General features: G+C 70.5%; 44 protein-coding genes. 18 read left to right on the top strand and 26 right to left on the bottom strand.

Annotation, left to right across the window (positions count from 1 at the left end; all coding sequences use genetic code 11):
* The 7 genes from VLJ82_RS05710 to VLJ82_RS05740 form a co-directional block, all read right to left on the bottom strand.
* Window positions 1-777: FG-GAP repeat domain-containing protein (locus VLJ82_RS05710; RefSeq protein ID WP_408662361.1), on the bottom strand; the 777-nt coding region annotated here is incomplete at its 3' end.
* A 388-nt stretch (window positions 778-1,165) separates the two neighbouring features.
* A complete protein-coding gene (locus tag VLJ82_RS05715) occupies window positions 1,166-2,233 on the bottom strand; it encodes a carboxymuconolactone decarboxylase family protein (RefSeq protein WP_408662362.1) in 1,068 nt (355 codons plus the stop codon).
* A 56-nt stretch (window positions 2,234-2,289) separates the two neighbouring features.
* Complete coding sequence (locus tag VLJ82_RS05720) at window positions 2,290-3,945, bottom strand: GMC family oxidoreductase N-terminal domain-containing protein (RefSeq protein WP_408662363.1); 1,656 nt, start codon at window positions 3,943-3,945, stop codon at window positions 2,290-2,292.
* Complete coding sequence (locus VLJ82_RS05725; protein ID WP_408662364.1) at window positions 3,942-4,511, bottom strand: DUF5987 family protein; 570 nt, start codon at window positions 4,509-4,511, stop codon at window positions 3,942-3,944. Before VLJ82_RS05725 ends, VLJ82_RS05720 begins: the two co-directional genes overlap by 4 nt.
* 74 nt (window positions 4,512-4,585) lie before the next feature.
* Window positions 4,586-5,380, bottom strand: coding sequence for a TIGR03084 family metal-binding protein (locus VLJ82_RS05730; RefSeq protein WP_408662365.1), 795 nt, complete (start codon window positions 5,378-5,380; stop codon window positions 4,586-4,588).
* A gap of 159 nt (window positions 5,381-5,539) precedes the next feature.
* The gene (locus VLJ82_RS05735) at window positions 5,540-6,715 is read right to left on the bottom strand and encodes a zinc-dependent alcohol dehydrogenase (protein ID WP_408662366.1); all 1,176 of its coding nucleotides are present in this window, start codon (window positions 6,713-6,715) and stop codon (window positions 5,540-5,542) included.
* Complete coding sequence (locus VLJ82_RS05740) at window positions 6,712-7,056, bottom strand: hypothetical protein (protein WP_408662367.1); 345 nt, start codon at window positions 7,054-7,056, stop codon at window positions 6,712-6,714. The genes VLJ82_RS05735 and VLJ82_RS05740 overlap by 4 nt, the downstream gene beginning before the upstream one ends.
* 582 nt (window positions 7,057-7,638) lie before the next feature.
* Here VLJ82_RS05740 and VLJ82_RS05745 point away from each other — a divergent pair.
* Both VLJ82_RS05745 and VLJ82_RS05750 read left to right on the top strand, forming a co-directional pair.
* Entirely contained in the window at window positions 7,639-8,397 is a 759-nt protein-coding gene (locus VLJ82_RS05745) for a uracil-DNA glycosylase (RefSeq protein WP_408662368.1), read from the top strand.
* The gene (locus VLJ82_RS05750) at window positions 8,390-9,454 is read left to right on the top strand and encodes a YihY/virulence factor BrkB family protein (RefSeq protein ID WP_408662369.1); all 1,065 of its coding nucleotides are present in this window, start codon (window positions 8,390-8,392) and stop codon (window positions 9,452-9,454) included. The genes VLJ82_RS05745 and VLJ82_RS05750 overlap by 8 nt, the downstream gene beginning before the upstream one ends.
* Before the next feature lie 259 nt (window positions 9,455-9,713).
* Here VLJ82_RS05750 and VLJ82_RS05755 read toward each other — a convergent pair whose 3' ends face one another.
* Both VLJ82_RS05755 and VLJ82_RS05760 read right to left on the bottom strand, forming a co-directional pair.
* Window positions 9,714-10,703 (bottom strand): hypothetical protein, encoded by a 990-nt coding sequence (locus VLJ82_RS05755; protein WP_408662370.1) that lies wholly within the window; start codon window positions 10,701-10,703, stop codon window positions 9,714-9,716.
* 377 nt (window positions 10,704-11,080) lie between these two features.
* Window positions 11,081-11,761, bottom strand: a complete 681-nt coding sequence (locus VLJ82_RS05760; protein WP_408662371.1) for a DedA family protein — start codon at window positions 11,759-11,761, stop codon at window positions 11,081-11,083.
* Between the two features lie 241 nt (window positions 11,762-12,002).
* On the opposite strand from VLJ82_RS05760, the gene VLJ82_RS05765 reads away from it, so the two are divergent.
* Together VLJ82_RS05765 and VLJ82_RS05770 are read left to right on the top strand one after the other, a co-directional pair.
* Window positions 12,003-12,644 carry a hypothetical protein gene (locus tag VLJ82_RS05765; RefSeq protein WP_408662372.1) on the top strand — a complete coding sequence of 214 codons (642 nt, stop codon included), beginning with the start codon at window positions 12,003-12,005 and terminating at the stop codon, window positions 12,642-12,644.
* Window positions 12,645-12,682: 38 nt separating this feature from the next.
* On the top strand, window positions 12,683-13,783 hold the full coding sequence (locus VLJ82_RS05770; protein WP_408662373.1) for a glutamate--cysteine ligase: 1,101 nt from the start codon (window positions 12,683-12,685) through the stop codon (window positions 13,781-13,783).
* Between the two features lie 80 nt (window positions 13,784-13,863).
* On the opposite strand, the gene VLJ82_RS05775 is transcribed toward VLJ82_RS05770, so the two are convergent.
* On the bottom strand, window positions 13,864-14,283 hold the full coding sequence (locus tag VLJ82_RS05775) for a hypothetical protein (RefSeq protein WP_408662374.1): 420 nt from the start codon (window positions 14,281-14,283) through the stop codon (window positions 13,864-13,866).
* Window positions 14,284-14,508: 225 nt separating this feature from the next.
* Here VLJ82_RS05775 and VLJ82_RS05780 point away from each other — a divergent pair, with 225 nt between their 5' ends.
* The gene (locus VLJ82_RS05780) at window positions 14,509-15,567 is read left to right on the top strand and encodes an NADP-dependent oxidoreductase (RefSeq protein WP_408662375.1); all 1,059 of its coding nucleotides are present in this window, start codon (window positions 14,509-14,511) and stop codon (window positions 15,565-15,567) included.
* A gap of 86 nt (window positions 15,568-15,653) precedes the next feature.
* Window positions 15,654-15,857 (top strand): DUF7455 domain-containing protein, encoded by a 204-nt coding sequence (locus VLJ82_RS05785; RefSeq protein ID WP_408662376.1) that lies wholly within the window; start codon window positions 15,654-15,656, stop codon window positions 15,855-15,857.
* 54 nt (window positions 15,858-15,911) lie between these two features.
* Here VLJ82_RS05785 and VLJ82_RS05790 read toward each other — a convergent pair whose 3' ends face one another.
* The 4 genes from VLJ82_RS05790 to VLJ82_RS05805 form a co-directional block, all read right to left on the bottom strand.
* On the bottom strand, window positions 15,912-16,397 hold the full coding sequence (locus tag VLJ82_RS05790; RefSeq protein WP_408662377.1) for a universal stress protein: 486 nt from the start codon (window positions 16,395-16,397) through the stop codon (window positions 15,912-15,914).
* Window positions 16,394-16,669 (bottom strand): hypothetical protein, encoded by a 276-nt coding sequence (locus VLJ82_RS05795; protein WP_408662378.1) that lies wholly within the window; start codon window positions 16,667-16,669, stop codon window positions 16,394-16,396. Before VLJ82_RS05795 ends, VLJ82_RS05790 begins: the two co-directional genes overlap by 4 nt.
* Window positions 16,670-16,741: 72 nt before the next feature.
* On the bottom strand, window positions 16,742-18,421 hold the full coding sequence (locus tag VLJ82_RS05800; protein ID WP_408662379.1) for a sodium:solute symporter family protein: 1,680 nt from the start codon (window positions 18,419-18,421) through the stop codon (window positions 16,742-16,744).
* Window positions 18,422-18,622: 201 nt separating this feature from the next.
* On the bottom strand, window positions 18,623-20,101 hold the full coding sequence (locus tag VLJ82_RS05805) for a glutamate-cysteine ligase family protein (RefSeq protein ID WP_408662380.1): 1,479 nt from the start codon (window positions 20,099-20,101) through the stop codon (window positions 18,623-18,625).
* A 162-nt stretch (window positions 20,102-20,263) separates the two neighbouring features.
* Here VLJ82_RS05805 and VLJ82_RS05810 point away from each other — a divergent pair, with 162 nt between their 5' ends.
* The 3 genes from VLJ82_RS05810 to VLJ82_RS05820 are packed head-to-tail and all read left to right on the top strand — an operon-like array spanning window position 20,264 to window position 23,369.
* The gene (locus VLJ82_RS05810) at window positions 20,264-21,334 is read left to right on the top strand and encodes an alpha/beta hydrolase (RefSeq protein ID WP_408662403.1); all 1,071 of its coding nucleotides are present in this window, start codon (window positions 20,264-20,266) and stop codon (window positions 21,332-21,334) included.
* Complete coding sequence (locus tag VLJ82_RS05815) at window positions 21,331-22,071, top strand: esterase family protein (RefSeq protein WP_408662381.1); 741 nt, start codon at window positions 21,331-21,333, stop codon at window positions 22,069-22,071. The genes VLJ82_RS05810 and VLJ82_RS05815 overlap by 4 nt, the downstream gene beginning before the upstream one ends.
* A 47-nt stretch (window positions 22,072-22,118) precedes the next feature.
* Complete coding sequence (locus VLJ82_RS05820) at window positions 22,119-23,369, top strand: ATP-grasp domain-containing protein (RefSeq protein WP_408662382.1); 1,251 nt, start codon at window positions 22,119-22,121, stop codon at window positions 23,367-23,369.
* Window positions 23,370-23,375: 6 nt separating this feature from the next.
* Here VLJ82_RS05820 and VLJ82_RS05825 read toward each other — a convergent pair whose 3' ends face one another.
* On the bottom strand, window positions 23,376-24,128 hold the full coding sequence (locus VLJ82_RS05825; RefSeq protein WP_408662383.1) for an ArsR/SmtB family transcription factor: 753 nt from the start codon (window positions 24,126-24,128) through the stop codon (window positions 23,376-23,378).
* Window positions 24,129-24,294: 166 nt separating this feature from the next.
* On the opposite strand from VLJ82_RS05825, the gene VLJ82_RS05830 reads away from it, so the two are divergent.
* Window positions 24,295-25,728, top strand: a complete 1,434-nt coding sequence (locus VLJ82_RS05830; RefSeq protein ID WP_408662384.1) for a CHAP domain-containing protein — start codon at window positions 24,295-24,297, stop codon at window positions 25,726-25,728.
* Between the two features lie 166 nt (window positions 25,729-25,894).
* Here the strand turns inward: VLJ82_RS05830 and VLJ82_RS05835 are convergent, their stop codons facing one another.
* Entirely contained in the window at window positions 25,895-28,129 is a 2,235-nt protein-coding gene (locus tag VLJ82_RS05835) for a putative bifunctional diguanylate cyclase/phosphodiesterase (protein ID WP_408662385.1), read from the bottom strand.
* Between the two features lie 88 nt (window positions 28,130-28,217).
* Window positions 28,218-29,396 carry a thiolase family protein gene (locus tag VLJ82_RS05840; RefSeq protein ID WP_408662386.1) on the bottom strand — a complete coding sequence of 393 codons (1,179 nt, stop codon included), beginning with the start codon at window positions 29,394-29,396 and terminating at the stop codon, window positions 28,218-28,220.
* 144 nt (window positions 29,397-29,540) lie between these two features.
* Here VLJ82_RS05840 and VLJ82_RS05845 point away from each other — a divergent pair, with 144 nt between their 5' ends.
* Both VLJ82_RS05845 and VLJ82_RS05850 read left to right on the top strand, forming a co-directional pair.
* Window positions 29,541-29,780: a DUF5302 domain-containing protein gene (locus tag VLJ82_RS05845; RefSeq protein ID WP_408662387.1), complete on the top strand. Its 240-nt coding sequence runs from the start codon at window positions 29,541-29,543 to the stop codon at window positions 29,778-29,780.
* A gap of 228 nt (window positions 29,781-30,008) precedes the next feature.
* Window positions 30,009-30,506, top strand: coding sequence for a DUF3145 domain-containing protein (locus VLJ82_RS05850; RefSeq protein WP_408662388.1), 498 nt, complete (start codon window positions 30,009-30,011; stop codon window positions 30,504-30,506).
* Window positions 30,507-30,553: 47 nt separating this feature from the next.
* Here the strand turns inward: VLJ82_RS05850 and VLJ82_RS05855 are convergent, their stop codons facing one another.
* The 5 genes from VLJ82_RS05855 to VLJ82_RS05875 form a co-directional block, all read right to left on the bottom strand.
* Window positions 30,554-31,807 (bottom strand): beta-ketoacyl-[acyl-carrier-protein] synthase family protein, encoded by a 1,254-nt coding sequence (locus VLJ82_RS05855; protein WP_408662389.1) that lies wholly within the window; start codon window positions 31,805-31,807, stop codon window positions 30,554-30,556.
* A 94-nt stretch (window positions 31,808-31,901) separates the two neighbouring features.
* Entirely contained in the window at window positions 31,902-32,147 is a 246-nt protein-coding gene (locus VLJ82_RS05860; RefSeq protein ID WP_408662390.1) for an acyl carrier protein, read from the bottom strand.
* Between the two features lie 153 nt (window positions 32,148-32,300).
* Entirely contained in the window at window positions 32,301-33,269 is a 969-nt protein-coding gene (locus tag VLJ82_RS05865; RefSeq protein WP_408662391.1) for a beta-ketoacyl-ACP synthase III, read from the bottom strand.
* The gene (locus VLJ82_RS05870; RefSeq protein WP_408662392.1) at window positions 33,269-34,375 is read right to left on the bottom strand and encodes an ACP S-malonyltransferase; all 1,107 of its coding nucleotides are present in this window, start codon (window positions 34,373-34,375) and stop codon (window positions 33,269-33,271) included. The genes VLJ82_RS05865 and VLJ82_RS05870 overlap by 1 nt, the downstream gene beginning before the upstream one ends.
* 148 nt (window positions 34,376-34,523) lie before the next feature.
* Complete coding sequence (locus tag VLJ82_RS05875) at window positions 34,524-35,738, bottom strand: PucR family transcriptional regulator (RefSeq protein WP_408662393.1); 1,215 nt, start codon at window positions 35,736-35,738, stop codon at window positions 34,524-34,526.
* A gap of 24 nt (window positions 35,739-35,762) precedes the next feature.
* Between VLJ82_RS05875 and VLJ82_RS05880 the strand changes: the two genes are divergently transcribed.
* The 4 genes from VLJ82_RS05880 to VLJ82_RS05895 all read left to right on the top strand — a co-directional run bounded on the left by VLJ82_RS05880 (window position 35,763) and on the right by VLJ82_RS05895 (window position 39,851).
* Window positions 35,763-36,584, top strand: a complete 822-nt coding sequence (locus tag VLJ82_RS05880) for a pirin family protein (RefSeq protein WP_408662394.1) — start codon at window positions 35,763-35,765, stop codon at window positions 36,582-36,584.
* Window positions 36,585-37,454 carry an NAD-dependent protein deacetylase gene (locus VLJ82_RS05885; protein WP_408662395.1) on the top strand — a complete coding sequence of 290 codons (870 nt, stop codon included), beginning with the start codon at window positions 36,585-36,587 and terminating at the stop codon, window positions 37,452-37,454.
* Window positions 37,455-37,540: 86 nt separating this feature from the next.
* Window positions 37,541-38,839, top strand: a complete 1,299-nt coding sequence (locus VLJ82_RS05890) for an AMP-binding protein (protein ID WP_408662396.1) — start codon at window positions 37,541-37,543, stop codon at window positions 38,837-38,839.
* A 61-nt stretch (window positions 38,840-38,900) separates the two neighbouring features.
* Window positions 38,901-39,851 (top strand): aldo/keto reductase, encoded by a 951-nt coding sequence (locus VLJ82_RS05895; protein ID WP_408662397.1) that lies wholly within the window; start codon window positions 38,901-38,903, stop codon window positions 39,849-39,851.
* 56 nt (window positions 39,852-39,907) lie between these two features.
* Here VLJ82_RS05895 and VLJ82_RS05900 read toward each other — a convergent pair whose 3' ends face one another.
* The 3 genes from VLJ82_RS05900 to aceE form a co-directional block, all read right to left on the bottom strand.
* Window positions 39,908-40,339, bottom strand: coding sequence for a type II toxin-antitoxin system VapC family toxin (locus tag VLJ82_RS05900; protein ID WP_408662398.1), 432 nt, complete (start codon window positions 40,337-40,339; stop codon window positions 39,908-39,910).
* Window positions 40,340-40,344: 5 nt separating this feature from the next.
* Window positions 40,345-40,608: a type II toxin-antitoxin system Phd/YefM family antitoxin gene (locus tag VLJ82_RS05905; protein WP_408662399.1), complete on the bottom strand. Its 264-nt coding sequence runs from the start codon at window positions 40,606-40,608 to the stop codon at window positions 40,345-40,347.
* Window positions 40,609-40,683: 75 nt separating this feature from the next.
* Window positions 40,684-43,443, bottom strand: a complete 2,760-nt coding sequence (gene aceE / locus VLJ82_RS05910; protein ID WP_408662400.1) for a pyruvate dehydrogenase (acetyl-transferring), homodimeric type — start codon at window positions 43,441-43,443, stop codon at window positions 40,684-40,686.
* 165 nt (window positions 43,444-43,608) lie between these two features.
* On the opposite strand from aceE, the gene VLJ82_RS05915 reads away from it, so the two are divergent.
* Window positions 43,609-44,067: a DUF3052 domain-containing protein gene (locus VLJ82_RS05915; RefSeq protein ID WP_408662401.1), complete on the top strand. Its 459-nt coding sequence runs from the start codon at window positions 43,609-43,611 to the stop codon at window positions 44,065-44,067.
* Between the two features lie 5 nt (window positions 44,068-44,072).
* Window positions 44,073-44,579 (top strand): peroxiredoxin, encoded by a 507-nt coding sequence (locus VLJ82_RS05920; protein WP_408662404.1) that lies wholly within the window; start codon window positions 44,073-44,075, stop codon window positions 44,577-44,579.
* A gap of 70 nt (window positions 44,580-44,649) precedes the next feature.
* Here VLJ82_RS05920 and VLJ82_RS05925 read toward each other — a convergent pair.
* Window positions 44,650-45,478, bottom strand: an 829-nt coding sequence (locus VLJ82_RS05925) for an SURF1 family protein (protein WP_408662402.1), incomplete at its 5' end; no start/stop codon positions are given.

Here is a 45,478-nt window from a genome sequence, read left to right on the forward strand (position 1 = left end):
CACCCGGTCGCCGCCGCCGTTCTTGGCGGTGGACAGCGAGTTGTTCATGACGACGTTGTTCTGCCCGTTCGGGTTCAGCACGTCGGACTCGGGGAAGTAGTTGCCGATGATGATGTCGGGGTGGCCGTCGCCGTCGATGTCACCGACCCAGTCGGCGTCGGTGTTCCAGCGCGGGCCGTGGTAGCGGCCGTCCACCGACTGGTACGGCAGCAGCTCCTGCGGGTGGTAGGCGTCCATCGACAGCGTGGTGGCGCCGGCCTTGGCGAGGAACAGGATCGGCGTGCGGCCCCAGTAGGACACCAGCAGGTCCGTCCGGCCGTCGCCGTTGAAGTCACCGGGGTGGCAGGTGGTGGGAGCCATCGCGGCGTCCATCGGCAGCGGCTTGGCGTCCAGCACGAACGGGGCGAACCGGTCGGCGGCGGGCGCGGTCGGGGTGTAGGTGACGACCACCGAGTTGGTACGGGTGTCGACGAAGCACATGCCGTCCGAGCGCCCGTGGCCCACCAGGTCGTTGATCGCGATGCTGGCTCCGACCGAGGAGATCCAGGCCGAGATCTTGGCGTAGGCCCGGTTGACCTGCCGGATGGTGTTCATCTTCTGGTTCTCGTACCCCGCCGGCATGGCGATGGGCATTTCCTTGAACTTGTACTGGGTGGCCACCGAGTCCGCCCCGTAGGTAGCGACCCGGCTCTGCGCGACCACGTACAGCGAAACCAGGACTAACGCGGCTACCAGGCCGGGGACGAGTTTGCGGAGGCGTTCTCGGGATGCCGCCATGATTCACCCTTCACGAAAAGATCGACTGTCTAGGGGTAGGAGTAGGGACGTGCTGGAAAGAGGGGCGCAACGTGACACGACGCCTGGGGTGCCGTCCCTGCGCTCTGGCCAGGACAAGACCTCAGGCGCCGTATCGCCTGCCTGCTGTGGCGTGCCGGGGACGCTTTACACCGCCCCATCTAGCGACCATCCAAGGATGCGGTTCGAGGTGCTGGTGATCTTCTCTCCCCGTGCCCGGCTGCCAGGAACAAGGCTGTTTTATTGGCACAATCCCACATGCGATCAAGGGCATTCCATGGCCTCGCCGGGCGCCGGCAGCCGAAATCGGGCATGCCGGAACCGATGGATTGCAGGGAGGTATTCCGGGCGCTGCCGGGCGGCGCGGCGCTCAGCCGATCCGCAACCGGCAGCCCACCTGGCGGGCCACCGCCATGCTGGCCCACGAGGTGGCCGCCACCAGCGCCTCGTCGCCGGGCTGGTGCCAGCGGAAGGCGTCGATGACCTGCTGGTCGACCTGGTAGGAGGCGAGCGCGGTGAGCATCACCAGCCGGCCGGCGGCGCGGTCCTCCGGCGGCAGCGAGGCCACCTCGTCCTGCACCCAGGCCCGGCTCAGTCCCGGCGGCTGGCCGTCCCAGCCGGCCAGCCGCGCGTGCAGCGCGGCTCGCACCGAGGCGGGCACGTACTGCCGGCCGACTGCCTCGATGGCCGCGTCGGCCCGGGCGAACGCCTCGGCGACGTGCGGGCTGCCTGCCGCCCAGGCCAGGTCCTCCGACAGCGGGGCGGCCGGCAGCAGGTCCAGCGAGGCACCGGGCCGGTGGTCGGCCCGGGCGGCCGAGCCCATGAACCGTCCCAGCAGCCGCAGCGCGTTGCTCCGGGCCGGGCCCGGAACGTTCGGCGGCAGCGGGGAGTCGGCGAGGAAGATGTCGACCATCCGGTTCAGGTAGTGGAAGGTGACGGCCACGCCGATCAGCTCGGGCGCCTGCTCCCGGCTGAACGGCACCTCGGAAGAGCGGCTGTCCGGCAGGCTGGCCGACCGGCGCGCCCACTGGGCGACGGCGCGAATCCGGGGGTCGGGAATGGCGGCGAGGTCGTCGGCGGACACCGCCGCCCCGGTCGGGGTGCCGAGCAGGGCGGACAGCGTCGTCGCGTGCACCGTGATGCAGTACGGGCAGGAATTGCCGAGCGATACCGCCGCGGCGACGGCCTCCTTGGTGGCCCGCGGCACCAGGCCGTCGGCCAGCAGCGATTCGCGCAGCATCATCCAGCTGGCGGCCAGCGGCCCGGGTGCCGGCGAGTGCAGCGCCACCGGCGGGGCGAGCATCCCGAAGTCCTGCTCGGCCTGCCGGTAGACCCGGGCGACGGTGCCGTCGGGACCGCCGTCCGGGCGTACCGGTGAGACATGGCGGACCTGGTCCAGTGACCGGCGCAGCGCCTTCTGCAGCAGGGCCGTGACCATCAGCGCTCCTCGGGGAATGTGCGGAGTGGAGATGCCGCGCGGATGCTGATCGGAGGTCAGTCGCGGAGCAGTTGCGGAACCAGCTTGTTCGCCGCGGCGCGGGCACTGGTGCCACCGTGCGGCGCCGGCGCCCCGTAGCTGACGTTGATGCCGCGCTGCTGGGCCGCCCGCACGATCGCCGGCATCGCCCGCTCGGCGAGCGCGGCGATGGTGTTGGCCGGGTTGACGTTGAGCGCGCACGGCACCGCGGAGCCGTCGGTGACGAAGATGCCCGGGTGGCCGCGCAGCTCGTGGTTGTCGTCCAGCGCCGAGGTGTTCGGGTCGTCGCCGATCCGGCAGGACGCCAGCGGGTGCACCGTGTAGGCGCCGACCACGTCATTGGTCCACGGCATCACCTTGGCGATGCCGTCCTTCTCCAGGATGCTCTTGACCGCCGCGTCGGACTTGGCCCAGCCGCGCCGGGTGTTCTCGGTGGGCTCATAGCTCAACGGGCCGAGGCCGAACATCTGCTGGGACACCCGGATCGAGTTGCCGGTCGGCGGCGGCGGGCCGAAGATTCCCTCGTTGTCGTCCTCGGACATGGTGAAGGTGGTCAGCCAGGACTTCCAGTGCCGCATCATCTCCTTCTTCTCCCGGCCGAACCAGGTGTTCTTCCCGGGAGCGTCGGCGACCTGGGCCAGGATGGTGCCCAGCCCCGGCGGGAAGTACAGCTGTTCCAGGGAGAACCGCTCGTACTCCGGCAGCGAGCCGTCCAGCCAGTCCCAGCAGGCCGCCACCGGGCCCTTGCCGATCTGGCCGGCCTCGAAGGCGACGCCGTCGCCGCGGTCCAGGCCCAGCACGTCGCGCAGCCGGTCCTCGTTGAGCACCGCGGTGTTGAGCCGCTCGCCGTTGCCGGAGAAGTACTTGCCGACCGCGTCGGGCATCGGGCCGAGCTGCGGCGCCGAACGCATCAGGATGACCGGGGTGGCGGCGGTGCCGGCGGCCAGCACGATCAGCTTGGCGTCGATCGTCCCGCTGCCGGTCAGCTCCCGGTAGTCCACGTCGTGCAGGGTGTTGTAGTGCACCCGGTAGCCGCCGTCGTCGTTGCGGGTGATCTGCTGCACCTCGTGCAACGGCCGGATCTCGGCGCCGTGCGCGATGGCGGCCGGCAGGTAGTTCAGCAGCAGCGACCGCTTGGCGTCGAACTTGCAGCCCGACATCATCCAGTTGCAGTTGGTGCACAGCGCGGTGTCCACCGCGGCCGGCACCGGGTTGCAGGTGTGGCCGGCGTTGTTGCAGGCCGCCGCCCACACCCCGCCGGCGAAGGGCACGGTCTCCCACTTCTGCTTGCTGATCGGCAGCGCCTCGGCGACCCGGTCGTACCACGGTTCCAGGCTGTCCCGGCTGATCGCGGCCGGCCACATCCGGCGGCCGATGCTGCCCCGGCGCTCGAAGATGTAGCTCGGCACCCGCGGCATGGTGGCGAAGTACACCACGCTGCCGCCGCCGACGCAGTTGCCGCCGAGCACGCTCATGCCGTTGCCGACGGTGAATTCGAAGATCCTGGTGCTGGACGAGCCGAGCTTGAAGTCCTGGTCGTAGTCGTCGGCCTCCAGCCACGGCCCGCGCTCGAGCACCACCACCCGGGCACCGCCGGCGGCCAGGTGGTAGGCCGCGATCGAGCCGCCGAAGCCGCTGCCGATGACCAGGACGTCGGTGCTTTCGGTGCTCATGCGGGGCTCCCGGTCTCGGTGGTGTTGGGGTGGATCTCGGCGAGCTTGCGGCCGTAGGAGTAGTGCGGGAACCGCCACAGCCCGTCGGCGTCCGGCGGCGCGAAGCCGAGGGTGAGCAACCCGGGATGCCCGGCGGCCAGCGCGTCGACGGTGTGCATGTACGCGCCGGTGTCCCAGGCCATGTTGGAGAACATCACCAGGTTCACCCAGCCCTGCCGCTCCGGGTGTTCCCAGGCGGTCAGCTGCAGCACCAGCTCGACCCGGTCGTCGTAGTCGAGGCTGACGAACGCCGGCACCGACTCGTCGAGGGAGATGCCGTTGTCCTTGGCGTAGTTCTGCGCGTGGCCGTTGAGCATGCCGGCCAGGCCGCCCAGCCACTGCGACAGCCCGCCGGCATCGGAGTTCAGCAACTCCAGGGCGCCGGCGGCCACCGAGCCGCCGTCGGAGGAGACCCCCGCGATCGCCCGGTCGCCGGGCCAGCGCTTGTTGCCGGGAACGATGGTGTCGGCGAAGGCCTCCAGGGTCATCACCTTCGTCTGCTCCTCGTCCGAGGTAGCCGGTTCCATAACGTCTCTCCTGTCTGGACCGGAGCCGGAGCCGGAACCGGTCGGGGCTGAAACTGGCCGGGGGATCGGGCCGGTCAGCGGGCGAACTGGCCGGGCCGGCGGCCCTCGCCGGCCGGGCCGCGGTAGGCCTGGGCGATGTCGAGCCAGCGCTCGGCGTCCGGGCCGACGGCGGTGACCGCGAGGTCGTCGCGGTGCCGGCGCCGGGTGACCAGCAGGCAGAAGTCCTCGGCCGGGCCGCTGATCCGCTGCTCGGCGTTCTCCGGGCCGAACTGCCACAGCGCGCCGGACGGCGCGGTCAGCTCGTAGCGGAACTCCACGTCCGGCTTGGGCTCGTTGCGGGCCAGGTAGCCGAAGTCCCAGACCCGGATCGCGAAGGCGACCAGGAACCGGATCCGGTCGGTGCGCACCGGCCGGACGCCGAGGGCGTCGGCGATGTCCTGGCCGTGCGCGAAGGCCTCCATCATGCCGGCCATCATCAGCACCGACGGCGGTAGCGGATTGACCAGCCATGGCACCAGCTGGTCACCGGGCACCGACGACAGCGCCTTGACCGCGGTGTTCCGCTCGGCCTGCCAGCGGTCGAAGAGCACCTTGGGCGGGTCGGCGAGGTACTCGGCCAGGGCGTTGGCCACGTTGGCCGTGAAGTCATTGCTCAACCGGGTCATCAGGGCGCGGAAGGCGTCCGGATCGGAGCCTGCCAGGCCTGCCACCCGGAAGGTCGCTGCCAGGTGTGCGACCTGGTGCGCGATGGTCCAGCCCGGCGCCGGCGTGGGCAGCTGCCACTGCTCGTCGTCCAGGCCGGCCAGCATCGCGTCGACCTCGTCGCATTCTGCCGTCAGGGCCCCGGTGGGATCCGGTTGCTGGGTCACGTCTGCCCGTCCTCTCGCTACAGCCTGCTCGTACGGTGTCTTCTCCGGTTCCGAGCGTGCTGCAGCGCTGCGCCGAGGGTGTCTTTGCGCGTGCCGGAAGGCCGCGGTAGGGCTATCTGGAAGACGGGGGCAGCGGGGTGCGGACTGCGGCCTCGGGAGTTACTGGCCGGGGACGAACACCGCCCGCACGCAGCCGTCCCGGCGGTTGGCAAACAGCTCGTAGCCGTGCGCGGCCCTGGCCAGCGGCATCACGTGGGTGGCCAGGTGCCGGGTCTGCAGCTGGCCGCGCATCATCCGCTCCAGCAGCATGGGGATGTAGCGGTGGCCGTGCTGCTGGGCGCTGCGCAGGGTGAGCCCCTTGTTCATGACCGCACCCAGCGGAAACTTGTCGACCACGCCGCCGAAGACCCCGAGCACGAACACGCTGCCGCCCTTGCGGCAGGTGAAGATCGCCTCCCGGACCGCCAGCGGCCGGTCGGTGCCGGGCCGGCGCTGCTGCTTGAAATCGTCATAGCCGTACAGGGTGGCCGAGTTGCCCGCCACCATGCCGACCGCCTCGATGCAGACGTCCGGGCCGCGGCCGCCGGTCCGCTCGCGCAGCTCGGCCGGCACGTCGGTCCGGCGGTAGTCGAGCAGTTGCGCGCCGGTTCGCCGGCCGGTCTGCTCTAGCCGCTCCGGCAGGCTGTCGATGACGATCACCTCGGCGGCGCCGAGCGTTCGCGCGGCCTGGGCCGCCAGCTGCCCGACCGCGCCGGCTCCCCAGATCGCCACCACGTCGCCGGGCTTGACCCCGCCGAGCTCGGCGCCCATCCAGCCGGTGGGAGCCGCGTCGGAGGCGAACAGCGCGGTCAGGTCGTCCACCTCGTCCGGAATGGGGAACATGCCCTGGTCGGCGTAGGGAACCCGTACGTAGTCGGCGTGGCTGCCGGCGAAGCCGCCCAGCGCGTGCGAGTAGCCGAAGCACCCGGCCGGCGCGTAGCCCCACAGGCTCTCCGCCACCGCCGGGTTCGGATTGCCGTTGTCACACAGGGAGAAGAGCTGGTGCTGGCAGTACCAGCAGCGACCGCAGCTGATGAACGAGCACACCACCACCCGCTCGCCGACCCGGCGCCGGGTGACCGCGGAGCCGACCTCGACCACCTCGCCCATGAACTCGTGTCCCAGCACGTCGCCGGGACGCATGGTGGGCAGGTAGCCGCCCAGCACGTGCAGGTCCGAACCGCACACCGAGCTGTAGCGGACCTTGACGATGGCGTCGTGGGCGTTGAGCAGCTTGGGGTCTGGAACGGTCTCGACCGACAGCTGGTCCACCCCGGTCCAGCACAGTGCCTTCACACCACGCCTTCCTGGTCGGTGTCGTCGGTCATCAGGTCCACCAGCAGCCCGCGGGCCGGCCGCCGCCGGCCGGCCGGTTGCGGATGGATGCGGAGCACCTCGCCGACCTCGACCAGTTGCCGGGCGTGCTGCAGCGCGGTGCGAATCCGGCGGGCCGGATCCTCGCCCTTCCAGCCGGCGGACTCGGGCTTGTGCCCGGGCCGGGTGCGCGCCGACAGCTCGGTGCCGCGACCACCGGGCGCCGGTTCCAGCCGGGTCTCGACCAGGTCGCCGAGCTCGGCCAGCGGGGCGGGCAACCGGCCGTCCGGGGCGATGTCGTGCGATGGGGCCAGGATGGTCACGGTCTGCCACCGGAACAGGTCTGAAAGCGTTTCCTCTCCGAACTCGTCCGCCGGCGGGTGCTGCCGGGAAAGCCGGCGCCGGATCGCCCTTGCGGTAGCCGCGCCCGAGGACCGAAGGGCGGTAGCGATGTCGAAAAGCCTCATAACCTGATTCCTGGCCGGCGGTAGAGGGGCAGCCAGGGCCGACCGGTCGAGCACAGCCAGGCTTGCTCCCCACCGGGCGGGGTGCCCGGGGTCGTGCTCAGGGACATCCGGAGTCTCCGTGACCCTTCCGCTCCCGTCAAGGCTGCCGGTCCGGGGCCGGCCACCGTGGCGCGACGGACGGGCCGGCCCAGCGCGTCGTCGCAGCGAGGTACCACCGTCGTCCACTTCCTGCGTGCCTGATGCCGGTATTCCCGGGGCTGTCGCGTCCAACCCGTCGATCTTGCCCCACCGGGCCGCGGGCCGCACAGGCCTGTCGTGCAGCGGAACCAAAATGCCACGTGATCATTGACACAATGCCGCCGGGCCGGTGCCGCCGCCGGCCGCGGACCGGCCGAATCGAGCCCGGCCCGGGCCTGCGGCGGTGCCTATGATCGACCGGTGACCACCCGGGGGCCGGACCGCGTCTCGTCGCTGGCCGAGCTGGACGCCGAGGTCGTCGACTGCCGGGCCTGCCCGCGGCTGGTCCGGTGGCGCGAGCAGGTGGCGCGGGACAAGCGTGCCGCGTTCCGGGCCTGGGACTACTGGGGACGCCCGGTGCCCGGCTTCGGGCCGGCGGACGCGGCGATGGCGATCGTCGGGCTGGCCCCGGCCGCGCACGGCGCCAACCGGACCGGCCGGATGTTCACCGGCGACCGGTCCGGCGACGTGCTGTACGCCGCGCTGTACGAGGTGGGCCTGGCCTCCCAGCCGACCTCGGTCACCGCCGACGACGGCCTGTCGCTGCGCGGGGTGCGCATCACCGCGCCGGTGCGGTGCGCGCCGCCGGAGAACCGGCCCACCCCGGCCGAGCGCGACACCTGCCGGCCGTGGCTGGCGCGGGAGCTGCAGCTGCTGCGGCCGACGCTGCGCTCGGTGGTGGTGCTGGGCGGTTTCGGGTGGCAGGCCCTGCTGCCGGTGCTGGCCGCCTCGTCCTGGCGGTTGCCGCGCCCGCTGCCGGTGTTCGGCCACGGCCGCCGGGTGCGGTTGCCGGCCACCGACTCCGGACCGGAGCTGGAGCTGTTCGGGTGCTACCACGTCAGCCAGCAGAACACCTTCACCGGACGGCTGACCCCGGCCATGCTGCGCGACGTGCTGGCCCGGGCGGGGGCCGCCGCCGGACTGCTGCCGGCGCCGGACCGGGGAGCCGGCGATGGCTGAGGACCTGCCGGCGGCGGCGTCGCGCACCGCGACCGCCCTGGACCGGTTCCAGCGGCGGCACCGGTGGGCCGGACTGCCGCTGGCGGTGTTCTACAAGTTCCTCGACGACCAGGGCACCGTGCTGGCCGCGCTGATCACCTACTACGCCTTCGTCTCGCTGTTCCCGCTGTTGCTGCTGCTGGTCACCCTGCTCGGCTACGCCCTGCACGGCAACAAGCAGCTGCAGGCCGACGTGCTCAACTCCGCGCTCAGCCAGTTCCCGGTGATCGGCGAGCAGTTGCGGACCAACATCGACCCGCTGCACGGCCGGGTGCTCGGCCTGGTGGTCGGCATCGCCGGCAGCCTCTACGGCGGGCTGGGGGTGGCCCAGGCCTGCCAGAACGCCATGAACAAGATCTGGGCGGTGCCCCGCAACGCCCGGCCCAATCCGCTCAAGGCCCGCGGCATCAGCCTGCTGTTGCTGTTGCTGCTGGGCGGCGGCGTGGCGGCCACCACGGTGCTCTCGGCGCTGACCACCAGCGCCAGCGCCTACGGCAGCGACCTGGGGGTGGGCGCCCGGATCCTCAGCACGGTGCTGTCGGTGGCGGTGAACGCCGCCCTGTTCGTGGCGGCCTTCCAGCTGATGACCGCGGAGCAGATCACGGTGGGCCAGGTCCGCAACGGCGCGCTGGCCGCCGCGATCTGCTGGCAGGTGCTGCAGGAGGTGGGCACCTACTACATCAGCCACCAGCTCAAGGACGCCAGCGCCACCTACGGGGTCTTCGGCCTGGTGCTGGGACTGCTGGCCTGGATCTACCTCGGCGCACTGGTGATCGTGCTGTGCGCCGAGTACAGCGTGGTCCGGGCCCGCAAGCTCTGGCCGCGCAGCCTGCTCACCCCGTTCACCGACAACGTCCGGCTCACCGAGGGCGACCGGCGGGCCTACGCCTCCTACCCGATGACCGAGAAGCACAAGGGCTTCGAGACGGTCGAGGTCGAGTTCCACGAGCCGGACAAACCGGCCGGCAGCGAGGAGTCCCCGCCGCCGGAAAGCCCCCGCCAACCGGACGCCGGCTAGCCCGTCCGGTCCCTTCCGGGCGGGCGCCTCTTACCGATGGGAATCCGGCGGCCCGGAATCGTGGAGAACTCGCACTTCCGCTCCGAAAGGGGGCGACCCCGGCATAGCAACCCGGTGTCGATTCCCACGAAACAGCATCCGGTTACCGACAGACATTTCTGAAATCGCGATTACCGAAATTGGGTACGGGTTGCCGCAGACACGGCAGGCTCGGATATTTCCGACTTTCGTAGTCACTGGGTGGCTGACCCGGGCCGGGTCACCAGCTCCGGTTTATGCCGGCCGCGGCCCGCCGGCGCATGAGGTCCGACATTGCCGCGACCAACAGGCCCTCCAGATCGGAATCGGCCGTGGTCGCGCAACCGAGCGCGGCCTGGACCCCGGCGGCCGCCAGATCGGCCCGGAAACCGGTGCTCAGGAAGGCGCCGGCTTCGGGCCGGCCGACCGCGATCAGCGCCACGATCTGCCGGGTGCCGTAGTGGCCGAGCAGGTCGGCCGGACCCAGGCCGGAGGCGATGGCTTGCAGGATCTGGCGCTGCTGGCCGGCCTGGTCGGGATCGATGATGAGCAGGGCGACCTGGCCCGGCAGGTCGTAGAGCCGCTGCTGCACCTGCACCCGCCAGGCGAGTTCGGACCACAGGCCGAGCTCGGCGTCGAAGGCGTGCTCGGCCTGCACGGTATGGCGAAGCGCGCCGAGGTGAACGGCGAACAGGATCGGCAGCACGGCCACCGCAGTGGCCTGGTGCCAGGCCATGGCCAGTCCGAGCCCGGCACCCATGGCCTGCGTGCCGACCTCGACGAGGTGGGCCCGGGGGACCGCTGCCAGCATCCGCCAGACGTGCCGCTTTCCGGACGCCCGGATCAGCGCGGCGACGATGCTGATGTTCGTCGCCCAGAAGGTCAGGACGGCCGCCGGGATGGCCAGCATCCCCAGCGCCGGCCGGTGCAGCACGTAGCAGGCGAGCAGGCAGGACGCCGCGGTGCCGACGGTGCTGACGGCGTACTTGAGGGGACGACCGTTGCCCACCGCTCGGCGCGAGGGCCACTCGCCCAGGTTGACTACTATCACCAGCGCAACTATCAGCGGCGCCGGCAGCAGCATTGTGCCCGCGAATGTCCAGACCCCCAGCATATCGGGGACACGGTCTGACACCACGGCTCGCCGCAATACCTCTTTCCATCTGAGGCAGTGTGAATACGCCAAACTGAGCGCAGTCAAGAGCAGGAAGCTCTGTATCTGCTCAGTCATTCAGCGTGCCTGCCATACGTGTAAGGAGGTGTCTTTGCCGTGCTGGAAAACTACAACTGGCCCTCCGCATAAACGCGGTGCAGATAATGGCGAAAGGGCTCGGGACACCGGGGTGTGCCGAGCCCTTCGTCGCGTCGTGAGGGCCGCCTGCTGCGGCAAGGTAGCGATCATTCCGGGTCTGTGCTCGAACGGGGAAGGGGCCCATGATGCTACGGAACCGGCACCGGAATGGAGCGTGGTTTGCAAGGACAGCGGAGTTCGGGGCGGTGTTTCCCATCAATCGTTACAAACCGCACCCACTGGGTTCGAGCCTGTTTCCTACTGCTTGACAGGGGAATCCACTACGCGCCAGCCGGGAACGTCCGGCGTGCTGGCGGTTAGCCTTCGGCCTGCGGCGCCACGGCGTCCGGCGCGGTTGTCTCGTGCGCCGGCAGCGGTGCCGTCAGGCGGGACCTGGCCCGGTGCCGGCGCAGCGCGAAGACCGCCACCCCAACGATCACCGCCACCAGGATCGCCTGGCTGACCTTGCCGGCGTAGTCCTCCAGCCGGTGGTAGCTGGCCCCGGCCAGGTAGCCCAGCAGGGTGAAGCCCAGCCCCCAGATCAGCCCGCCGAGGGCGTTGAACAGCAGGAACTTGCGGTACGGCATCTGGGCGGCGCCGGCCATGCCGGGCATCACCGCGCGCAGGAACGCGGTGAACCGGCCCAGGAACACCGCCCGGCCGCCGTAGCGGTGCAGGAAGTGCTGGCCGCCGGCGATCGCGTTCTGGTGCTTGGCGAACACCCGGCTGCCCAGCACCCGGTGGCCGTAGCGCTTGCCGACCTCGTAGCCGACGCTGTCGCCGGTGATGGCGGCGGCCACCACGACCATCGCCATCACCGTCAACGACACCGAGTGCCGGTAGGCCAGCACGCCGCCGAGGATGACGGCGGTCTCACCGGGGAGCAGGAAGCCGCAGAACACCGCCGCCTCGCCGAAGGCCAGGCCCCCGACGAGGGCGTAGGCCGGGATTCCGGAGAAGTTCAGCACGGGCTCCACGATCGTGCTGGTCACGCTCATGGACACACGGTACTTCGAACTTCCCCCCACTGCCCCGGCTTTGTCTTGCTCAACCTCGGGTGCCGCGGCGGTGTCGATCAACCGGCCGGCTGATTGACCGGCTGCAGCCGGTCCCGCACCATGGACCGGCACCGGCCGGGATCCCGGCTGGTAGCCGCCGTGTCGCAGGAGAGGGGTGCCCGGGTCGATGCCACCGCGGACAGCAGCTGCCGGTCCGGCGCCGTCGGAGAGCCGGACCCCGATGCGCAACCGGGTCACCCCGTGGGGCGACATCGTTGCCATCGAGCAGCGTGGCGCCTGGCTCGGCAACCGCGGCATCCTGCACGAGGGCACCGACGTGGTGCGCTTCCACCGCAGCGACCTGTGGATCACCTGCCGGCTGCAGTACCGGGACTGGCGGCTGCGGCAGTGGGAGCCCGGGCACTTCACGGTGCTGTACTTCTTCGACGAGGCGGTCGCGCTCGCCGCCGGGCACCGGCCCTGCGCGCTGTGCCGGCGGGAGGACTACACCGCCTACCGCTCGGCCTGGGTGGCCGGGCACGCCGATGGCTGCGTCACGGCCGCCCTGGCGCAGTCCGTCCCGCCGCTGGCGAAGGAGATGGACCGCCAGCTGCACCAGGAGCGGATCGTGCGGGGCAGCCACCGCCGCCGGGTGCACCCGATGCCGTGGCCGGCGCTGCCCGACGCGACCTTCGTGGCCCTGGACGACGAGCCGCACCTGGTGCAGGCCGACCGGCTGCACCGCTGGAGTCCGCAGGGCTATGCCGCGCCCCGGTCCCGGCCCCGGACCGGCACCGCCGAGGTGATCACCCCACCGGCGACGGTGGCCGCGCTGCGCGGCGGCTACCGTCCCCAGGTCGACGCCGGCGCGCGGGCGGACTGAGCCGGCGGGGCCGGACCGGGTGCGCCAGACTGGGACGGGTGGAGATCCGGAACGTCGGCGTCGAGGAAGAGCTGCTGCTGGTCGAGGCCGGCGCGCACCGGCCCGCCCCGGTCGCCGAGGATGTCGTCGCCCGCTCGCCCCGGGACCGGCCCGGCGGCGATCGGCTGGTGGAGCACGAGCTGAAGCGGGAACAGGTGGAGATCGGCTCTCCCGCCACCACCTCGATGGCCGACCTGCACGCCGAGCTGGTCCGGCTGCGCCGGGCGGCGGCGGAGACGGCCGCGGCCCGGGGCAGCACCGTGGTGGCCGTCGCGACCAGCCCGGAGCGCAGCGAGCCGAGCACCACGCCCGATCCGCGGTATGAGCGGCTGACCGCCGAGTACGGCCTGCTGGCCCGCCAGCAACTGGTCTGCGGCCAGCACGTGCACGTCGGGACGGCCTCGCGCGCCGAGGGCGTCGGGGTGCTGGACCAGCTGCGCGGCTGGTTGCCGGTGCTCACCGCGGTGTCGGCGAACTCGCCGTACTGGCAGGGCCAGGACACCGGGTACCAGAGCTTTCGCAGTGTGCTCTGGGGTCGCTGGCCGACAGCCGGCCCGACCGAGGTGTTCGGCACGGTGGCGGCCTACGACGCGACGGTCGCCGAGTTGCTGGAGTCGGGAACCGTCCTCGACGACGGCATGATCTACTTCGACGCCCGGCTGTCGGTGCACTATCCGACCGTGGAGATCCGGGTCGCCGACGTGTGCACCGACGTCCGTGACGCGGTGCTGGTCGCGGCGCTGGCCCGGGCCCTGGTCGACACGGCGGCCAGCCGCTGGCAGGCCGGCGAACCGGCGCCGCCGATCCGTACCGTCCTGCTGCGGGCCGCGGCCTGGCGGGCCGCCCGGTCGGGCCTGGCCGGCGAGCTGGTCGACCCGCGCACCGGCAAGCCGGTGCCGGGCTGGCAGCTGGTCGGCGAGCTGGTCGAGCTGGTCGGGCCGGCGCTGGACCGAGCCGGCGACGCGCAACTGGTCGCCGACGGGCTGGCCCGGCTGCGCGCGCACGGCACCGGCGCGGACCGGCAGCGCGCCGCGTTCGCGGCGCGCGCCAGCCTGCGCGACGTGGTGGCCGATGCCGCCGCGCGCACGCTGCACGGCTGAGTCGAACCGGTCAGGCGAGGGCCACCAAGGAAACAGTGTTGTCCGGGTTGCTTACCAGCCGCCCGACCGGATCGCGCGCGCTACTTCTTCGAGGTGGCGCTGTCGAGCACCAGCGAGGTGCCGATCGCGGTCAGCCAGGCGTCCTTGGCGAACGGGGTGCCGGCCAGCGTCGGCAGCAGTCGCTCGTCGTGCAGGCCGGGAGTGCGCACGTACATGCCCAGCAGGCTGACGGAGTAACCGGTCAGCAACAGCCCCGCCAACCGGGCGCCGATCAACGGCAGCAACAGCACGCTGCCGACCGTGATCTCAGCGATCGCCAGGGTCTTGAGCAGCACCGCCGGCGGAACCGACTTGAACCTCGGGTAGGTCGCGCTGAACACGGCGTGCACGCCCTGTGCGAAGGCGTCGTCGCCCTGGAGCTTCAACCGGCCGGAGTGCAGGATCAGCGAACCGGCGGCTACCCGGCCCGGTGCTCGACGGATCTTGGCTGCTGAGAACACGGCGGCTCCTGTGAGGTCGACGAGGTTTCGAACGGTCCCCAGCGTGCCACGGTCGCAGCGAGCGACTATTCCCGTTATTGCCCTGCTGCACGGCCCGGTACGCGCTTCGGCCGGTCCGGCAATTCCGCGACAACGTCCGGCCGCGGTGCTTCCTAGACTCGCTGGAGCCGGTTCGGACCACCTCGTTCCTGTCCACCCCACCGCGCCGTCCAGTCCGCGTGCGGCATGCTGGTGCTTTCGCGCGTGAAGGAGGCAGGAACAGTGGCTACCCAGTCCCGCGAGATCCGGCTGGCCGCTCGCCCGCGCGGTGAGCCGGTCGCATCCGACTTTCTTCTGGTCGAGGTCGAGGTCGCCGATCCCGGTCCGGGCCAGGTGCTGGTGCGCAACCTGGTGATGTCGGTGGATCCCTATATGCGCGGCCGGATGGACGACCTGCCGTCCTACGCGCCGCCCTGGCAGCTCGGCCAGCCGGCCGAGGGGGCGGCGGTGGGCGAGGTGGTCGCCTCGCAGGTGCCGGACCTCCCGGTGGGCTGCCTGGTACTGCACCCGTTCGGCTGGCGGGACTACGCCCTGGTGCCGGATCGGCAGGCCGAGCGGGTCGAACCGGTGGCGGGGCTGTCGTCCTCGAGCTACCTGGGGGTGCTGGGCATGCCCGGGCTGACCGCCTACGCCGGGCTGTTCGAGGTGGCCGGCTTCCGTGCCGGGGAGGCGGTGTTCGTGTCCGGCGCGGCCGGCGCGGTGGGCAGCCTGGTCGGCCAGTTCGCCCGGTTGCGGGGTGCCTCCCGGGTGATCGGCAGCGCCGGGTCGGCCGCCAAGCTGCGCTTCCTGACCGAGGAGCTGGGCTTCGACGCGGCGTTCGACTACCACGACGCGCCGGTCCGCCAGCTGCTCCGGCAGGCCGCCCCGGACGGGATCGACGTGTATTTCGACAACGTCGGCGGCGAGCACCTGGAAGCGGCGCTGGCCTGCCTGAACCTGCACGGCCGGGTCGCCCTGTGCGGGGCGATCTCGTTCTACAACAGCACCGAACGGCCGGTGGGCCCGGCGAACCTGTCGGTCGCGATCGGCAAGCGGCTGACCCTGCGCGGGTTCCTGGTCACCGACCACGGCCACCTGCGCCAGGAGTTCCGCGAGACGGTCACCGGGTGGCTGACCTCCGGGCAACTGGTCGTGCGCGAGACGGTGGTGACCGGCCTGGACCAGGCGGTGCCGGCCTTCATCGGCATGCTGCGCGGTGCCAACACCGGCAAGATGGTCGTCCGGCTGGCGTCGGACCCGGCGTGAGGAGTGCCGATGCGTCGTTGAGCACAGTTTCCATCCGCCGCGGTGCATCGATCCGAATTGCTGTCACGCCACCCCAGGAGCACAACATGAACGCCTCTCTCGCCCGCCTGAACGAATCCCCGTTGACCGCCGCCGACCGCTGCGACCGCTGCTCGGCTCGTGCCGTGGTGGTCACCGTGACCCGCAACGGCGGCACCCTGCTGTGGTGCGCGCACCACTACGGCGTGAACGAGGCGGCGTTGCGCGCGGGCGAGGCGGTGGTGGTCCGCGACCAGCGGCCGACCCGGTAGCCGGGTCCGCCCGGCTGACGGCTAGGCCGGTTGACGGCTAGGCCGTGTTGACGGCTAGGCCGGCTGGCTGCCGGGCCGGTCCGGCGCCGGGCTGCTGAGCGGTGGGTTCGGCGCGCGCACCACGACCACCGGGCAGCTGGCCTCCCGGACGCAGTACTCGGCCACCGAACCGAGCAGCATGCCGGGGAACGCCGCCCGGCCCCGGGCGCCGACCACCAGCAGCGTGGCGCCGTCGGACTGGGTCAGCAACGCCGGCCCGGCCGGCCCCTCCACCACGTGCCTGGTGAGCGTCACCGAACCGGCGGCCACCGGGCTGTCGGCCAGCACGGCCTCGATCACCTCGTCCAGTACCGTGCCGGTCTCGGCGGCCAGGTCCGCGCCGGGCGGAATGCGGGTCAGGTAGTTCGGCCAGCGCCAGCTCGACACCGCGCGCAGCTCCGCTCCGGTCAGCGCGGCCTGGCTCAACGCCCAGCGGGCCGCGTCCCGGCTGGTCTGCGAACCGTCGATGCCGACCACGATCACCGGGGCCGGGCCGGTCATGGCAGGTCCCGCCGGGTGGTATCGGCGGTGGGTTCATCGGTCGGATTCGGCTCGATCCGCAGCGGGTTGACCTGGCGCCACAGCAGGAACAGCAGTCCGAGCACCAGCATCCCGATGCCCAGCCACAGGTTGATGTTGATCCCGCTGGCCTTCTCCCGCGCCGAGTCGGAGGTGAAGAAGCCGGCGATGGTGAGCATCAGCCCGTACAGGGTGAACAGGCCGCCGATCAGCAGCCTGATGTCGAACAGCTTGGACGCCGCGGACTGCGGCATGTCAGGGTCGGACGCACTGCTCGCCCGGGAGGCTGACGTCGCACCGGAATGGGGATCTGACATGGCTGCCTCTCAGGCGAAGATTATGGACAGGACGATGACGATGCCGATCGAGGCGGCCGCCAGCAGCTTCGGCGAGGCCCACCAGGCCGGCTTGGGCACCCGGTCCGGGTCGGGGGCGTTCGGATCGTGCACGCCCCATACCAGGCCGGCCAGCTCGCTGACCGGTTTCGGCCGGGTGACCAAGGTGACCGCGACCGTGACCACCAGGTCGGCGACGAAAGCCGTGATGGCGCCGTAGAAGTTCAGCATCTGCGCGTTGATCATCGAGTGGCTGGGATCGAAGACCTGGTCCTTGTAGAAGTAGGCGATGTGGTAGCCGGCGAAGTGCATCACGCCGGCGCCGAGGGTGCCGGCCACCAGGCCCCAGAAGCCGGCCCACGGCGTGGTCCGCTTCCAGAACATGGCGATGATGAAGGTGGCGAACAGCGGTGCGTTGAAGTAGGAGAACAGCAGCTGGATGTAGTTCATGATGTTGCTGTAGCCGCTGGCGATGAAGGCGGTGCCGATGCCGATCAGGATGCCGATCACGGTCACCACCCGGCCGACCCGCAGGTAGTAGCTGTCCCGGCGGCCGCGCACCACGTAGGTCTGCCAGATGTCATAGGTGAACACGGTGTTGAACGAGCTGACGTTGGCCGCCATGCCGGCCATGAAGGCGGCCAGCAGGCCGGCCAGCGCGATCCCGAGGGTGCCGTTGGGCAGGAACCGGTTCATCAGCAACGGGATCGCGTCGTTGTAGGTCAGGTCGTCGGTCTTGCCGAGGTTGGGGATCAGCACCAGGGCGATCAGCCCGGGCAGGATGGTCAGCGCCGGGATGAAGATCTTCGGGAACGAGCCGATCAGCGGGGTGCGCTGGGCGGCCGACAGATCCTTGGCCGACAGCGCCCGCTGCACCTCGGCGAAGTTGGTGGTCCAGTAGCCGAACGACAGCACGAACCCCAGGCCCATGACGATGCCGATCCAGTCGCCCAGCGGGTTGGTCCAGTGCCCGACGTTGGTGCCCGACCAGGTGGAGAAGGAGTCCGGCCCGAGCGCGGTGTGGCTGACCTTCTCCTTCAGCCCGCTGTAGCCGCCGACGTCCTTCAGGCCGATGATCACCAGCGGAACCAGGCCGGCGACGATGACGAAGAACTGCAGCACCTCGTTGTAGATCGCCCCGGACAGCCCGCCCAGGGTGATGTAGGCCAGCACGAACAGCGCCGAGATGACGATGGAGAACCAGATCGGCCAGCCGATCAGGGCGTTGATCACCAGGGCCAGGGCGTACAGGTTGACTCCGGCGGTCAGCACCGCGGCGGCCGCGAAGCTGCCGGCGTTGAACAGGTGGGTGGCCGGGTTGAACCGGCGCAGCAGGAACTCCGGCACCGTCCGGACCCGGGAGCCGTAGTAGAACGGCATCATCACCACGCCGAGGAACACCATCGCCGGCACGGCGCCGATCCAGTAGAAGTGCAGCGTCGACATGCCGTACTGGGCGCCGTTGGCCGCCATGCCGAGGATCTCGATGGCACCCAGGTTGGCCGAGATGAACGCCAGCCCGGTGACCCAGGCCGGCAGCGACCGGCCGGAGAGCAGGAAGTCCTCGCTGGTGGCGACCGCACGCCTGGCCAGCACCCCGATCCCGACGACCAGCAGGAAGTAGATCGCCAGGATGGTGTAGTCGAAGAAGTTGACGTCGAGTCGTAGCACTGGACCGCCTCTCCGGCGCCGCGCGGCCGCGGCGCTGCCCGAAATTCGATCCGGGCGAGGCAGGCGAGCTAACCCCTCGACGGGCCGGCGGACCGGCCGATGCGGCACGCAGCGTCAGCGCACCCGAACGAGGCTGCCGGTTTGAGCCTGCCTGCGAACCTACTCAGACCGGCACCATTTGCAAGCGGGCCGCGCTGTGGCTCACTCCGGCCAGGTGTGCACCGGCTCGTTGCTGTGCATGTGCTCGACGTAGCGGCCGAGCATCTCGCGCAGCGAGTCCCGGCGGTCCAGCGGCCGCTTCTCGTCGTCGAGCCGGTGGAAGGTCTGGACCTGCCACTCGGCGCCGTTGACGTGGCTGGTGCAGCGCTGCTCGATGATGCCCAACAGCCGGTCGCGCACCGCCGGGTCCACCCCCCAGCGGTCCAGCCCCTGGTAGGCCATCGGCAGCAGCCGGCGCAGCACCAGTTCGGTGGCCGGCACCTCGCCGAGGCCGGGCCAGTACAGGTGGGCGTTGATGCCGTGCCGGGCGCCGGCGTAGAAGTTGTCCTCGGCGGCGGCGAAGGACATCCGGGTCCAGACCGGCCGGTCCTCCTCGGCCAGCATCCGCAGCAGGCCGTAGTAGAAGGCGCCGTTGGCCAGGATGTCGACCACGGTGGGGCCGGCGGGCAGCACCCGGTTCTCCACCCGCAGGTGCGGCTTGCCGCGGTAGACGTCATAGACCGGCCGGTTCCACCGGTAGATGGTGCCGTTGTGCATCCGCAGCTCCTGCAGCCGCGGGGTGTCGCCGCGTTCGAGCACCTGGACCGGGTCCTCGTCCTCGCAGATCGGCAGCAGCGCCGGGAAGTAGGTGACGTTCTCCTCGAACTGGTCGAAGATCGAGTTGATCCAGCGCTCGCCGAACCACACCCGGGGCCGCACGCCCTGCGACTTCAACTCCGCCGGACGGGTGTCGGTGGCCTGCTCGAACAGCGCGATCCGGGTCTCGCGCCAGAGCTCCTTGCCGAACAGGAACGGCGAGTTGGCGCCGAGGGCCAGCTGCACCCCGGCGATGCTCTGCGCGGCGTTCCAGTTGCGGGCGTAGTCCTGGGGGCTGACCTGCAGGTGGAACTGGACGCTGGTGCAGGCGGCCTCCGGGGCGATGGAGTCGGCATAGGTGGACAGCCGCTCCGGCCCGTCGATGGCGATGTGCAGGTCCTCGCCGCGGGCGGCGAAGATCTGCTGGTTGAGCAGCGCGTAGCGGGCGTTGGCGCTCAGCACGTCGTGGGTCAGGTCGGCGGCGGTCAGGGTCGGCAGGATGCCGATCATCACGATGTGGGTGCCCTGGCTGCGCGAGCGTTCCTCGGCGTCGTTGAGGCTGGCCCGCAGCGCGGTCTCCAGCTCCCGCATGGTGGTGCCGGCCAGCTGGCGCGGCGGGACGTTGATCTCGATGTTGAACTGGCCGAGCTCGGTCTGGAAGTCGGGGTTGGCGATCGCCTGCAGCACTGCCGCGTTGCGCATCGCCGGGTCGTGCTTGGCGCCGATCAGGTTGAACTCGATCTCCAGGCCGGTCATCGGCCGCTCGAAGTCGAACTTCGACTCGGTCAGCATCCTGGCGAAGACGTCGAGGCAGCGGCGTACCTTCTCCCGGTAGCTCTGACGGTCCTGCCGGGTGAACTCCATGCTCTTGACGTCGTCACCCATGCCAGGCACCTCCTGCTCGTCGAGCGCTCTGCTAACAGCTTGGCAGAATTCGCCGCTCCAGGTCGAGGATGGCCGATCCGGCTCCGCCGCGGTGCAGTCCATCCTGCTCAACTGCGGCGTGCTGCAGCGCGGCCCGGGCCGCGCCGCTAGGGTCAACCGGTGATGACTGCTACCACCTCCGCCGCCCCCGCCGGGCCGCTGGTCGACGCCGTGGGCGTCACGCTGCGGCTGCAGGACCGGCATGCCCGGCTGCGGGGCGTCCGGCTGTCCCAGGACATCCGGATTCCCGGTGACCAGCTCGACTTCCACTACCGGCGCGGCTGGTGGCGGTTGCGGGTGCCGCGGCCCGCGGTGGACCGGATGGAGTACCTGCTGGAGCTGCGTCACCCGAACGAGGGCCGCGAGACCATTCCCGACCCGGCCAACCCGAAGCGGGTGGCCGGAGCGTTCGGCGACAAGTCGGTGATCGAGTTTCCCGGCTACCGGCGCCCGGAGTGGCTCTCCCGGCCGGCCGTGCCGGCCAGCGTCACCGAGCTGGCGATCGGCAGCCGGCAGCTCGGCAGCACCGTCCGCGGCCTGCTGTGGTCGCCGGAGCTGCTGCCCGCCGGCGAGCCGGCGCCGCTGCTGGTCGCCAACGACGGCCCGGAGTACGCCTCACTGGCCGGCCTCACCGCCTTCGCGGGGGCGCTGGTCTCCGAGGGCCGGCTGCCGCCGCTGCGGGTGGCGCTGCTCGCGCCCGGCGACCGCAACCGGTGGTACGCGGTGAGCCCCGCCTATGCCCGGGCGCTGGCCGGCGAGGTGCTGCCGGCGCTGGCCGAGCAGGCGCCCGACACCGTCCGGATCGGGATCGGTGCCAGCCTCGGGGCGCTGGCGATGCTGCACACCCACCGGCTCTTCCCCGACGCCTTCGACGGGCTCTTCCTGCAGTCCGGCAGCTTCTTCGACGTCCGGTTCGACGCGCACGAGCGGCGGTTCTCCCGGTTCGGACCGGTCAGCCGGTTCGTCCGGGAGGTGACCCAGGCGGTGGCCGACCCGCGGCCGGTCCCGGTCCGGATGACCTGCGGCACGATCGAGGAGAACCTGGCCAACAACCAGGCGATGGCCGCGGCGCTGGACCGGCTGGCCTACGACGTGCAGCTGGCCGAGGTGCGCGACGTGCACAACTACACGGCCTGGCGGGATGCCTTCGATCCCCACCTGGTCGACCTGGTGAAGGCGGTGACCAGCCAGTGAGGCGGCACGAGGAGCAGTTGTCCGGGCACTCCTTCAGCGGCCGGGTGGTGGCCTACGGCCACTATGGCCGGCCGGTGCTGGTGTTCCCCTCCGAGCAGGGCCAGGCCTACGACTTCGAGAACAACGGGATGATCGGCGCGGCGGCCGACCTGGTGGAGGCCGGCCGGGTCAAGTTCTACTGCGTGGACAGCGCCGACCGCCACACCTGGTCCGACACCGGCGTGCCGACCGAGGAGCGGGCCCGCCGGCACGCCGGCTACGAGTCCTGGGTGCTGGACCAGGTGGTGCCCTGGATGTCGGCCGACAGCGGCGGGGTCGGCGAGTTCGTCACGCTGGGCTGCAGCCTGGGCGGCTTCCACGCGGCCAACTTCGCGCTCAAGCGGGCCGACCTGTTCCCGCTGGCGATGTGCCTGTCCGGCAACTACGACCCGTCGACCTGGCGGTCCTGGGGCGAGCTGGGCATGCAGACCTACTTCAACAACCCGATGGCCTACGTCGCCAACCTCGAGGGCGACCACCTGGACTGGTTGCGCGGCCGGCTCAGCATCCTGCTGGTGGTCGGCCAGGGTGCCTGGGAGGTGCACCCGACCCAGTCGCTGCCCAGCGCGAAGGCCTTCGCCGAGGTGCTGGCCGCCAAGGGCATCCGGCACGAGCTGGACCTGTGGGGCTACGACGTGCCGCACGACTGGGGTTCCTGGCGCGCCCAGCTGGCACACCACCTGCCCCGATTCTGTTGACGTAGCTCGACCTGGCAGAACTGACGGAACTCGACGACGGAGGCCGCATGACTGAGACGACGCACCTGATGGGTCTGCTGCTCGGTACCGAGGAGGACTGGCCGACCGCGTTCGAGTCGATCGTGCGGCGGCTGGGCTCGGTCGGCACCGGGGCCAATGCCGAGCACCTGCACCACTTCGACGTCGAGCGGGTCACCATCGAACCGTTCAACCTGCGCTACAAGCCGCGCTACGACCTGGTCATCGACCGGCTCGCGTACTGGTACTACGTGCCCCGCGAGTGGTTGAAGAAGGCCGCGCTGATGGACGACGTCTACCTGCTCAACAGCCCGTTCACCTTCCAGAGCATGGAGAAGCACGCGGCCTACTGCGCGATGATGCGGCTCGGGCTGAAGGTTCCCGAGACCGTCCTGGTGCCGTACAAGAACGCGCCGGACCACGCCAAGTACGCCTACACCGCCGCCCGGTACAACAAGCCCTTCGACCTCGACGTGATCGCCGAGAACATCGGGTACCCGATGTTCATGAAGCCCTACGACGGCGGCGCCTGGGTCGGGGTGAGCCAGATCCGCAACCGCAGGGAACTGCACCAGGCCTACGACGAGTCCGGCCAGCGGCTGATGCACCTGCAGAAGGCCGTCGACGGCTACGACGTCTTCGCCCGGAGCTTGTCCATCGGCGCCGAGACCATGGTGATGAACTTCGACCCCGGCCAGCCGATGCATGCCCGCTACTCGATCAGCCACAACTTCCTCTCACCCGACGTGGGCGACGAGGTGATCACCATCGGCCGGCTGGTCAACGCCTTCTTCCGCTGGGAGTTCAACTCCTGCGAGACGCTGATCAAGGGCGATGACGTCTATCCGATCGACTACGCCAACGCCTGCCCGGACGTAGCGCTGACCAGCCTGCACTACTACTTCCCGTGGGCGATGACCGCGCTGGTGAAGTGGTCGGTGTTCTCCACCGTGACCGGGCGCAAGCCCCGCTACGACCTGGACACCCGGCGCTACTTCGACATCGCCGACCGGCAGGAGCTGTCGTATGAGGAGAAGCTGGCCGCCTACCGCCAGCTCGCCGACAGCTACTTCGACGTCGAGCGCTACCAGGAGTTCTGCGCCAGCCGGCTGGCCAACCTCGACGAGGTGGTGCTGGAGTGGGTGGCGGGCCCGGACTTCGACCAGTTGCTCGTCGACACCGTCCGCTCGACGTTCCCCTCGCACGAGCACGACCACTTCATCGCCCACTACCGCGGGCTGCTGGGGGCCTGGGTGCATGACCAGCAGTCCGCGGCCTGAGGCTGACTAGGCGTACATCAGCGAGCCGGGCGTGGTGAGCAGCTCGCCGGTCTCCAGCCAGGTCTTGAGGCCGGACAGGATCATCGGCCAGCCGCCGTAGAGCTGGTCGTTAGCGTCCTCGCGTAGCTGGTCGTGGGTCACCAGCAGCCGGCAGGAGTCGCCGACCTGCTCGATCTCCCAGGTGATGCGGGTGGTGCCCTCGGCGGCGACCTCGGGGCTCCACAGCATCCGGGCGCTCTGCACCAGCCGGCGCGGCGGGTCGATCTCGAGGATCTCGCCCTCGCCGATCGGGGCATCGGCCTTCGGGCTGGTCTGGGTGAACCGCGAACCGACCTGCCAGTCGCAGTCGATGCCGACGCCGAAGGTGTACTTGCTGCGGATCTCGGAGTCGGTGATCGCCTCCCAGAGCCGTTCCGGCGTGGTGCGGATGTAGATCTCGAACACCTTCTCCATCGTGGTCTCCAATCGTTGCTTGAGCTCGCTCAGGGCCGCTGCCCACGGTTCGGCGTACTTGCTGACCCACCGGTCATGGACCAGCCGGATGGGGACGGGGTTGAGGAAGTGCAGCTTCTCCCGGCCGCGCCGCCGGGTCACCACCAGGCCGGCTTCTTCCAGCAGCTTGAGGTGCTTCATCACGCCGAACCTGGTCAGTTCGAAGCGGGCCACCAGCGCGTTCAGGCTCTGCCCGTCCTCGCGGAACAGCTCGTCCAGCAGGCTGCGCCGGGTCGGGTCTGCCAGGGCCCGGAATACCTCGTCCACGTCGTCGAAGATAGGTGACCAAATGGTCACATGTCAAGGCTCGACCTCGAGACTACGGGACTCATCGGTGGGCGACGGCTCGGCCTGAGAGTGGCCGTGCCGGTGACAAATCGGCTATTGCCCCTTTAGAGGCTTTGACAAAGAATATTGCGGCATGCTGCGATGGTTGTTCACCACCCGTGTACGCGGCTTCGTCCGCCTGGTAGCGGGGACGGTTACAACTCTGCTGGGCACGATGCTGCTCGTGTCTGCCGGCGCAAGGCCAGCATCGGCCTCAGTGCAATGGTCGTGGACGCCAAGCCCATTTGGATGCGACGCGAGCGACAACAGTTGCGTATCCGGCACCGGATTCAACCCAGAAGTCTCCACCTGGGGGCAGGACACCAACCCCATTGGGAATTGCACCAATTACGCTGCCTTTCGACTTGCCAATAACGGCGCTTCCCAGCTGAGCGGCAGCGGCGATGCGGCGACGTGGAAGGCACGTGTCCAGTCGCAGTTCGGGGCATCCGCGGCCAACGGCACCCCCTCTGTCGGCTCGATTGCATGGTGGTGGACCGGCTCGCCTTCAGACCCGGGCCACATCGGTTATGTCGAGCAGGTCAGTGGCGACACCATCTACACGACAGAGTCCATCTGGAACACAGGCAGCCGACGACGAGTTCTCACCCGTGGGCAATCCGCCTGGCCAGACGGGTTCCTGCACATTCTGGATCAGCCGACCACCCCCGGTGGCGGAACGGCGCCGGGGGTGGTTGACGGGTCGCTACTGCAAGTTGAGCACCTGTCCGGAGGCAGCACCTGGAATTGGTATCCAATTCGCCCTGACGCCAGACTTGTCGGTGCTCCTAGCATCATTTGGCCCAGCGGGACACCAATGGCCTTCGGAGTCGGGACCGATGGCGCTCTTCGCCAGTTCACGCTGAACGCTGGAGGATGGATTCCCTACCTCATAACTAGAACTGGACTGCTATCGCCTTCCGGCGGTGTCTCTGCAGTCCAGGTTGGAAGCAACATCGAAGTTTTCGCTGTCGATGCGAGTTCTCACCTCATACAGGTTGAATACACGCCGAGCATGGGTTGGAACTGGTATCCGATTCGGCCGGACGTGACGATCAGCGGCGCTCCGAGCGTGCTCTGGGGGTCGGGTGGCCCGACTGTGTTTGCCGCCGGCACGGACGGCGCGCTACGGCAGTTCACGCTGAGCGGTGGCACATGGATGCCTTACTTGATCACGCAGACCGGCTTGCTGTCGACGGCTGGCGGAGCATCGGCTGTGCTGGTTGGCGGCACCTTTGAGGTCTTCGCCGTCGACAAGAACAAGAATCTCTTGCAGGTCGAATATATGAACGGAGCTTGGAACTGGTATCCGATCCGGGCGGACGTGACCCTGGATGGGTCGCCGAGTGTGATCTGGAGCGCCAGCGGTCCGACAGTCTTCGGCGTCGGGACCGACGGTGCCCTTCGCCAGTTCGTGCTGGAAAGCAACGGCTGGACGCCTTATTCAGTGACGCAGACCGGTCTGCTGTCGTCGGACGGAGGTGCATCAGCTGTCCAGGTTGGCGGCAACTACGAGGTGTTTACGCTCCAGGTGGCGTAGCCATCGGTCGTGTGACTGAAGAACGCACCTCTACCACTCAGCCTTGCGCCGGCAACGAAATTGCAAGATTGATCTGAACGGACAGGCTCACGGCGGTCCAACTGCAACTTTCAGAGGCCGGTGTGTCAGTGCAGGTATTAGTAACGCCGGGTAGACGGGACAGTTGCTACTGCAGGGGGAGCGGGCGGCCGAGCAGGTAGCCCTGACCGTGGCAGCAACCCAACGTCCGGACCGAGGTCAGCTGCTCCTGGGTCTCGATGCCTTCGGCGACGGTCTTGATCCCGAGCTCCTGGCACAGCCCGATGAGGCTGCGCACGATAGCCCGCGCGCTGCGGTCGACAGCGATCGGCGCCACGAAGCTGCGGTCGATCTTGACCGTGGAGACCGGCAGGTCGCGCAGCAGCGACAGCGAGGAGTAGCCGGTGCCGAAGTCGTCCAGGGCGATCCGGACGCCGAGCTCGGCCACCTCGTGCACCTCCTTGAGAGCGGCGGGCGAGGCCTCCACCAGGGCGCTCTCGGTGATCTCCAGGTGCAGCTGGTCCGGGGTCAGCCCGCTCGCCGCCAGCCCGCGCCGGATCTCCGGCACCAGCTGGCCGCGGCCCAGCTGGCTGCCGGAGGCGTTCACCGCCAGCCACCGGGCGCTGCCGCCGGTCAGCCGCGGGTCGGTGGCGGCCCGGCAGCAGGCTGCCAGCATCCACCACCCGAGCGGCACGATCAGCCCGGTCTGCTCGGCCATCGGCAGGAAGTCCTCCGGATCGAGCAGGCCCTGCTCGGGATGCTGCCAGCGCACCAGCGCCTCGTAGCCGACGGTCTCGTCGTCGTCCAGCCTGATGATCGGCTGGAAGTAGGGCACCAGCCCGCGGTCGGCGGCCAGCGCGCTGCGCAGCGAGTGCTCCAGCTCCAGCTCGTGCACGGTGACCGGCTTGTCCTGGGTCGGGTCGTACATCTCGATCCGGGCCCGGCCCCGGCGCTTGGCCCGCAACAGGGCGAGGTCCGCCTCGCGCAGCACCTCGTCGGGATGGTCGTGGCCGGGGCCGCCGACGGTGATCCCGATGCTCAGGCTGGCGATGTGCAGGTGGCCGCGCACCACCAGCGGCTGTTCCAGAACCTCGGTCAACCGCTGGGCGAGGGCGTGCAGCCGCCGCGGGTCGTCCTCACCCGGCGCCAGCACCACGAACTCGTCGCCGCCGACCCGGCCCAGGCTCACCCCGGCCGGCAACGCGTCGCGCAGCCGGTGCGAGAGCACCAGCAGCAACTCGTCGCCCGCCTCGTGGCCGAGGCTGTCATTGACGATCTTGAAGCGGTCCAGGTCGCAGTACAGCACCCCGGTCGGCCGGCCGCCGGCCAGCGAGCTGGCCAGCAGCTCCTCCAGCAGCGTTCGGTTCGGCAGCTCGGTCAGCGGGTCGTGCATCGCCCGGTGGGCCAGCCGGTCTTCGGCCTGCTTGCGCTGGGTCACGTCGTTGATCTGGACGACGATGCTCTGGATGCCGCCCGCCGCGTTGCGGATCACGCCGACGTGGATCAGCCCGAACACCAAGTGCCCGTCGGCGTGCACCAGCCGCTTCTGACTCTCGTAGCTGTCCCGCACGCCGTCCAGCAGATCCTGGAACAAGGCGGTGCCCACCTCGATGTCCTCGGGATGGGTCAGCTGGGACAGCCGGTGCTTGAGCAACTGCTCGCGGGGGTAGCCGAGCATGTCCACCAGCGAGTCGTTGACCTGTAGCAGCTCGCCGTCCGGGCTGACGATGGCCGCGCCGATCGGGCTGCGCTCGAAGGTGACCTGCCAGCGGTGCTCGGCCTCCCAGCGGCGGGCCTCGGCATGGTCGCGGGCCCGGGTCTCGGTGATCGCCACCGCGGCCTGGTTGGCGAACAGTTCTAGTACGGTGCGCTGCTCGCCGTTGGGCAGCTCGCCGCTGGCCGGCTGGTCCACGCTCAGCACGCCGAGCAGCGTGCCGTCCGGGCCGTACAGCGGCGCGAACAGGCTGTCCTCGAGGTGCCAGCTGCCCGGCCGGACAGCCGACACCGCGGCCGGGGGAGCGTCGGCCGTCCAGGTCGCGATCCGCCCGATCAGCTCGCGGTCCTGCTGGTGGCTGTAGAAGCGCAGCGATCCCCACGGCTCGGCCGCGTCCAGCAGGTCCTGCCAGTGCGGCAGCGAACTGCTGCGGCCCAGCAACTGTCCGATGTCGGGCGGACCGGCCACCGCACGGACCACGACCTCGCCGTCCGGCTCCACCACATTGATCGCGGCGGCGCCGAATTCCAGGAATTCCACGGTGGCTTCGGTGATCCGGCGCAGGGTCTGGTCGATGTCGCCGATGGTGCCCAATTCGCGCACCACGTCGAGCAGTCGCTCCAGCCACGATCGGCGCAAGGTACCGATCAGCGGCAATGGCGAGACCATCATGGCAGTTTTACACATACTGCACAGTCAAACCAGCGGTTACCGGATGTACCGGTGTCGCCCACCGGATCGCGGTAGGAGTTCCGGTTCATGCCTGCAGGACGACCGCCAGGCCCTGGCCGACCCCGATGCAGATCGCGGCCAGGCCGTAACCGCCGCCCCGGGCCCGCAACTGGTGGGCCAGGTGCGCGACCACCCGGGCTCCGGAGCAGCCCAGCGGATGCCCGAGCGCGACCGCCCCGCCGTGCACGTTGACTTTCGCCGGGTCCAGCTCGGGCCAGTCGGCCAGGCACGCCAGGGCCTGGGCGGCGAACGCCTCGTTCAGCTCGACCATGGCCAGCTGGTCCCACCCGATGCCGGCCCGGCGCAGCGCCGTGCGGGCGGCCTCCACCGGCCCGATCCCGAAGAACTGCGGCTCGACGGCGGCCACCCCCCGGGACACGATCCGGGCCAGCGGCTCCCGCCCGGCGGCCCGGGCGCCGGCGGAGTCCCCGATGAGCAGGGCGGCGGCGCCGTCGTTGAGCGGGCTGGAGTTGCCGGCGGTCACGGTGCCGTCGGGCCGGAACGCCGGGGCCAGCTTGGCCAGCGCCTGCATCGAGGTGTCCGGCCGGATGCTCTCGTCCCGGCCGAGGTCGACGCCGGGGTAGCGCACCACCTCGGCGTCGTAGACCCCGCCGTCCCAGGCAGCCGCCGCCTTCTGGTGGCTGGCGAGGGCGTACTCGTCCTGCGCCTGCCGGGTGATGCCGTACTTCTCGGCCAGCAGCTCGGTGCACTCGCCGAGCGAGCGGGTCCAGTCGCCGGGCATCGCCGGGTTGACCATCCGCCAGCCGAGCGTGGTGGAATGCAGCGTCTCGGCCGCGGCCGGAAAGCCCTTGGCCGGCTTGAGCAGCACCCAGGGCGCCCGGGTCATCGACTCCACGCCGCCGGCGACGGCCAGCGACGCGTCACCCACCGCGACCGCCCGGTTCGCCGCGATCACCGCCTCCATGCCCGAGCCGCACAGCCGGTTCAGGGTGACGCCCGGCACCGAGGTGGGCAGGCCCGCCAGCAGCGCGGCCATCCGGGCGACGTCGCGGTTGTCCTCACCGGCGCCGTTGGCGTCGCCGAAGAACACGTCGTCGAGCCGGGCCGGATCCAGTTCGGGCGAGCGCTCGACCAGCGACCGGACCACATGCGCGGCCAGGTCGTCCGGCCGGACGCCGGCCAGCGCGCCGTTGTAGCGCCCGATCGGGGTACGGACCGCGTCGAGGACGTAGACATCGCTCATGCCTCCATTTTGCCTGACCTTGCGGCCGGCGCCGGGGCCTGAAGGCTGTCCGCCCGGTCACGTCCGCCGTCGCGGTCCTACGGGTCGGTGGGCATTCCGGCGCGGGTGTTTGAAGTCGGCCACGGGCCGTGCCAGGCTGGGCATATGCCAGCCGCAGACATCCCTTCCCCGGACCCGAGCACCGTCGATCCGGGGGCACCGGCCGGCGGCGCGGGCGCAGAGCCGGCGGGCGACGACGTCAAAGCCCGGTTCCGCGACGCGCTGGAGCGCAAGAAGGGCCGGCATGCCGACGGGGTCGGTGGCACCGGACCGAACGGCGGCAAGATCTCCGACGTGCACACCCGGGCCGGCGGCAAGCGCCAGTTCCGCCGCAAGAGCGGCTGACCGCCGCGCCGGCCCGGGCCCGCGAGGGGTGCTGGCCCGGCTCTGTGGGGCACTCGTCCGACCCGATAGGGCGTTCGAAATTTGTTTTGCCACCCGGCTGGCGCCGGCATGGCATCATGGGTCACAATAACCACGTACGTACCACCGCTTTACTTCGTGATGGCTGCGCTTGGGGAAGACGTTGCCGTCGAGTCGAAGGTGCGGAGGTGCGCGATGTCTGCTACTCACGTGGCACCAGCCACGCGGGGTGTGGTGTTCATCCACTGCTGCCCGCCGGCCATCGGTCCCCATGTCGAATGGGCACTGGCCGGCGTACTCGGCCGACCCTGCAAGCTGCAGTGGAGCGCCCAGCCCGCCGCTGCCGGCCAGCTCCGTGCCGAGGCCACCTGGGTCGGCCCGGTCGGCATGGCGGCACGGCTGTCGGCATCGCTGCGCGCCTGGCCGATGCTGCGGTTCGAGGTGACCGAGCAGGGCACCGGCACCACCGACGGCGAGCGGCTGGCCTACGTTCCGGGCCGGGGCTTCCACCGCAGCACGGTGTCGGCCAACGGCGACATCCTGGTCAGTGAGGAGCGGCTGCGCGGGCTGCTCAGCCGGGCCACCTCCGCCGACGAGTTCGCCCACGGCCTGCACGAGATCCTCGGCACCTCCTGGGACGCCGAGCTGGAGCCCTACCGGACCGCCGGGGACGGCTCGCCGGTCATCCTGATGCACAAGGTGGTCTGAGCACACCTTCGGGCCGATTGGGCGCCGGCCATGGCCGACGCCCGGCCTCAGACCTTGTGGAACAGCAGCGAGGTGTTGTGCCCGCCGAAGCCGAACGAGTCGTTCAGCGCCGCGGTCACCGTCATCTCCCGAGCCTTGGTGGGGACGTCGACGGCCAGGTCGTCCTCCGGGTCGTCCAGGTTGATGGTCGGCGGCACCACGTCATTGGCCACGCTCAGCACGGTGGCGATCGCCTCGATCGCCCCGGACGCGCCGAGCAGGTGGCCGGTCATCGACTTGGTGCCGGTGACCACCGTCTGCTCGCCGAGCAGGCTGGAGATCCAGCGAGCCTCGGCCATGTCGCCGGCCGGCGTCGAGGTGGCGTGCGCATTGACGTGCACCACGTCGGAGGTGGCCAGCCCGGAACGGCGGATCGCGGAGCGGGCCGCCCGCACCTGGCCGCTGCCCTCCGGGTCGGGCTGGACGATGTCGTAGGAGTCGGCGGTGATGCCGGCCCCGCCCAGCACCGCGTACGGCTGGCGGCCGCGGGCCCGGGCCGAGGACAGCCGCTCGAGCACCAGCACCCCGGCGCCCTCGCCGAGCACGAAGCCGTCCCGGTTCTTGTCATAGGGCCGGGACGCCCGCTCCGGCTCGGCGTTGCGGGTGGACATCGCCCGCATCTGGGCGAAGCCGGAGATGGTCAGCGGGTGGATGCACGCCTCGGTGCCGCCGACCACCACCAGATCCGCCCGGTCCAGCTGCAGCAGGTCCAGGCCGTAGGCGATGGCCTCGGCCCCGGACGCGCAGGCGCTGACCGGGGTGTACACACCGGCCCGGGCGCCCACCTGAAGCCCGACGTAGGCCGCCGGCCCGTTCGGCATGTTCATCGGGATCATCAGCGGCGAGACCCTGCCCGGCCCCTTCTCCAGCAGGATGTCGTGCTGGTGGATCAGGCTGGTCACGCCGCCGATGCCGGTGCCGATGGCGACCGCGACCCGGGACGGGTCAAGGCCGTTCTCCTCCGAGGTGCCGGTGAAGCCGGCGTCCGCCCAGGCCTGCGCGGAGGCCACCAGGGCCGCCTGCTCGGCACGGTCGAGCCGGCGGGCCTGCACCCGGGGCAGGATCTGGGCGGGATCGACGGCCATCGGCGCCCCGATCCGGACCGCGATCGTCTCGGCCCAGTCGAAGGGCAGCGCCACGACGCCGGACGTCCCGGCCAGCAGCGCGTTCCAGTACGAGGCGACGTCGCCCCCGAGCGGAGTGGTCGCGCCGAGTCCGGTCACCACCACCGGGTCGCTGGTATTCACAGCGGTCTCGGTCATCGTTGGTCCTCTGTTCTCGGTACGGGAGGCTGGGCGGATCGGGTAACCGGCGGCGTCGAGCTGAGCACGCCGCCGTGGGACCGGCGCGGCCGGGTCAGCTGGGGTTGGCGCTGATGTAGCTGACGGCGTCGCCGACGGTCTTGAGCTTGGGCAGCTCCTCGTCGGGGATCTTGACGCCGAACTTCTCCTCAGCGGCCATCGCGACCTCGACCATGGACAGCGAGTCGACATCCAGGTCATCGGTGAAGGACTTCTCGACGGTCACGTCCTCGGGGGCGACATCGGCGACCTCGTTCAGGATCTCCGCCATGCCGGCCAGGATCTCTTCGTTCGTTGCCATAGGTGCTCTACCTCTCTGCCTCGAAGGGCATGCCTTCTTCGGTGAATCGCCGGTCCCGGCTGGGAAGGGCGACGTTCGGGTGTACACGCCACGGCTGGGCCGTGGTTGCTCTGCGGGCCGTGCGGCCTCTCGGGCCCCGGCTGGACCGAGGTCCTAGGGCGCCAGGATGACCTGGCCCGCGTAGGTCAGCCCGGCGCCGAAGCCGACCAGCAGGACGGGCGCGCCACTGGCGATCTCGCCGCGCTCGAGCATCTTCGACAGGGCGATCGGGATCGAGGCCGAGGAGGTGTTGCCGGAGGTGATGATGTCGCGGGCGACCACCACGTTCGGGGCGTTGAGCTTCTTGGCGATCAGGTCGATGATCCGCAGGTTGGCCTGGTGCGGCACGAACCCGGCCAGCTGCGAGGGCTCCAGCCCGGCGGCGGCGCAGGCCTGCAGCGCGACGTCGCCCATCTTCGAGGTCGCCCACCGGAAGACCGACTGGCCCTCCTGGCGCAGGGTGGCCGTTTCGGCGTCGGTGGTGATCGCGCCGGCGCTGTCGCCGTCGGAGCCCCAGACCACCGGGCCGATCCCGACCGAGTCGCTGGCCGTCACCACCGCCGCGCCGGCCCCGTCGGCGAAGATGATGCCGGTGCCCCGGTCCATCAGGTCGACGTAGTCGGTCAGCTTCTCCGAACCGACCACCAGCACCGTGTGGGCCTGGCCCGAGGTCACCGTGTTGGAGGCGGCGTTGAGCGCATAGACGAATCCGGCGCAGGCGGCGTTGAGGTCGTAGGCGCCGGGCGAGTCGATGCCCAGCCGGCTGGCGAGTTCGGCGGCGCCGCCGGGGACCTGCTGCTTGCCGGTGCAGGTAGCCAGGATCACCAGGTCGACGTCAGTCGGCGATACCCCGGAGTTCGCCATCGCCTTGCTGGCAGCGGCGACCGCCATGTCGAGCATGGTCTCGTCCATCGCGAACCGGCGCTCGGCGATGCCGACCCGGCTCTGGACCCACTCGTCGTTGGTGTCGACCCCCATGGCGACCAGGTCGTCGTTGGTCAGGGTGGTGGGCGGCTGGTAGTGGCCGAGGCCGGCGACCCGGCTGCCGCTCGAGCGGGGCGGGTTCGTGAGGTGCACCGTCATCAGGACATCCCGGTAGCGAGTTGGGCGACCGGCTGGCCGCTGGATGAGGGCGTTGCCTGCGCGTCCGGTCCGGGCGCCGCAGAGTCGGCGAGCAGGTGTCTCGCCGCTTCCAGATCCGCCGGTGACTTGACGGCGACCAGGCGCACGCCGGTGAATTCCCGGCGGGCGATTCCGGTCAGGGCGCCGGCGGGCGCGAGCTCGATGGCGCCGGTGACACCGAGGTCTCGCAGGGTGTCCAGGCACAGGTCCCAGCGGACCGGGCGGGTGACCTGCCCGACCAGCCGGTCGAGCACGGCCGGACCGTCGCTGATCACGGCTCCGTCAGCGTTGGACAGCAGGGTCGCGGTCGGGTCGGCCGGTGTCAGCTGCGCCGCGACGGTCCGAAGGTTCTGCTCGGCTGGGCTCATGTAGCTGGTGTGGAAGGCCCCGGCGACCCGCAGCGGCCGGATCCGGGTCCCGGCCGGCGGGTTGGCGGTGAGAGCGGCGATCGCCTCGAGCGAGCCGGCCGCGACGATCTGTCCGGCCCCGTTCCGGTTGGCGGGCGTCAGGCCGGCGTTCTGAATGGCGGCCACCACCTCCTCGGGGTCGCCCCCGAGGAGGGCGACCATCGAGGTGGGGACCGCGGCGCAGGCCGCGGCCATCTCCGAGCCGCGCCGAGCCGAGAACGAGATGGCCTGTTCTGGCGTCAGGACGCCGGCGATCGCGGACGCGGTGACCTCGCCGACGCTGTGGCCGGCCAGCACGACATCCTCAGTCACGGTGGTGCCAATCGCTCCGGTCCTCGCTCGCTGGCGCTCGCTGCGATCCTCGCTCGCGGTGCTGCCAATCGCTCCGGTCCTCGCTCGCTGGCGCTCGCTGCGATCCTCACTCATCGCGCCCAGCTGCAACTGACTCGCGGTGATCAGGCCCATGGCGACGATCAACGGCTGGGTGACCGCCGAGTCCCTGATCTCGTCGGCATCCGCTGTGGTGCCCAGCCGCGCCAGATCCAGGCCGGAGAGCTCGGAGAACGTCGCGACCTGCTCGGAAACCCCGTCCAGTTCCAGCCAGGGCGCGAGCATGCCCGGAGACTGGGCACCCTGCCCCGGAGCGAGTACGGCGATCACACTTCTACGGTGCCCTGTCTGCGGCCATTACGGCGAGCACGGCTCGCACAGTGTTCCAGCGGCTATTTTGGAGGTTAGCTACAACAAGGGATAGTCACGATGGCTATGTAAGCGGTTGCAATGCAGCGATTCCGCCAACTTGGACAGTCTATTGCACGGGGGGCTGGGCTCCGGGGGGACCCGCCGCACGCCCGGCGCCCTGGCCGTTGAGCCGGCCGAGCACCAGCGCCAGCTGGATGGTGAAGGCGCCCCGGGCGTCGGTCGGCGCGTGCCCGCACAGCTCGGCGGCGCGCCTCAGCCGGTAGCGCACGGTGTTGGTGTGCACGAACAGCGCCCGCGCGGTCGTCTCCAGCGCCCGGCCGCCGTCGAGGTAGCTCACCACGGTGTCCAGCAGCACGTCGCCGGCCTCGACCAGCGGCTGGTACACGGTCTCGATCAGCTCGTGCCGGGCGCCGAGGTCACCGGCGATGGTGCGCTCGGGCAGCAGGTCATCGGCAGCGACCGGCCGCGGCGCTCCGGGCCAGCCGGCCACCGCCCGCAGGCCACTCAGGGCCGTCGCGGTGACGTCGGCGGCGCCGTCGATCCGGGGCGCCGAGCCACCCACCACGACCGGCGCGTCGTCGAACTCGTCCAAGATCGCCTTGGCAGCCTCGATCGGATCGGTGATGCCGCCCAGGACCACCACCAGCCGGCCGCCATGCACCCCGGCCAGCACGTCGAAGCCGGCCCGGCGGGCCGTCCGATGCACCGAGTCCAGCGCCTGGGTGGGGTCCAGGTCGCGGCGGGCAGCGCCCACCACGGTGGTCACCGCTCCCTCGGCCCGCCAGCCGAGCGCCGCGAGCTGGCTGACCGGGGAGCCCTCCTCGGTGGGCCCTACACCCCGGACCAGGCCGTCGATGACCAGCGCTTCCAGCCGGGCGTCCCAGCGGCCCCGGGTCTCGGCGGCCCCGGCGTAGACCCGGGCAGCGGCGAAGGCGATCTCGCGGGAGAACCGCAACATCGCGTCGGCCACCTGCTGCTTCTCACCGGGGCCGGCCAGCGCCGGCACGGCCTCCTCGACCACGGCGATGGTCTGTCGCACCAGCTCGACGGTTTGCTGGAGCGACACCCGGCGAGCCAGCTCGCGGGGCGCGGTGCTGAACACCTCACCGGTGAGCCGCACCGCCTGATCGGGAGAGCGGAGCCATTCGACGAACGAGGCGATGCCGGCCTGGGCCACCAGCGTGACCCAGGACCGCTGGTCGGCGGGCAGCCGGCGGAACCAGGCCAGCTGCTCGTCCATCCGGGCCAGGCTGCGGGTGGCCAGCATTCCGGAGGACTGCTCGATCCGGCTGATCGTCTCCTCGGTCAGGGCGCCCTCCACGCCGCCGAGCCTAGTGTGAGCACGGTGAGCACGTTCGAGATTCGCCGAGGCGCCGACCGGGCGAGCACCCGCACCGAGTGGCTGGACTCCCGGCACTCGTTCGCCTTCGGCCCGCACTACGACCCTGACAACATCGGCTTCGGGGTGCTGGTGGCCCACAATGCCGACATCCTGCAACCCGGCCCGGGCTATCCGGTTCACGCCCACCGCGACGTCGAGATCCTGACCTGGGTGGTTGCCGGGACGCTGGCGCACTCCGAAGCCGACGGGGCCTGGACGGTGATCGGCGCCGGGCAGCTGCACTACGTGGCGGCCGGCAGCGGCATCCGGCACACCGAGCTCAGCGCCGACGACCAGCCCGTGCAGGTGGTGCAGATGTGGCTGACGCCGGACGAGTTCGGGTTGCCGCCGGCCTCCCGGCTGCTACGTCCGGAGGATCGGCTGGCCAGCGGCGAGCTGGTGGAGGTCGCCTCCGGCGCCGCCCAGGCGGGCGCGGACGGCGTAGCCGGCGTGCTGCGGATCCGGCAGCGGGCGGCGGCGCTGTCGGTGGCCAAGCTGCCGGCCGGCCGGGCGGTGACCCTGCCGGACGCGCGGTACCTGCACCTGTACCTGACCGCGGGCTCGGTGACGTACGAGTCCGGGGACGGCGAGCAGCTGGGCGAGCTGGCGGCCGGCGACGCGCTGCGGATCACCAGTGGCGGTGGGCTGGCGCCGGCAGCTGAGCAAGCTGTCGTGCCGGGCGGCGAGCCGGCTGTGGTGCGGGCCGGCGAGCCGACCGAGCTGCTGGTCTGGCGGATGCAGGCCGGCATCGGGGCGGCTGCTGGTCAGAGCACTTACCCTGGCTAGGTGTCCGCAGCAGCCGAGCTCAGCGACCCGGCCGTCGCCGCGGACCAGCGCTGGCTGGCGCGAGAGATCAACAACGGCGGCGTGCTGGTGCTCTCCGGGGCAGGGCTGTCCACCGAGTCCGGGATTCCGGACTACCGCGGTCCGACCGGCCGGCTGCACCCGGCGACCCCGATGACGTTCCAGGAGTTCACCGCCAGCCCGGCGGCCAGGCGGCGGTACTGGGCCCGCAGCCACCGCGGCTGGCAGCGGATCGAACAGGCCGAGCCCAATCACGGCCACCAGGCGGTGGCCAGGCTGCAGCGTGCCGGGCTGCTGAGCGGGGTGATCACCCAGAACGTCGACGGGCTGCACCAGGCGGCCGGGGCCCGCGATGTGATCGAGCTGCACGGCGGCCTGAACCGGGTGACCTGCCTGAGCTGCCGGGCGACCAGCGACCGCGACGAGCTCGACGAGCGGCTGGTGGCCGCCAACCCCGGCGCCCGCGAGGCGCTGGACGCCGGGCCGGTCAAGCCCGACGGCGACGTCGAGCTTGCCGAGTCCGAGATCGCCTCGTTCCGGCTGGTGGACTGCCTGGACTGCGGCGCCGGCCCACTCAAGCCCGATGTGGTGTTCTTCGGAGAGAACGTGCCGCCGGAACGGGTGGCCCGCTGCTACGCCCTCGTCGAGGCCAGCCGGTTGCTGCTGGTGCTGGGCTCGTCCCTGACGGTCGCCTCCGGGTTCCGGTTCGTCCGGCGGGCGGCCGCCCGTGGCATTGCGGTGGCGATCATCAACCAGGGCGCCACCCGCGGCGACTCGCTGGCCGACGTGCTGCTCGATGGGCCGCTCGGCGCTGTGCTGCCCGCGCTGGCCGCTGAGGCGATCGGCGGCTGATCGGGCCGAGGTCTCAGCCGAGCAGCTGGCGGCCCTGCGGCGATAGGGTCGGGCGATAACCGCAGCGGGCGCGAGAGGACTGGTCGATGGAGCTGTCGCGGCTGGATGACGTGGACGCCTTCGCGGAGCTGGAAAGCGTCGACCCCGATGAGCTTCGCGAGCTGCAGCTGCGCCGATTGAGGTGGTCGCTGCGCCATGCCTATGACAACGTCGGCCACTACCGGGCGGCGTTCGAGGCGGCCGAGGTGCATCCGGACGATCTGGCCTCGCTGGCCGACCTGGCCCGATTCCCCTTCACCAGCAAGGCCGAGCTGCGCCAGCACTACCCGTTCGGGATGTTCGCGGTGCCCAGGGAGCAGGTGGCGCGGGTGCACGCCTCATCCGGCACCACCGGCAAGCCGACGGTCGTCGGCTACACCGCCGGCGATCTGCAGACCTGGGCCGCGGTGATGGCCCGGTCGATCTACGCCGCGGGCGGACGTCCGGGTGACATCGTGCACGTGGCCTACGGCTACGGCCTGTTCACCGGCGGCCTGGGCGCCCACTACGGCGCGGAGAGGCTGGGGTGCACGGTCGTTCCGGTCTCCGGTGGCATGACCGCGCGGCAGGCGCAGCTGATCGCCGACTTCGAGCCCCGGATCATCATGGTGACACCGTCCTACTTCCTGGCGATCCTGGATGAGCTGGCCCGCCAGGGGATCGATGCCGCCGAGTCGTCCCTGCGGATCGGCATCTTCGGCGCCGAGCCGTGGACCGAGGCGATGCGGGTGGAGATGCAGCAGCGCGCCCAGCTCACCGCCCTGGACATCTACGGCCTGAGCGAGGTGATGGGTCCGGGGATCGGACAGGAGGCGGCGGGACATCCCGGCAGCCTGCAGGTGTGGGAGGACCACTTCTATCCCGAGGTCATCGACCCCGAGACCGGCCAGGTGCTCGGAGTGGGGGAGGTCGGCGAGCTGGTGCTGACCTCGCTCACCAAGCAGGCGATGCCGGTGGTGCGTTACCGGACCCGGGACCTGACCAGGTTGCTGCCCGGCAGCGCCTACCCGGCCTTCCGCAGCATCGAGAAGATCACCGGCCGCACCGATGACATGATGATCATTCGGGGGGTGAACGTCTTTCCGACCCAGATCGAGGAGTTGCTGTTGACCGTGCCGGGGCTCGCGCCGCACTTCGAGTGCGTGCTGACCAGACCCGCCCGGCTCGACGAGCTGAGCGTGCGGGTCGAAGCACGGGCGCCCGACGCCGATGCCGCCAGCCTGGCCGGCCAGCTCAGCCAGCTGGTCAAGGACCGGATCGGGGTCACGGTCAGCGTGGACGTGCTGGCGCCGGAGTCGATCCCGCGGTCGCAGGGCAAGGCCGTCCGGGTGCTTGACCAGCGCTGAGCCGATGAATTAGCAATGGGTTCGAATGCCCCCCGCCCCCGCCCAGATCGGAGACAGCACGATGGATCGGATTCAGCTCGGTGACCTTGAGGTCTCCCGCCAGGGGCTGGGCTGCATGGGTATGAGCGAGTGGTACGGGGCGGCGGACTGGGATACCTCGATAGCCACCATCTCCCGGGCGCTGGAGCTCGGCGTCACCTTCCTCGACACCGCCGATGTCTACGGCGCCGGCCACAACGAGGTGCTGGTCGGGCGGGCGATCGCCGGCCGGCGCGAGCAGGTGCAGCTGGCCACCAAGTTCGGCATCGATCGTTCCGGCGGTGATCGGGCCCGGGTGTTCCGGGGCGAGGCCGGCTACGTCAAGCGGGCCTGCGAGTCCTCGCTGCTGCGGCTCGGGGTCGACGTGATCGACCTGTACTACCTGCACCGGCCGCCGCAAACCGCGGAGATCGAGGAGACGGTCGGCGCGATGGCCGAGCTGGTCGCCGAGGGCAAGGTGCGCTACCTGGGGCTGTCCGAGGTGGACGAGCGGCTGCTGCGCCGGGCGCACGCCGTGCACCCGATCACGGCCGTGCAGAGCGAGTACTCGCTGTGGACCCGCGACGCGGAGGCCGTGACGCCGGCCATGATGGAACTCGGCATCGGGCTGGTGCCGTACTCACCCCTGGGCCGGGGATTCCTGACCGGCACCGTGGATCCGAGCCGGCTCGACGGCAAGGACTTCCGTCGCTTCAATCCGCGGTTCCGCGACGAGGCCGGCCAGGCGAACCTGGCGATCGTCGCGGCGGTCCGGGCAGTGGCGCAGCGGCAGGGGGTGTCCCCGGCCCAGATCGCGCTGGCCTGGGTGCATGCCCGGTCCGACCGGCTCGGGATTCCGGTGGCGCCCATTCCGGGCACCAAGCGGGTGCAGTGGCTGGAGCAGAACGTGGCGGCGCTGGACGTCCAGCTCACCGAGCAGGACCTGGCCGAGCTCGACCCGCTGGGCAGCCATGTGGTCGGCGCCCGGTACTGACAAGCCCGCCCGCCGCGACCGATCATCAAGGTGGGGTAGATCCGCACCCGCTGCAGCTACGGCTGAGTAGCCGGCGCCATCCGGATGCCTGCCGCTGCCGCTCCGGTTCGCAGCCGGCCGTCCCACACCGCGAACACCGTCTCGGTGGAGCTGACCGCCATCAGGCTGGCGAGGTGTACCGCGTCGGCGCCACGCAACGAATGCAGAGACGCCAGTTCCCCGGCGTGCGCGGCGAGGGCATCGGTGACCTCGACCGGCCTGGTGGCCGCCCAGAAGCTCTCCCACAGTGTCTCGGCGTGCGCCTGTTCGGCCGCGGCGAGCCGCTGGGCGCGCCCAGCGGCGGCCAGGGCGGAGCGGACCTCGGGATAGGCCAGCCGGCTGGACACCGCCGCATCACAGCCGTTCCAGAGGGCCGCGGCGAGCTCGCTGCCCGCCTCATCGATGACCAGCTTCACGAAGGCGCTGCTGTCGAAATACACGATGGCCATGGCGGTCAGCGGCGTTGCTCGGCCACCAAGTCGGAGACCGGCTCGGATGCCTTCGCCCGGACAACAGCGCGGGCATCCGGCCGGTCTGCCCGTCGCGGCTTGCCGAGCACGCCCTGCTGGGTGAGTTGATCGATCAGCGGTGCTGTGTCGATCGGCAGCAGCCGGGCAACCGGGATGCCCCGCTCGGTGATGACGACTTCCTCACCGGCCCGGACGTGCTCGATCCAGCCTGACAACTCAGCCCTCAACATGCTGATCGCGACGTCCATCAACGCAGTGTACAATAGGGCAGAACGCAGTTGTACAGATCGGGCCCGCGCACCCGCGGGTCAGCACCCGAACCGTCAGGCGGAGCCCTCCGCTGATCCCGCGTTGGCGGCTGCGACGTCGTTGAGCCGGTACTTCTCCAGGGCGTCGCGGGCCGCTTCGGGCTTGACCTCGCCGCGCTTGGCCAGCTGCGCCAGCACGTTCACCACGACCGACTCGGCGTCGATGTGGAAGAACCGGCGGGCCGCGCCACGGGTGTCGGCGAAGCCGAAGCCGTCAGCGCCCAGCGAGCTCCAGTCGCGCCCGGCGGCCTGCAGCCATTGGGCGATCTGGTCCGGCACGGCGCGCATGTAGTCCGACACCGCCACCACCGGCCCGGCTGTCTCGGCCAGCTTGGCGGTGATGTAGGGCGTCACCGGTTCGGCGTCCGGGTGCAGGAAGTTGTGCTCGTCGGCACGCAGCGCGTCCCGGCGCAGCTCGTTCCAGGACGTCACCGACCAGACGTCGACATCCACGCCCCAGTCCTCGGCCAGCAGCTCCCGGGCGCGCAGCGCCCACGGCACCGCCACCCCGGAGGCCAGCACCTGCGCGCGCGGCCGGCCCGGCTCCCCGGACCCCGCGGCGACCTGGTGAATGCCTCGCAGGATGCCTTCGGCGTCCACCTCGGCGGGTTCGGCCGGTTGCGGGATCGGCTCGTTGTAGATGGTGAGGTAGTAGAAGACGTCCTCGCCGTGCGGGTGCTCGGGCGACGAGCCATACATCCGGCGCAGGCCGGCCTCGACGATGTGGGCGATCTCGTAGGCGTACGCGGGGTCGTAGGCCACCACTGCCGGGTTGGTCGAGGCGATCAGCAGCGAGTGCCCGTCGGCGTGCTGCAGGCCCTCGCCGGTCAGCGTGGTCCGGCCGGCCGTCGCGCCCAGCACGAAGCCCCGGCCCAGCTGGTCGGCGAACTGCCAGAACTGGTCGCCGGTCCGCTGGAACCCGAACATCGAGTAGAAGATGTAGAACGGGATCATCGGCTGGCCGTGGGTGCTGTAGGCGGTGCCGGCCGCGATCAATGACGCGGTGGAGCCGGCCTCGCTGATCCCCTCGTGCAGGATCTGCCCCTGGGTGGACTCCTTGTAGGACAGCAGCATGTCCCGGTCGACCGCGTCGTACTCCTGGCCGTGCGGGGAGTAGATCTTGGCCGTCGGGAAGATCGCGTCCAGCCCGAAGGTGCGGGCCTCGTCCGGGATGATCGGCACGAACCGCTTGCCGATCTCCTTGTCGCGCATCAGGTCCTTGAACAGCCGGACCATCACCTGGGTGGTGGCGATGTTCTGCTTGCCCGAGCCCTTCTTCAGGTCGGCGTAGGCGCTGGCCGCCGAGTCCGGCAGCACCAGCGGCTTGGACCGGTTGACGCGCTTGGGCAGCGAGCCGCCCAGGGCCTCCCGGCGTTCCTTCATGTACTGGATCTCGTCGGACTTCTCGCCCGGGTGGTAGTACGGCGGCAGGTCGGCTTCCAGCGCCTCGTCGGTGATCTCCAGGTGCAGCCGGTCTCTGAAGGCCTTCAGGTCGCCCTTCGTCAACTTCTTCATCTGGTGGGTGGCGTTGCGGCCCTCGAAGCTCTCCAGCGTCCAGCCCTTGATGGTGTGGGCCAGGATGACCGTCGGCTGGCCGACGTGGGCGCGTGCGGAGTTGAAGGCGGCATAGACCTTGCGGTAGTCGTGGCCGCCGCGGGAGAGCACCCGTAGCTGCTCGTCGGACAGGTCCTCCACCATCTTGCGCAGCCGCAGGTCGCTGCCGAAGAAGTTCTCGCGGATGTAGGCCCCGGACTCGACGGTGTAGGTCTGGAACTGCCCGTCCGGCGTGGTGTTCATCTTGTTGACCAGCACGCCGTCGCGGTCAGCGGCCAGCAGCGGGTCCCAGTCCCGGCCCCAGATCACCTTGATGACGTTCCAGCCGGCGCCCCGGAAGATGGACTCCAGCTCCTGGATGATCTTGCCGTTGCCGCGCACCGGCCCGTCCAGGCGCTGCAGGTTGCAGTTGATGACGAAGGTGAGGTTGTCCAGCTCCTCGCGGGCGGCCACCCCGATCGCGCCGAGCGACTCCACCTCGTCCATCTCGCCGTCGCCCAGGAACGCCCAGACGTGGGAGTTGGTGGTGTCGGCGATGCCGCGGGCGGCCAGGTAGCGGTTGAACCGGGCCTGGTAGATCGCGCCGATCGGGCCCAGCCCCATCGAGACGGTCGGGAACTCCCAGAAATCGGGCATCAGCCGGGGGTGCGGGTAGGAGGACAGGCCGTACGGCGCCTTGGACTTCTCCTGCCGGAAGCCGTCCAGGTGCTGCTCGGTGAGCCGGCCCTCCAGGAACGCGCGGGCGTAGATGCCGGGCGCGGCGTGGCCCTGGAAGAAGATCTGGTCGCCGGTTCCGCTGGCCAGCTCCTTGCCCCGGAAGAAGTGGTTGAAACCCACCTCGTAGAGCGAGGCCGCCGAGGCGTAGGTGGCGATGTGCCCGCCGACGCCCAGGTGCTTGTTGGCCCGGCTGACCATGATGGCGGCGTTCCACCGGATGTAGGCCCGAATCCGGCGCTCGATGTGCTCGTCGCCGGGAAACCAGGGCTCGCGCTCGGGCGGGATGGTGTTGATGTAGTCGGTGCTGCGCAGGGCCGGGACGCCGACCTGGCGTTCCCTGGCGCGTTCGAGCAGCCGCAGGAGCAGGAAGCGGGCGCGCTGGCGGCCGTCATGGTCGACAGCGGCGTCGAAGGATTCGATCCACTCGCGGGTCTCGCCGGGATCGATATCGGGGAGCTGGCTTGGCAATCCATCGGTGATGATGCTGTAGCGATCACGAGTCACCTGACCAGTGTCCCACCAACAGGCGAGAAGAGGTGACCTTCGATGTTTACCGATGAGTAGGCCCGGAGGGTTGCTTCGCCGCCGAAGTGTGGTTATCTACCGGGGCACGGTTACCAGCGGTGAGGATGCGCCTCGCCGCTCAGGCACCACCTCTGGAGGCTGGCAGTGAGCACCACCCCCGGGACCGGGGAAAACACGACTGCATTGGTTGACCGCCTGGGCATCGAGCCAGGCATGGTTGTGCAGGAGTTGGGCTATGACGACGACGTCGACCAGGCTCTGCGCGAAGCGATCGAGGACCGCCTGGACGACGACATGGTGGACGAGGACTCAGACGATGTAGTTGATGTCGTCCTTCTCTGGTTCCGGGAGGATGACGGGGACCTGGTCGACGCCCTGGTGGATGCGATCGCCCCGCTGGCCGACAACGGGGTGATCTGGCTGCTGACTCCCAAGCGGGGCCGGCCGGGTTACGTCGAGCCGTCCGACATCTCGGAGGCGGCCCCTACGGCCGGCCTCTCGCAGACTTCCCTGCTGCCGTTGTCGGCCGACTGGACCGGCGCGCGGCTGGTCAGCAGGCGCGCCAAGGCCGGCGTTGAACGAGGCAAAGGGGAGCGGCGATGAGCTTCATGGCTGATGCGGTGTCGGTTCCGGGCTTGACGCCGCTGCCGGTGGGGACCGAGGCGCCCGACTTCACGTTGCGTGACCAGAACAACGAGGTCGTGACGCTGTCGTCCTTCCGGGGCTCCAAGGCGGTGCTGCTGGTGTTCTACCCGTGGGCGTTCACCAGCATCTGCACCGGTGAGCTGGGGCAGATCCGGGACCGGATCGCCGAGTTCGCCAACGATGCGGTGCAGGTGCTGACGCTCAGCATCGACTCGTCGTTCGTGCACAAGATCTTCTCCCAGCGCGACGAGCTGAACTTCCCGCTGCTGGCCGACTTCTGGCCGCACGGGGCAGTGGCTGAGGCGTATGGCGTGTTCAACACCGATGCCGGGGTGTCCAACCGGGGGACGTTCCTGATCGACCGGGACGGCATCATCCGGTTCAGCGAGGCCAAGGAGATCGGTGTCGGCCGGGACCCGCAGCGCTGGCTGGACGAGATCGCGGCGGTGACGTCCGGCGTCGCCGGCTAGCGCGTTCGGCGCTGGAGGCGTGGGTCGCTGGATGCTTGGGTCGCCGGCTGTCTCAGCGGCTGGCTGATCGTCAGGCGCGGCCGGCGAGCCGGTCGTCCAGCGAGGCCTTCTTGCTCTTGGCCGGCATGCTCGTGGCGCTTGTAGCCGGAGGGGCGCCGTCCTGCTCGGCTGCTCCAGCGGCCTCGGCCTGATCGCGGCGGCGCTCGGCGGCCGCCATGACGAACGGCGCGCACAGCGCGAGGACGCCGAAGAGGTACCACTGCACCACGTAGGCGGCGTGCTGCGGCTCGTCCGCGCCACCGGCCGGGTTGGAAAGGTCCGGGTTCGGCAGCGCGGTGAGGCCGGCGGCGCCTGGCTGGCCGGCGAGCAGCTCGGCGTAGCCGTTCCAGACCGGGGCGTGGAGCCGGCCGGCCTGCTCCGCGACGTTGACGGTCTCGACCTGCCGGCCGGGCAGCCGCCCGAACCGGTCGGGCTTGCTGTCGGCGGGCTGCAGCCGGGCGGTCACGGTGACCGTCCCCGCCGGGCTGGCCGGCACCGGCGGGCTGGTGGTGGCCGCGCCGGTCTGCGCCAGAAAGCCGCGGGCGATGATCAGCACCCCGGCGCTGGTCCTGAGCGGGGTGAGCACGACGTAGCCGACATCGCCGTTGACGGTCTGGTCACGCAGCAGCGTCTCGCCGGCGCTGAGGTAGGTCCCGGTGGCGGTGACGTGCCGGAACTTCTGCGCCCTGCCGTCGGAGACCTGGGCCGTCGCCGCGCCCAGCACGGTGGCGATATCGGCCGGGCGGTCGCCGTCGTCCAGGCGCAGCTTCTGGTTGGCCTCGTGCTTCTGGTGGAACCGTTCCAGCTGCCAGGTTCCGGCCACCCCACAGATCGCGGCGAGCACCACCATGAGGGCGAAC

It is taken from the genome of Jatrophihabitans sp. (assembly GCF_035474675.1).
In the GTDB taxonomy this organism is placed as follows: Bacteria; Actinomycetota; Actinomycetes; order Mycobacteriales; family Jatrophihabitantaceae; genus Jatrophihabitans_A.

Coding starts and splice junctions, on each gene's coding strand:
- VLJ82_RS05720 (WP_408662363.1), bottom strand. CDS start 3,945: ATGAGCACCGAAAGCACCGACGTCCTGGTCATCGGCAGCGGCTTCGGC.
- VLJ82_RS05835 (WP_408662385.1), bottom strand. CDS start 28,129: ATGGTCTCGCCATTGCCGCTGATCGGTACCTTGCGCCGATCGTGGCTG.
- VLJ82_RS05805 (WP_408662380.1), bottom strand. CDS start 20,101: ATGGGTGACGACGTCAAGAGCATGGAGTTCACCCGGCAGGACCGTCAG.
- VLJ82_RS05790 (WP_408662377.1), bottom strand. CDS start 16,397: ATGACCGGCCCGGCCCCGGTGATCGTGGTCGGCATCGACGGTTCGCAG.
- VLJ82_RS05785 (WP_408662376.1), top strand. CDS start 15,654: ATGAACGCCTCTCTCGCCCGCCTGAACGAATCCCCGTTGACCGCCGCC.
- VLJ82_RS05780 (WP_408662375.1), top strand. CDS start 14,509: ATGCTGGTGCTTTCGCGCGTGAAGGAGGCAGGAACAGTGGCTACCCAG.
- VLJ82_RS05890 (WP_408662396.1), top strand. CDS start 37,541: ATGGAGCTGTCGCGGCTGGATGACGTGGACGCCTTCGCGGAGCTGGAA.
- VLJ82_RS05905 (WP_408662399.1), bottom strand. CDS start 40,608: ATGGACGTCGCGATCAGCATGTTGAGGGCTGAGTTGTCAGGCTGGATC.
- VLJ82_RS05755 (WP_408662370.1), bottom strand. CDS start 10,703: ATGACTGAGCAGATACAGAGCTTCCTGCTCTTGACTGCGCTCAGTTTG.
- VLJ82_RS05840 (WP_408662386.1), bottom strand. CDS start 29,396: ATGAGCGATGTCTACGTCCTCGACGCGGTCCGTACCCCGATCGGGCGC.
- VLJ82_RS05795 (WP_408662378.1), bottom strand. CDS start 16,669: ATGCCGCAGTCCGCGGCGTCCAAGCTGTTCGACATCAGGCTGCTGATC.
- VLJ82_RS05750 (WP_408662369.1), top strand. CDS start 8,390: ATGGCTGAGGACCTGCCGGCGGCGGCGTCGCGCACCGCGACCGCCCTG.
- VLJ82_RS05895 (WP_408662397.1), top strand. CDS start 38,901: ATGGATCGGATTCAGCTCGGTGACCTTGAGGTCTCCCGCCAGGGGCTG.
- VLJ82_RS05860 (WP_408662390.1), bottom strand. CDS start 32,147: ATGGCAACGAACGAAGAGATCCTGGCCGGCATGGCGGAGATCCTGAAC.
- VLJ82_RS05760 (WP_408662371.1), bottom strand. CDS start 11,761: ATGAGCGTGACCAGCACGATCGTGGAGCCCGTGCTGAACTTCTCCGGA.
- VLJ82_RS05765 (WP_408662372.1), top strand. CDS start 12,003: ATGCGCAACCGGGTCACCCCGTGGGGCGACATCGTTGCCATCGAGCAG.
- VLJ82_RS05810 (WP_408662403.1), top strand. CDS start 20,264: ATGACTGCTACCACCTCCGCCGCCCCCGCCGGGCCGCTGGTCGACGCC.
- VLJ82_RS05845 (WP_408662387.1), top strand. CDS start 29,541: ATGCCAGCCGCAGACATCCCTTCCCCGGACCCGAGCACCGTCGATCCG.
- VLJ82_RS05725 (WP_408662364.1), bottom strand. CDS start 4,511: ATGGAACCGGCTACCTCGGACGAGGAGCAGACGAAGGTGATGACCCTG.
- VLJ82_RS05715 (WP_408662362.1), bottom strand. CDS start 2,233: ATGGTCACGGCCCTGCTGCAGAAGGCGCTGCGCCGGTCACTGGACCAG.
- VLJ82_RS05865 (WP_408662391.1), bottom strand. CDS start 33,269: ATGACGGTGCACCTCACGAACCCGCCCCGCTCGAGCGGCAGCCGGGTC.
- VLJ82_RS05820 (WP_408662382.1), top strand. CDS start 22,119: ATGACTGAGACGACGCACCTGATGGGTCTGCTGCTCGGTACCGAGGAG.
- VLJ82_RS05920 (WP_408662404.1), top strand. CDS start 44,073: ATGGCTGATGCGGTGTCGGTTCCGGGCTTGACGCCGCTGCCGGTGGGG.
- VLJ82_RS05855 (WP_408662389.1), bottom strand. CDS start 31,807: ATGACCGAGACCGCTGTGAATACCAGCGACCCGGTGGTGGTGACCGGA.
- VLJ82_RS05900 (WP_408662398.1), bottom strand. CDS start 40,339: ATGGCCATCGTGTATTTCGACAGCAGCGCCTTCGTGAAGCTGGTCATC.